Here is a 57671-nt window from a genome sequence, read left to right on the forward strand (position 1 = left end):
ATCTATTATAAAGGACTTTTTCTTTGCGTAAAACAAAAATATTGAAGATTGTGAGTCTTTTTAATATTGAATATTAATTAGTGCAACACTAGTGAAAAGAAATAAAAAAAATAACATAGAAAAACAAGGGGATGATTCGGTAATTTCATCGCAAGAATTGATTGACGAGGAAGGGACTGTTGAAGAACAAGAGGTTCATACAGTACTCGTCCTTCCTCCATCTCTTACTATTCCGCAGGAGTCGGAGTATGTACTGCGTTTCTTAAACAATGAGCTTCCCCCGTTGAAGCCAAACCAGATCTCCCTTGCAGGCATCGAACTTCGGACTGAGGATAACAAACTGATTGTTTCTGCCTTTGTCCGCAACAGTCTCGCAAAAGGGATCCATCTTTCGGAAACCTCGCTTTTGTTGATTGGGCCAAACGGAGAACAATTGGCAAGAAAGGTATTCAACCTTGCTGATATCGGTGAAATACCAGCAAAATCAAGTGTTCCTTGGCACTTTGTTTTTGAAAAAAGCGATGTATTGTCTGAGAGTATTCCATCGCACGGCTGGAAGCTTGCCTTCGAACTAAGAAAAACCGAAACACATCGGATTGATTTCCATGAAACTTGGGAAAATGCGCTTCCTCAAGAAGAAAAAGACAAGCTAAGAAAAATGGTGGAAGGTCTGCCTGCCTTAAAGCAAGGGGAAGTAAATTTTCTTGGCCTACAGGCTAAGGAAACTGAAAACGGAGACTTACATGTCACAGTATTAATTCGAAATGGAAATACGAAGAACATCCAGATCCATCAGCTGCCTCTGCTGGTTGAAGACGCATCAGGGGCTGTGGTTGCAAAAGGCGGGTTCACCCTCGATAATTTTGAAATAAAAGCCAATACAAGCAAACCATGGACTTTTATTTTTCCAAAAGAATTGGTGTTAATCGAAAAACCGGATCTTTCTAAATGGAAGGTATCGATCGCAGAGAATAATTAGTAATTTGAAAAACCGGGTCTCAAATTGAGAACCGGTTTTTTTCAAAAAAAATGAAGAGTACCTGTTGCTAGAACAGATACTCTTCATCGGCAAGGACCCAACCTTCGCACATATTTAAAATACAAAACAGGAATTGTGCTACACCCCTATTTTACCACGTTGGCATCTTTATACAAGGATAAAATAAGAAACATTGTCATAATTAAGCAAAGTTTTTTATTGTTACGAAAAGATTGAAGTGGAAAGGGATATAACTCCTATTTATTGCTTACATGAAGTTGCTTTTCTTTTAATTGATCATAGGAGAAATTTTCAAGCTGTGAAGACAGATTTTCCACCTTCTTTTCATATTCCTCTGTAGATTGAATCGGCTTGGTGGCAGCCATTTTTTTCAACAGGAGATCATTTATATAAGGAAAATAATGGGACCGGTCGATATAGTTCCCTACATTGAAAGTAATATCTTCCTCATCCTGAAAGTCATAGACTACGGCGTTCTTATACTTCTGCAGTTCATGATAGATTTTAAGCTTCGTTTCTAATCGAGCTTCGTTGATGCCTGGCTCCTTCTCCTGAATGATCATATGCCTTGTGATCGGATATGGCGTGTAGAGGAAGGTGAATTTAGTATCGGGATATTTCTTGATCATCGGAAGCATGTTTGCCCGAAAGCTTTCCATGTAAGAATCCAATGTATGAGCTGTAGCTGGCGGAGCACTTTGTCCTGCCAATTCCTCTTTCATCGCTTCCACCGTCAGAGGCTTTTTATTGTCGCCAAATTTATAAAAACTGTAGGGATTCACATCGGATTTTACCTGCTGCTGGTTTTCCCATTGATAGCCTATCTTTTTAAACGCCTCATAGCTTAATAGGTATGGAATATCATTGATGATGTTCCGATCGTATAGAAATTTCGGGAAGGTGGCGTCCACACGGTCTGCTTCCCCTGCCAGAGAATCATAGTTGATTTCCCAGAACACATGCTTCACATTTTTGGATTTCATCGCCAGCTCCACTGCTTTCCGCTGCTCTCTTGCAGAAGAACCGGAGATGGTTGCATTAAATGAACTCGTTTGAAAAAGTTCGTTAATCTTCTCTTCTTTAAAATTATGGCCCATTGACGTCCCGACAAATAGCGTTTCGTATTCCAAATTCCTGATCATCCCTGGAATCTGGTAGCGCATATTGAAATTTTTGGTGAAAGTTCGCTTATAAATTCCATTTTTATGATAGTAAACATACGGGTCTGCGATATACACGATTCCGGCAATGAGCAAGAGCACTGCACAGAAGACGGCAATGAATTTAATAACAAACTTCTTATAATTATGCTCCATTTACAAGCTCACCTTCTGTTCTTTTAAAAATTGAAGTATAGGAACTCGGAAATTTTTCCTAGCTGTAAAATCGATACGATGGAAATAAACACGATAAATACAATGTTCCAATTCGTAGGCTTGAATCTCTCCAGCATTTCAAATGAATTTTTTCTAAAGATCACGACAAGCAAACTGATAACGATTAAAAGTACGCTTGAAGTAGAATATAGCATCGGATTGTCTGGCAAAAGCCTAATATTAATGATTGGTTCCAGAACATTCGCCAGCCTTGTTGGAAGCTCGATTTTCCCCATACCGAACATCGCTTTTAAAATCGCAATCGCCTGTGCAAAGTTCTCTGCCCGGAAGAACACCCATGTTGCATTGACAAATTGGAAGGTGATGAACCACGCGAGCAGTTTTGGCATCGAATAACCACGACGGTTCCACCACCTGTAAAGGACGGAAGCAACTCCGTGCAGGAAGCCCCAGAATACGAACGTCCAGCCAGCTCCGTGCCAGAAGCCGCTAACCATAAAGATGATCATGATATTGATGTACGTCCTCGATGGACTAATCCTGCTGCCGCCAAGCGGTATGTAGATATAAGCAGTCAGGAAACGGCTTAGTGTTATATGCCAGCGGCGCCAGAAATCCTGGATATTCACTGCCTTGTATGGCGAGTTAAAGTTAATTGGCAGCATGATGTTGAACAAGAGCGCGGAACCCATCGCCATGTCCGCGTAACCGCTGAAGTCGAAGTATAGCTGGAATGTATAAGACAGGGAGGCGATCCAGGCTTCGACAATGTTCAGGTCAAAGGCGTTTTTGTAGCCATCGTTAGCCCAAATCGCAAAGGTATCAGCGATCATCACTTTTTTGAAAAGGCCAATTCCAAAGATATAAAGACCAAGGGAAATGTTTTTCGCATTCAATCGTGAATTTTCGTTATGGAATTGGGACATCACTTCTTTATGATGGACAATTGGACCGGCAATGAGCTGTGGGAAAAACACAACGAATAGCATATACTCATCAAGCCGGTATCCCTTTGTTTCATAACGATAGCTGTCCACGAGATAAGCGATTTGCTGGAAGGTGAAAAAGCTGATCGCAAGCGGCAGCGCAAGGTGAAGCAAGGGAAAGCTTTCTTTTAGCAAAGAATTCACCGTTTCAATAAAGAAATCCGTGTATTTATAATAACCCAATAGCACGACATTAAAGATTATTCCAATCGTCAGGACAGATTTACGTGTTCCCAGTTTGTTGGTTTTGCCGAGGTATGTACCAACCGCGTAGTTTATCACGACAGAAATCATGATTAAAGGCAGGTAACTTATATTCCACCAGCTGTAAAAAACCAACGACGCCAAAACAAGCGAAATCTTCGCCAACCGCGACAGACCCGCATACTGAAGAACAAAATAAATTACAAAAACAGCAGGAAGAAAAAAGAAAATAAATTCATACGAATTAAATAACACAACACATGCACCCTCAATAAAAATATTCACTGCACAATTATACATAAATAAACAAACAATGTCATATCAAACCGAAACAAAGAACATCACCCCTTTAAAGCGTTGGGGGTCAGACCCCCGACGCTTTAAAGGGGTGATGTATTATTTCCTAATCTTATTGCATCGTTACTGCTCGATGGAGGAACAATGCGTATTGAACGCGGTCTACGGTTCCGTTTGGTCTGTACTCGATTCCATAACCTTTTGTGATCCCGTTTGCGTATAAGCTTAAGATGTCGTTGTATGCAAAGCTTTCTTTTGGTACATCCGTGAAAGGCATTTCACCCGATGCTTGCAACATAAATGCCCTTTGGAGGATCGCAGCCATCTCAGCTCTTGTCAAAGGAGAATTAGGGTCAAACACCGTTCCGCTTTCCTTCCCATTTATAATCCCTGCATTTGCGATCGCAGCGATTTCTTTATAAAAACGATATTCCTTCGGGACATCCAAAAAGTCTATATCCTGCACATTTGTAGTATCCAGCTTTAATGCTCGGACTAGCAGCAATGCCGCGTCCAGACGCTTCAATGTTGATGCAGGCCTGTATGTTCCATCTGGGTACCCTGCAATAATCTCATGGTCATATAGATACTTAATCTGCGGGTAATACTTATTTGTACTTTGAACATCAGAGAACGGCGATTTTTCGTTAGTTACTTTTATAGGAATTTCCTTAGTGAGGTTGCCATAAGTAGCAACAATCACTCCCTCACCTGGTGTTGTTGTTTTTAAAGTTGCGCCGTCAAAAGTTCCTAAAAGGCTGGATAGCTTTAATTTTGAAGGATCATTTGCAATTGGATTATAAAATTGATCTAGTACATACTTTAGTGATACTGTAATGGAATCTCCGACTGTGACGGTAGAGCTGGAAAGACCTACATCAAACATGCTTGCTGTTCCTGTAGGAGCGGTACTAACAGCTTGTAATGAAGTATGGACCGCTCTTTCCCAACCATCAGATGGCTTATTAATTAGCGAAGCCATGTCATTGCCATACCTTCGAGCCAACATGGTTGTCGATCCGCCGCCATCAAGATTTATAGCTTTATAGGCTCCTAGTTTTACAAGGTATTGAGCAAATTCCGTCAAATTCATGCCCTTGCTATAGCCTTCTGCCCTGCCATCTACAGTTACCATGAAAACCTTCGTTAAGGTTTGGTCAACAGCAATGGCTGTTCTTGGGGCACGCTCCAGCGCCCGCTGACTATTTGGATCAATGCTCAAGGAAACATTCCCGTTATCTACAAGTCTAGGACCACTAGCAAGGATGTATTGTGCACCTTTCCATTTATCATCGATATTAATGGAAACCTCTACTTGATCGCCAACTTTCATTTCATTTACAAACTGAAGATTCTCCGTTCCATGGGCAGATAATACAAAACCGTCTGCAGGGATCTTTATATTTGTAACAGTGTTGTACGGTCGAATTTCACTAACTGTTCCAGTAATTTTATCACCGAATTTTAAGTCTTTATTCTTCGTAGCACCTGTAAAAATAACTTCCATGCCATATTGATTGGAGTTCGTATATCCGTCCATATATTCAGGAGTGTATAAAATTAAATTATTTTCAGTCCTGACCTTATTTATGCTAGTAATCTCCACGTTTGTTCCATTATGAGTGGCTGTAAGATCTAAATCATAGTAATCAATCTGAGCTTTTTTAGAAGCATTAATGCCAAATGCGATTGGCTCATTCACATATTGATCGCGTGTGGAAGCGATAATTCCAGAGTTTATGAGAGTATCATTTTGTGCGATCAAATACATCGGGAGCCTGGTTTTTGTATCAAAAAACGAGCCATTCACAGCCCCTACCACTCTGTTTTCATCTGTGTGGACATATTTCGCTTGAGCTGTTGTACCTGATAGAGTTCCGATTTTGAGCACCGAAAGATCCAACTTCGTATATTGATCCTGAAGATTCACCTCCAGGACTTTAATAGATTGGTCGTATCCATTGATAACTTCCCTATTTTCCTTGTATTTTACACCCGAAGAAACTGGGTATTCTTCATATGTAGCCGCTGAACCCGTTTGCACGCCAACAGACTGATATACAAGAAAACTCGTAATGATGCCGACAACAATCTTCTTAGCTAGTTTCAATTCTTTTCCCCCTATTTACAAACTTCCATTATCTGTTTCTACCATCTTACTTTTACCATAAACCACAAATCTTGTCGAATGGTGAATAAAGGATATTTCTAGGTAATTTTACATATTAAGCCTGATTATCACTAGTTTATCAGAAATGAAATATCCTAAATTTTTAACAAATCGGCTGTGGTTTTGAAAGCAATTTGTTGTGTAGAAAAGCAACGCGGATTTTTGATTAAAGTTGATCAAAGGGGAACAAATAGAACAAGCGAGGTACATCACGTACAATAACGCGTTAAAGCACCGGGGGTCAGACCCCCCGGTGCGACAACTTGCCTAATTAGTCCTTTAACTCCAACAGCTTTTCTCTTAATTCATTTTCCATCACTGCAAGGTCCTGCTCTGCGAGACGACGCTTTGTCCGGCCTTCTTCCTGGATTCTTAAAGTCTCTTCAAGGGTGGAAATCAAGTTTTCCTGAGTCTTTTTCAATGTTTCAACATCGACCAGTCCGCGTTCATTTTCCTTGGCGGTCTCGATCGTATTCGTTTTTAACATCTCAGCGTTTTTAAGTAGTAACTCGTTGGTAGTTTTGGACACCTTCTTTTGTGCTTCCACGGCATGTCGCTGACGAATAAGTGTCAAAGCGATTGCTACCTGGTTTTTCCAAAGCGGTATTGCCGTAACGATCGATGACTGGATTTTTTCAACGAGTGCTTGATTTGTATTTTGGATCAGTCGGATTTGCGGAGCACTCTGAATTGTGATTTCTCTGCTCAATTTTAAGTCATGCAATCTTTTATCAAGACGGTCTGCAAACTGAATCATGTCGTTCACTTCCTGGTACTTCATTTGATCGTTCGTCTCCGCTGCCGCCTTTTTCAAAGCTGGAATCGTTTTTTCATGAAGTTCTTCAAGTTTTATTTCACCGGCTGCGATATAAATATTCAATGCCTGGAAATATTCCTTGTTTCTTTCATACAATTTTTCTAGCATGCCGATATCAGAAAGCAATACATTCTTGCTGCGGTCCAGTTTTACGCTGATCCGATCAATCTGGGCTCCGGTCTTCTGATACTTGGAAAGCATTTCTTGAAGGGAGCCAGACACCCTCCCAAACATTTTTGAAAAGAAGGACGGTTTCTCCGCACTCAATTCATCCGGGCTGATATGGTTCAACTGCTTCATCAAATCGCTGATAATGTCTCCAATTTCTCCTACATCTTTTTTTTGAACATGTTCTAGCATGGTATGAGAAAAAGACAACAGTTTTTCCTGTGCCTGTGTTCCGTAGGTAATCATCGCCTGATGATTTTTTGGGTCGATTTGTTCTGCCAACTGATAAGCCTTTGCCCTATTTTCCTCTGGAATAACATCTATCAATTTTACCGGTTTATTTTCCTGCTTTTTCTCCACGGTCTTTAAAACCAATTCACCTTGCTCGCCAAAAGGGTTGTCGAGCAAATCATCCATTAGACTATCGCTATTTTTCAATAGATCAATTTCCTTTTCCGTCATTTTTTCGGCCTCCAATTTCCCTTTAAGATACTTTGGTTCTTATTCATAGTTAATTAGGGATTTCCCTCATTTATTAGAAAATTCAATTGGGTAATGGTCATCTCACAAAGTTGACAGGCATGTATGAAAAGAAGCTACTTCATACCCCTTTCTATTCCTTCCTAATATACGGATAACACAGGGTCATTGTTTCACTTTTTCCTCATACTTATACTTATACTACACATAAATTCTCTTGTCGTTAACAGTCTAGTAATGTAATGGTTTCTAAGACTTGAGACCTATTATTGGATTAATTCAAAGGAAGATGAATTTATGTAGAGCTAACTTTCTTATTCGCTCAAACCATCGAAATACATAGAAATCGGAAAACTACTAATCGACATTCACATCCTATAGATTTTCATTTCGACATCACTCAAATTATTCCTTCTCGGAAGTCCGTCTCTACCATAACTCTTTCGTAGAAACATGAGAGCAAATGCCTTACCAAGCAGAACTCATAAACAGCCAACTAAACAATCCATCTACACCTATTATACCCCTAGACAAAAGGGAAATCATACTAATGAAAAACTTCACCACACCACCGCAATGGGGGCCAGACCCCCATTGCGGTGGTGTGGTGATGCAAATGTATTTTTAGTTAATTGCTGCAGAATTTTGTTTTAAGGAGATTTCATGATCGATAATTTTTTTATAGTGTTTTTTTGGAGGGTCTGGGAAATAGGATAGAATTCGCTGAGTGGAGATATGCGGATTTTCTCTGTTTGAAATGTAGGCTTGATAACTGCTCCATTTATAGTTAGAAAGTTTCTCAACCACATTCCCTTCCAAAGGGTTGAGGTGAATGTAACGGCTGGCATTCAGAAAATATTCATCAGAGTCAATTAGCTCAGATTTATATCGGCCCTGAAAAACGTGTCCGACCAAGTCGTGACGTTTATTAAAATAAATTCCATATCGTGAGTTAAGCATTTTCATAATCTCTTGTGGATGATGGTTGATGGTTTCCAACAGCAAATGATAGTGGTTGGGCATAAGACAATAAGCATGAAGAGTAAATGGGTGATATACGCGGGTTTCCTCTAATAAATCCATAAATTTGAATCGGTCCTTATCATCATTAAAAATGGGCATTTTCCTATTTCCCCGGTCTGTGATGTGGTAGACCGCTCCAGGGTACCATACTCGCGGTTTACGGGACATTGTAACTACTCCTTTAATTCATTTTGTTTTTCCTTTCTAAACTGAATGGTTTTCGTTCGACTGCCACCTCCTTTGTTTATTCTTATTAAGAATATCATTTTCCATATTAGTAAGAAAAGTCATAGCTCTCCATTTTAATAGAAAATATACTTCATCTAACTACTAGGGTAAATTTCCGCTAAATGATATAGTAGAAAATCAATGAGTGATTCAAAGAATGACGAAATTAGTCGTTTTTTGTAACACAAACGTAATTTTTTTGTTATTTGTCCGTAACCCCTTTCATTATATGCTATGTTTAACATCTAGCAACGGGGGTAAATAACTTTGTTTAAGAGAATCATAGCTTCTACGATGCTCATCTCACTTCTTGTCACTGTCATTCCGTCCATGGATCAAGCTTCAGCTGCTGGAACAGGTTATCATATTAATGTAAGTTCAGGCTATTTAAATGTCAGAAATCAGCCTTCTCTTTCTGGTAAAGTTTATACTAAACTGCCAAAAGGCTACAATGTAACGGTAACAAGCCAGGATAATGGATGGTCTAGAATTTCTTACAGCGGAAAAATCGGATATGTAAGTTCAAAATATATTGCCCCTGGAAGCACTGTAACAAAATCTTCTACAGTAAGCACTGATTATCAAGTAAAAGCGATTTCTATAGCTAAAAGCCAAATGGGAGTCAGATACGTTTTGGGAGGAACAACTCCTAGCGGTTTTGACTGTTCCGGCCTGGTAACTTACGCATTCAAAAATGCTGGTTACAATAAACTTCCTCGTACAGCTGCAGATATGTATAATATCGGTACTAAGGTTACCTCATACCAACCCGGAGACCTATTATTCTATGCAACTAGCGGTGGAAAGAAAGTAACTCACGTTGCAATTTACATTGGCAATAGCCAGGTGATCCACGCAGCAACTTCTAAAGGTGTTTCAATAGCTAACATACATAACTCATATTGGCAGCCAAAATTCATTGGCGCTAAAAGACTCTAAAACAAAGAAAGGTGGCTGATGAGCCATCTTTCTTTGGTGTTTCCATAAAGCACCCTTTAACCCTTTACCTTACTGGGGGTCAGGCCCCCAGTGCTTTACCGCGTTAATTCCATGGGGGTCTGACCCCCAAAATTTTTTGATTTTTTTGTTTATCGGGAGAAATGTGTTGCAAGCGTTTGCATAATGAGGTATTATTTTTTTGAACGAGTGTGCAAACGATTTCACGGAAATAGTAGAGTTATAGTCTAGAGTCTATAAATACTCTTTTCTGTCACTCTACAAATATTATTGAAGGGGGAAGAAATGGTAATGAAAAAGAACACTAAGCGTAATTTCTCGATCTTCATGACGGCTGTTATGATTTTGAGCTTGTGGCTGCCTTTTGTGCCTGCACCTCAAGCATTTGCAGTAGACTCAAGCGCTGCTGTTGAGGTAACCGACCGTACAGTTCGTGTCAACTACATACGTGAAGATCAGCAGTATGATGGCTGGAACATTTGGGTCTGGAATACTGGCAGACAAAATGACCAGATCAATTTTCAGTCTTATGAAAATGGAATGGCTGCAGCTGATATTGCGGTTGCACCTGAAACTGCCAGCATCGGTCTTTTGATCCGCAGTACTGATAACTGGAACACTGCGGTGAAAGAATTCGATAAGGACCGTATTATTCCCGTAAACAAAAATGATTCAATCACAAAGGCATTCATCACGAGCGGCGTCGAACAGATGCGAATCGTGCCTGATGGCTCTGCACCAGTAATTGATCAGGGAAATGCGACATTCTATTACCGTGACAAAACGCTTTTTGCTAATAACACAATGGATACGATTAAAAAAGTAGAATTGAAGTTTAATGGCGATATCATACCTATGATATATGAGCCTGAGAATGAAAGGTTCGTTGCTACTTATGAAGGCATCCCTAATGGTACAACCCCTTACACTTTTGCTGTAACCATGGAGGACGGAACTACTACTGAAGTACAAGATCCATACAATCCAACTTCAGATATTGTTTTCCAAAAGGGAGAATTAACTGTTGCTGGCACAGTTGCACCAGCCGCAATCGATTACAACCAGAATGCAGTATTGACCGTTGATGTGCAAGGAATGACTAATGAAGTAACCATCAACAAAATCACCGCTGACATTTCGGCGCTTGGCGGATCCAAACAGTTGGAAATCGACCCTGCATTAAAAGAAGTTACCATTGCAGTGGACGACAATATCACAGCTGGAATAAAAGAAGTTCCTCTAACTGTTGTAGACTCTTTCGGAAATCTATACAACGGTACTGCCTCTGTAGAAATAAAAACTCGACAAGCTGTCGGCGAAAATGATTTTGACTGGGATGAATCGATCATTTATTTCATGCTGACTGACCGTTTCTTTGATGGAGACTCTACAAACAATGATCCTTATCATCAAAACTATGATACTACTGACAGGGGAACGTATCAGGGTGGAGACTTCAAAGGAATTACGGAGAAATTAGACTACCTTGATGACTTGGGAGTGAACACCATTTGGATCAGCCCCATTGTAGAAAACATAAAGCATGATGTTCGCTACCAAGATGGTGATCCTTCCTATTACGCTTATCATGGATACTGGGCAAGCAATTTTGGAAAACTTAACCCACACTTTGGCACAATGGATGACTTCCATAACCTGATTGACGCAGCACACGAGCGTGGCATAAAAATCATGGTCGATGTAGTGTTGAATCATACAGGTTATGGCCTTAAAGATATTGATAACCAGGTAACAAATCCTCCTGCTGGCTACCCAACGGATGAGGAGCGGAGTGTATTTAGTGGGCTGCTTCGCCAGGGCAGCAATGTTGGATCTGATGAAGTTCGCGGTGAATTAGCAGGCCTTCCTGACCTCAAGACAGAAGATCCCGCAGTCCGTAAAACTATCATCGATTGGCAGACAGATTGGATCGATAAAGCCAAAACAGCCAAAGGGAATACAATCGATTATTTCCGCGTTGACACTGTAAAACATGTTGAAGATACAACTTGGATGGCATTTAAAAATGCAATCACTGAAAAGATGCCTGAGCACAAGATGATCGGTGAGAGCTGGGGAGCAAGCGCTCAAAATGACTACGGATACCTTGAAACAGGGATGATGGACTCTCTGCTTGACTTCGGTTTCAAAAACATTGCTCATGATTTTGTTAACGGCAAACTGGAATCAGCCAATGATGCTCTGATTGATCGCAATGGCAAAATAGATAATAATGCCACTCTTGGTCAGTTCCTGGGAAGCCACGATGAGGATGGTTTTCTTTTTAAGGAAGGAAATGACGAAGGAAAATTGAAGCTTGCCGCCTCCCTGCAAGCAACAGCAAAAGGCCAGCCGGTCATTTACTACGGAGAAGAACTTGGACAAAGCGGAGCAAATAATTATCCGCAAAATGACAATCGCTATGACCTTGCCTGGGACCAGATTGAAGGAAATGCTATCCTTGATCACTATAAAAAAGTCTTGAACTTCCGCGATGATTATTCAGAAGTATTTGCTAAAGGAGAACGCACAACAATCGGCGGTACTGACGCTGAAAAATTTATCTTTTTTGCAAGAAAATACGGAAATGAAGCAGCATATGTCGGCTTAAATATAGCAGACACTGCAAAAAAAATAAGCTTAACAGTTGCTCCTGGATCAGTTATTACGGATCACTACTCAAATCAAACTTTCACTGCTTCACAAGCTGGAGAAATTACATGGACAATCCCAGCAAAGGCAGATGGTGGAACTGTTTTACTAACAGTGGATGGCGGGGAAATCACAGCAGCGACTTCCACTGAAGATGACGGCGGAAACGGAACAATTGTTGAACCGATTCCTGCGAATCATGTCCGTATCCATTACAAGCGTAACGACAACAACTATGAAAATTTTGGAGCATGGCTGTGGAACGATGTAGCTTCCCCTTCTGCCAATTGGCCGACAGGCGCTACAATGTTCGAAAAAATGGACAGCTATGGCGCATATATCGACGTTGAGCTTAAAGATGGCGCAAAGAACATCGGCTTCCTCGCAATGGACATTACGAAAGGCGATGCTGGTAAAGATGGCGGGGACAAAGGCTTTACAGTCACATCGCCAGAAATCAATGAGATTTTTATCAAGCAAGGCGATGACACGGTTTACAAATACGAACCAGTTGACCTTCCAGCCAACACAGTCCGCGTTCACTATGTACGTGACAATGCTGACTATGAAAACTTCGGGCTATGGTTCTGGGGTGATGTAACATCCCCTCCTTCAAACTGGACAGCAGACGCTCCAAGCTTCGAAAATATAGACCGATATGGTGCGTATGTCGATATCCAGCTGAATGAAAATGCAAAAGAAATCGGGATGATTACCCTAAACAAAGCAACCCAAGAAAAGGACGGCGGGGACAAGAAATTCAACCTTCTCGACAAATACAATCACGTATGGGTAAAACAAGGCGATGACAATGTCTACGTTTCTCCATACTGGGAGCAGGCTTCAGGACTTGTATCTGCTGAAGTTCTCAATGAAAGTACAATTCTATTAGGCTTCACGCTGACAGACGGCCTTACACCTGAAGCATTAACAGATGCTCTTGAAATCAAAGATGCAGACGGTACTGCAGTAACAATCGACAGCGTCGAAATTACAGGCACAACCTCTGTAAAAATTACAGCACAATTCGCTTTAGACAAGCTTCCACTATCCATAACGTATGCAGGCAGAACAGTTTCAGCTGCTTCAGGCTGGAGAATGCTTGATGATATGTATGCATACGATGGAAATGACCTTGGTGCGACTTACAAAGATGGCGGAGCAACATTGAAACTTTGGGCACCAAAAGCATCACAGGTAGTTGCAAACTTCTTCAATAAAGACAATGCAAATGAAAAAATCGGCAGCATTAATCTAGAGAAAGGCAACAAAGGAGTCTGGTCTGTTGACGTAGCTCCTGGAGACCTAAACATCACTGATCTTGAAGGTTATTTTTATCAGTATGATGTAACAAATGATGAAGTCACTCGTCAGGTGCTCGACCCTTATGCAAAATCATTGGCAGCTTTCACCGTTAATACGAAAGGCGAAGCTGGTCCTGATGGAGACACTGTTGGAAAGGCAGCAATCGTTGACCTTAGCGACACAGATCCTGAAGGATTCGACCATGCGAAAATCGATGGCTATGAAAAGCGCGAAGATGCAGTCATCTACGAGGTACATGTGCGTGACTTCACTTCAGACCCTTCAATCGAAGATGACCTCAATGCAAGATGGGGTTCATACAAAGCCTTCGAAGACAAGCTCGAATACATTAAGTCACTTGGCGTTACTCACGTCCAGTTGCTTCCTGTAATGGCCTGGTATTATGGGGACGAAACAAAGATGGCCGAAAGAGAGCTTGATTACGCTGCTGGAGGAAACGAGTACAACTGGGGTTATGACCCGCACAGCTACTTCTCGCCAGATGGGGCTTACTCCCTTGACCCGACGAATCCTGAACTGCGCGTAAAAGAACTGAAACAGATGATTGATGCGATCCATGATGCTGGTATGGGAGTTGTTCTCGACGTAGTTTACACTCATATGGCCAAAGCTAGTCAGCTGAATGATATCGTTCCTGACTACTATGCATTCAAGGACGCTCAGGGTAACTTCCTTGGCGGCTTCGGAAACAACCTGGCAACAAGCCATACAATGGCTGAAAAGCTGATGGTAGATTCAGTGAAATACTGGTTCGAAGAATACAAGATTGACGGTATGCGCTTTGATATGATGGGAGACGCTACCTATCCTTCCATCCAAAATGCGTATGACGCAGCAGCGGATGTGAATCCTGATGCATTATTCCTCGGAGAAGGCTGGAGAACATTCGCAGGCCACATCGCTGAGCCAGAATTAGCTGGAATGGGGGCTGACCAGGATTGGATGGACAAGACAGATGATGTCGGTGTATTCTCTGACGAAATCCGTAATGAATTGAAATCCGGCTTCGGTTCTGAAGGTGAGCCACGTTTCATCACAGGCGGAGCAAGAGACATCAACACCATTTTCAACAACATCAAAGGGCAGCCAGGCAATACCGCTGATGACGATCCGGGAGATATGGTCCAGTACATCGCAGCGCATGATAACTTGACGCTTCACGATGTAATCGTACAATCCATTAAAAAAGATCCGGCAGTACCTGAAAATGAGTTGGAAATCCATAAGCGAATTCGTCTTGGAAACTCAATAATTTTAACCTCACAAGGAACAGCATTTCTTCACGCTGGCCAGGAATATGGCAGAACGAAGCAGTGGAAAGGGGAAGGCGTTCCGGACCAGAAGTACCACGAACTGAAGGATGAACAAGGGAAATCATTTGGATACTTTATCCATGACTCTTATGATTCTTCCGATGCAATCAATATGTTTGATTGGCAAAAAGCTACAAACAAAGAAGAATACGCAGTGAACACCACAACAAAAGCCTTCACACAAGGTTTGATTGAGCTAAGGAAGTCAACGAACGCTTTCCGCCTCGGCGACATGGAATTAGTTGACCAAAACGTAACATTGCTTAATTTCCCTGAAATTCAGAATAATGACCTTGTCATCGCATACGAAAATGTATCGACTGACAATACCGGCAACTATTATGTATTCGTAAACGCTGATAGTCAGCCACGTTCGTTAACACTTGGTGATTACAATTTTTCAGGCGGAAAAGTGCTTGTCGACAGCGATGAAGCAGGTGCAAAGCCTGTATCAGAAAAATCCGGCTTCCGCTTATCAAGAGATACATTAACCATTGATCCATTAACCACAATCGTGATTAAGCTTGACCGCAGAGCAACAGATTCACCTGCTGACAACGGCGATGGAAACCCAAATCCTCCTGCCCCACCAGCTGGAAAGCCTAACACAATCGAACTTCCTGCAGGTGCAGCAGAAGTCGTGAAAGAAAAGAACCCTTCAGGCATGATCGACGTCATAACGAAGGTAATGGCTAACAAAGTAGCTGAGGTCGTCCATGCGATTACAGCTGACAAAACGAACATAGCTGTTAAACTTGAAAATCCAGCTACCGGTGAAAAAGCGAAAGCACAGCTTCCTATAAGCTTATTTATTGAAGCTGCCAAGAAAAGCCAGCAAGCAACAGTTGAAATTGTTACAGGAAATGCAAGCTACACCCTTCCTGTTTCAGAAATAAATGTGGACGATATTGCTGAAAAGCTAGGTGTGTCAGCAAGCGACGTTCAAATTACAGTATCCGTGAACGTGGTGAAGCCTGACGATAAAAGCAAGCTGAACATGAAATCTGCGATGATCGACTTCACAGTGGAAGCAGCAGCCAGCAACAAGAAAACAGAAATCAAAAAATTCAGCACGTATGTAGAGCGCGAAATCCTTGGTGACACAAGCTTCAACACTGCCAAAACAGTTGCTGTGAAGCTGAACGAAGATGGTACTTTCAGTTCAGTTCCTACATTATTTGATGGCAATAAGGCAATGATTAAGTCATTAACTAACTCAACCTATACAATTGTTGAAAACGATGTGACCTTCACTGACGTTAATAATGGGATGGACTGGGCAGAGCCGTACATCGAAGCTCTTGCATCCAAGTACATCATTAAAGGTAAGGGTGACGGAACATTTGGAAGCACACAGCAATTGACTCGCGCGGAATTCACTGCATTGCTGGTACGTGCACTGGGACTGCCTGGTGAGCAATACGATGATCGCTTCAAGGACGTAAACGGCAGTGAGTGGTTCAACGATAACAACGCATTGATGGCTGCAATTGAATATGGGATTATCCAGGGAAAAGGCAACGGAACATTCGCTCCTGGTGAAAAGATTACCCGGACAGAAGCAGCAGCAATGATCGGTCGCGCGATGAAATTGGAATTCATCAACTACGACCTTTCAACATTGGATAAAACGAATACACTAAGAAACTTTACAGATGCTGGATCAATCGGCAACTGGGCCAAAGCAGATGTAGAATCAGTGTACCAAGCAGGAATTATAAACGGAAAAGCAACAGACAAGTTCGGTGCAGCAGGCAGCACACAACGTAACGAGATGGCCAAAATCCTCGCTAACTTCCTGGAAAAAGCAAAGTTACTAAATTACTAGGAAAAGCTATAGGACACGGTTCAGACTAGACAAGTAGAGGTGACACTAGACAATCGACTCAATTTAACATACTTTCCTGTTCTGCTAAAAAAAGCGCTTGGATCCTACCAATTATCGGTAGGTACCAGGCGCTTTTTCAGTTTCCACAAGTTTTTCAAGCAAAGTGTTCATCCCGCATATTTTCGAGTGCAAATGCCATTTTTACGAAAAGATTTTTTATTCGATATATGGGGAGGCAATGTAACCAATTTTTTTGGTGTTGATGTCCTCCGCAAGATACCATACATAATGATTTACTGAGTTTTGGTTTTGGTCAGACATTGGTTCCCCGATAATTTTCACCCTCGAACCTATAGAAATGGTAATTATAGATCCATTCGTTGATGGAATCGCACGCAGGCGATTAGAATGGTATGTCACAACATCCCCTACTTTGAATAATTGCTTAGAAGCAGTAAGGTCCGCTACATTCAACTGATAAGAATCTTTAAGGAAGGTAATTGATTTTCCTGAATTAGGATCGTACTGGAAGTCTTCCTTTTTCATATTCAGCTTATCAATATTGGTTTCCAGTTGAGGATCCCCTACATAGAGATTCCCCTTATCCAAAATGCCAAACACCAATTCTTGGTAAGCTTCCGTATTTCTTTCTCCCGTTGCCTGTACTATAGGACTGTTCTTAGGTACAATGCCATTATAGGCCATCACTGCAAAATACCAACTTTCAAGCATCTTTGGATCGTGGTTGTTGATTTTAGGCAGATCGTTGCGATTATAAAAGGCTTCTGTCAAGAAATCGACACCCGCTTCGATATTGGCCTTTACATTGTACCCTATTTCATCGGGATTATAGTCAGCAGTATTGGTGATTTGCATTAATCCAATGCCCCCATCACCATCTGTATTCATAAAAGGTTCCCCATTCGAAAATTGCTTCCAATCACTTTCCTTCTCGGCTACTGCCTTAACGATCTCCGGTGGAACATTTGATTGTCTCGCAATTTCTGTAATCAGACAATTAATTGTCTGTGAATCTGGATTATCTGTTGAGTTCGGATCATAATCACAGCCTGCTCCAAATCGATTAATCGTCTTGAACAGTAGTGTTGCGAAATCTCCACGTTTAATTTCCTTTTCAGATCCGAAACGATCAGCGGTCACGCCATTGGTGATACCAGCAGCATAAATAGCATCAATATAGTCAGCAAATGCTCCCACTGCATCGTCAAAAGGAGAATCTTTTACACCCATTGGAATGTTATAAGCATTTACTAGAATCTTAGCCATCGCTCCTCTCGTTAATGTTTGATTAGTTAAAAATTGACCGCCGGATCCGCTTATTATTCCTCGGTAAGATAGATTATTCACCGCATTGGTATATTGACCACCCACATCTGGAAAGCCTGCATCTGGAGCAGATTGATTTTCTAATCCAAGAGCTCTGCTAATCATTATCGCTGTTGTACCTCGTGTCATACTATCATTCGTGCCATAGAGTGTTCCTGTTCCTTTTACAATCCCATTCGTGTTAAGATATTCAACCGCTGATAGATATTTTTCTGGTACATCATCAAACGGCACAGCCGCTTCAATCAGAGTTGGAGCAGCTAAACTCCCCATTACTACAGCGGCAGTGCCAGCTGCCAAAAGCTTTTTAAAAATAGACTGATAGATCGACATTGCTTCTCCCCTCCTGTTTGAATTTCTATATATGTAACTTAATTCATCTATCATTCTACTAAAATTGGAAGGGGAGTGGAAGGGGTGAAAAGCCTTTCCCTCCAAAACCTTATGAAGCAAGAGGATGACGAATATGCAAAACGTTATAGCAGCCAATAGGCAGATGAGTGAACAGTTCCCCTCATTGTAAACAAACTAGAAATTAGCATTTCATTAGATTTTTTTGCTGAACTTTTTTTCAGGAAGAGCTTTTTGTAGACTAAAAGCACCTCCCCTTTATGGGGGAGGTGCTCTCTTTAGTTCGCTGTTTTCCAAATAAGTTCTGCCCATTCTGGATGGTCGATGAATGGGTTGCGGTTTTTTTGCCAGTTTTGGTAAATGGTTTCGTTGCGGCGTTTTTCGAATTCATCTACTGGGTCTTGTTTGTGCCACTCCAACAAGGTTGTGAGTTTGCCGTGTAGTGGTGCTGGAGAGGTATTGACTGTGTCGGAAAGTTCCAGGTCCAGTTCGCCGTTGCCTTCGTACCGTACGGCCATATAAAACAGCATGCGGGCAATATCACCTTTCACCCGGCTAGGCGGTTCCCATGAATCTCCGTCATAGCGGCATTCGGTACATTCATTATGGAGTGAGCCGCCATTGTCGAAGTCTATATTGCCGCGGCTGCTGTTTACGGAAGCATCCGTCGGTCTTAGATGATGAATATCTGTTCCAGGACCAATGGATGTTCCGAAGTCCCCATGTGATTTAGCCCAGACGTGTTCCCGGTTCCAGTCATCCGCATTGCCGCCATTGGTAGACTTTTCCTGAGAGCGTCCAGTGTATAGCAGGATGACATTGTCTTTATTATTTAGATCTTCATCCGTTTCCTTCAACGCTTCCCATACTTGGTCATAGGTCAGCTTTTCTTGAACCTTGATGATGTTATTAAGAGCAGACTTTAAGTCTGCTCCCGTTTTTCCATATGCCGCTTCGTAGTAACTGTTTGTTTCAGGAGTCTGGTCTTCTTCAAGGAGCAGCGGGAAAGGAATTTCATTCCCCGTTGTATCCATGAATTTGATAGCAGACGTGTCGACACCTTCAGCAACAGTCCACTTCACTACATTTTCTGCACCTTTGATTTCTTTTACCTTGGCATTGTCAATTACTACTTCTTTGATCGCTGCACCACTTAGATCAATTACTGTATCTTGTTGGGCAGGGCTGATTACCACTTTCGTGTTTTCAAGTCCCTCCCCTGTAACTGTTGCTGTTTTTTTCAGCCAGATACCTTCACTGATTACGGATGAGCTGTCAACATTGATAAGACTGTTTATTCTACCTACTACTAATTTCTTTGTTTTATAATCAGTCAGATTATAGACTTTGTTATAAACTTCTGGTGACTTTAAAGCGGTTTGGATCAGAAGCGGATCATGGTCACTACCGCGTCCATGTTCTTCCATGAATCCAGAGTTGATATGAACTATATTAACTGTTGTTGAAGCTTCCAAATTCTTTGTTACAAGAATATGGTCAAGTACTTGTGCATTCCCTTGGTATGAGTATGAATACCTTTGATCAGAAGGCACTTTTTCCACCATATTCACCAGATCATTGCCTTTTAGAGTTTCCAAAGGATTGGAGAATTCAAAATCATTGAAATCCCCTAATAGGATGACATTCGCATTTGGATCCTCGGCTTTTACATCCTTCACAAAACCATTAACGATTTTTGCAATTTCCATGCGCTGTACTTCACTCTTTAAAACTGGCGGCTGGTTCTTGCCGAATAATGGTTGGTCTCCACCTTTAGAGTTGAAGTGGTTCGCTACAACAATCACGCTCTCACCCTGGAAATTGAATTGAGCTGCAAGAGATTTGCGGCTGTCTTCGAATGCAGGGTTTGTTGGATCAATTCGTCCTGGATTCAATGTCAGGTTTCCATTCTCAAATTTGACTGCCTGAGTGGCAGTTCCTTTTGGCGCTTCCATTAATTGAACGCGTGCTTCATTGTAAAGGAATCCTACACGGATATTCCCTCCTGGCTGGCCGCCGTCAGTCTTATCTACTGGCGCGATATCAGTATACGTATAAGTTGGTCCGCCAAGTTCCTTGATTTTGTCAATCAATGCTTTTGCACTTTCATCTGCGTTTGTTGTTCCGCTGTCTGTTGGTCCATCATTGTCCTGTACCTCGGTCAGACCAACGATATCTGGCTGTTTCAAATTTGTTACGATTGCTTCAGCAAGCGTTGCAATTTTTGCGGCGTCCACCTTTGGCGAGAAATTTTCAACATTGTAAGAAGCGACCGTCAATTTGTCTGCTGTCGGCATAATTGAGGTGGTTTCTCGTTCGTTCGAACCTTCTACTAAAGGAGGAAGGTTTTTCGTTAAAACTTTATAGTTGCTATAGCCATAGCCCATGACGCCTGTAATGGAACCATTGAACTGATCGCCCATTTTTGCAATGAAGCTTTCATCGTTCATATCGACTGTAATTCGTTCAGGGTTGAAGTCTCCTTCAGATATACGCATTCCACCTGCTGGAGTGTTTGCTTCCATTGTTCCAGGTATTACGACAACTTCGCCGTACTTTTGTGGTGAAACGACTTTTGCATCATCAACCTGTACAAGCATGCCTTCTAAACTTTCATAGAAATCAATCGCATCTTCTTCAGGGTCGAATGTATCCAAACCATCATTGTCAATGACTTCCGTTGAAGCTGTACGGTCCACCCCAATTACCACGGGATCAGGCAGGGATTCACCACTTCTTACTTTTGTAATCGCTGAAGCACTTATTTCAGTTGACGGGAGATCAACTTCCGCCTTATCAGAATAGCCTTCTACATGATACTCTTTTACCTCACCGGACACCTTTACGACATCACCAGGAGCTAATCCATGATTGTATTTATATACAAGGATCCCTTCAGCTGTTTTGTCGTCTCCGTCACCTTGTAAGTCTTGCAAATAGAAGTTCCTGCTGTCGACAACGTGGGTTACAACCCCTTCTACATCATTTACATTGAAACCTTCATATTTCGAGTAATGGCCTGCACCTTGGATATCGTGGATACGGACCACTTCTTTTTGAATGAGGTAATCGTATGTGTACACGTTGCTGCTTGTTAGTCCATCTTTTACAGCAAACGCTTTGATCGTAGTATCGCCATTAATTACGATTGGCTCACTGTACACCATACTGCCTGTTGTTGGTTCACTGCCATCGGTTGTATAGTAAACGGTTGCGCCTTGCGTTTCAGAAGTTAGCGTTACTTCATCCCCTGCGTTGACAAAGCCTGCACCCGGCGCAGCAACTACTGGACGGACAAAGCTTGGATCAAGGAAGATATCGGACTGTGAACGAGGCATAAGCTGGTACACATCTTGATAAGAACCAAGAACCCCTGTAATGGAATCATAGGATGTTTCAAGTTCTATCCACTCTTGTACTTCCGGCCGGACCTGATAAGAGTCTCCGTTTGCGTCTTCAAGTGTATAATTACCGCCAGAGTAGCTCTTGGCTACTGATTTGCCTACTTTTACAAGCATGCCTTCATATTGCTCGGACAATTCTGCTACAGTTACTTCTTTCGCAGCTGGAATTTCTTTTTGGCCCAGAACTTTAACATCCTCAGCAGTTACTTTCAGCTCTAAAAGACTGTTATATTCTGATAACTGCCCTGAAGCTTCTACTTCATCACCAGGCTGGACATTAAGAGATCCATATAATACAATCCCAGCAGTCTCGTCTTGGATGAAAATATTTTTTCCTTGTACCGTTGTAACAATACCAGTGGTAAGAGCATGCTCATCAGTGTTCATTCCTCTTACTTCGGCAATTGTCTTTTGCTGTAAAACAGAGTAAGGGAATGTTGCAACATCACTGTTTTCAAGGTCTGGTGCCACAGCAAATGCCTTGATCATTGTATCAGCATTGATTGCAATTGGCGTCGAGTATACAGTTGATTCTGCTGTTGGCTCCGTACCGTCTACCGTATAGTAGATGGTTGCTCCTTCTGTCGTAGTTGTTAATGTAATCTCAGTTCCTGCTTTAACCGAAGTAGCTGATACAGAAGTAGCCACAGGAGCAACTTTGACAAAGCCATCCGATGGTGCACCCTCCATTGTGTGGGAGCCTAAGTATTCAAAAGTATCTGCCGCATAGCTATCCCACTCTTCTGCTGGATCGAAGGCATCACTAGTGTTTGTATCACCAGAAGTGACGTTGCTTTTTCGCACAAGAGTTTGGTTAAGCGTTGATACAGTTGTACCCCACTCCGAACCTGGATCTGCACCTACTTGACCAATTGAGTCAATTGCTGTGCTGTTGCGCCTTAATACCAGCGCATCGTCACCGTTATAATTCATAACTGCGCTGCTAATCAGGTTGCCTTTACTCTTAAGGTCCGCAGCAGCGCTAGAGTGCACAATGATAAACGTTTGTCCACTCTCAAGCATAAGGTCTGTATCAGATAGGCTGGTTGTATTCGTTGGTGCAGAGGAACCATTTGAATAAAGTTCTACAGTATAGTCTTTCAGGTTAACACTTTGTCCGGTACCATTATAAATTTCAAGCGCTTTATTGTAACTACTACCCTCAATATACTCAGAAATGAACAAATCCGAGGCAACTGTGGCGGCTTTCACCTGCTGTGATACGAATGGCAAGAAGAGATTAACGACCATGGCCAGTATTAATAAGATGCTTAATGACTTCCTTTGCAATCGGTTAATCATTAATTTGTCTCCTTTTGAAAATGTTTTAGTTTTAGTGGCGCCTTATTCCATGATAGGTCTAAAGTCCGGCTTCAGAAAAATTTTATATATCTCTGCTCCTGTTTACTCTTCGAGGATTGTATCCCCTTCGACGGTGACATGGCTCAAGGTTACCTCTGTATTCCCTTTTAAGTAGAGGTCCCCCTTCACTTCAGCATTTTCTAAGTTGTTCACACCTGTGACATCGACTCTAACATCTCCGTAAAACACTTTAGGATTTTCAGTTGTGCCACTGAAATTAACTGAACGAATAACCGCTGGACCTGTTGCGCTTCCATTTCCATTCCCAGCTGGAATGGTAAAAGAAACCACGCCAGTCACATCGAGCCCCTTGAAGGTTTTAAGTGTGTACTTTGTGCCTTCTTGTTGAATGGATGTTTTTAGCTCCACTGTCAGTTCAGTTAAAGTTGAATCTGTGACTTTAGCTTCTTTTACTTCTAACCCATTATCAAAAAGAAAATCCGTCGCATTAAGATCCGTTACACTACCTTTGATTTTCATTTTAAGCGTTGTGCTGTTTACAGACTGAATACTTAAGATGTTTGCAGTCACTACCCCATCATTTGCAGATTTATGCAAAAATATTGCAAAATCTCCTCGTGTTATATTTGCATTGATTCCAAAATTTTCTGCAGACATCCCTTTGGCAACCCCATTAGCAACCAGAGCTTGTACCGCAGATAGATAATTCTTTGGAACATCCTTGAATATCGTAGCTGTTTCCCCACGTAAATCAAATCCTTTTTGGATCCAAACGGCTATTTCGCCACGAGTAATCGGGCTGTTAGAATCAAAAAGCGTTTTAGTTTTACCGGAAGTGATCCCTGCTGCTTTAAGGGCATTAACTGCTGATTGACCGCGTTTTGGTACATCCTTAAACCCAGAAGCTGGGGCTGTTTCTGTATGCAGTCGTAGCACCTTAGCTGTTAAGATAGCGGCATCAATTCGCTTGATTTCCTCCCTTATTCCAAATGATGAGTCCCCCATTCCCTTTGCGCCTTTTGATACAAGAAAATCAATAGAGTCAGCGTATCTTGGAATAACATCAGAAAAACCAGCTGCTGCTGCCGTGAAACCAGTCGAGGCAACCATTAAAGTTATTCCAGTTGCTGCTATAAAAGTCTTATACAACTTCTTCAAACTACAAGCCTCCTCCTATTGCTGAATAGGCACCCTCAAAAGGTTTTCGAGGGTGCCCATTAGTTGTAATTATTTCTGTGTATCTACTATTCTACCTTCTACTTTTGGTTCAATTGTTTCAGATTGAGTCAGGTAGTCAACGAACATTTCGTAGTCTACAAATCCTGGTTCGCTTATGCGGCCTTCTGTGTATGCGTTAGCAAACATTTCGTATCCGTCTCCGCCTTTAGCAGTGAATGTGTTCGTAGCGACTAGGTAGTTTTTAGTAAGATCTAGTTCTGTATAGGTTCCGTCCGTACCTTTTACTTCGATCTTAACAACTCTTTCTCCAGTTGGCTTGCTGCTGTCATAAGAGAATTTCATTCCTGAAACGTGCAGGAATGCTCCGCTTTCATTTGGAGCCTGGCTTACGCTATGCTCAAGGGCAGCTTTGATTTCAGAGCCTTTCAGGTTCATAATGCCCAGTGTATTGCCAAATGGCATCGTTGTTAAAACTTCACCAAGTGTAATATCGCCCTCATCAATAGAAGCACGAATGCCGCCTCCATTTGTTACAGCTATTACAGTGTTAGGATTGATTGATTTGGCTTTTGCAAGCATACCGTCCGTAATCAGATTACCAAGATTGGATTCCTGTGTACGAACTACTGCACGTTCTCCCTCAAGTTTGACTGCAGCAGATTTTCCGATGGACTTGTTTTGAAGCTCCATTACCTTGTCCTTAAATGGCTTAACTAGCTCTACGGCATTAGCATCTTCCGCTTTGTCTTTAAGATCCACTAGTTCACCAGCATAGCCAGTGATTGTTCCCCAATAGTCAAACTCAACGTCTAAAGTACCAAGCAGGTCGCTATATTGTCCAGCTTGGACAATAAGTGTCGGCTCTTCTTTATCAATTAACTTTGGCTCTGTAAGCTTTGTATGTGTATGTCCGCCAACAATGATATCAATTCCATCTACCGCTTCAGCTAGCTTCAGATCATTATCATATGCAACGTTGTCGTCATAGCCTAAGTGAGAAAGGGCGATGATTTTATGAATCCCTTGAGTTTCAAATGCTGCAACCATTCTTTTTGCTTCTTCCACATAATTGCTGAAAGTGATTTTGCCAGGGCTTGAAATATCCTTTGTTTCTTCTGTTGATAATCCAAAGATACCGACTTTCTGCCCATCGACTACTTTTACGATCCCATCGAAGATCTTTCCATCTTCCATTTTCTCGCCAATAGTACCTTTCGATTGAATTCCATTGAATAGAGCATCTTTTGAAAAGTCAACGTTAGAGCTAACAAATGGGAAGTCCGCTCCTTTTATAAATTCAGAAAGAGATTTATGTCCTTCTGTACTTGATCCAAGATCGAATTCATGATTTCCGAAAGTCATGGCATCATAGCCAAGATAGTTCATTAATGCTAAATCGGCTTGTCCTTCAAACTCATTAAAGTAGAGAGTTCCAGAAAAAACATCCCCTGCACTTAACAATAGAGCATCAGGGTTTTCAGCACGGACTTCCTTTACTGCACTTGCTAGTTTAGGAGCTTTATCCACATAGCTGTGGGTATCATTTGTGTGCATAATAGTTAAAGCCAAATCTCCATTTTCAATTGCTTGAGCAGCTTTAAATAAAAAGATTGCATAGTCGCCACGTTTCGCGATTTGATTAACACCAAAGTTCGTGTTGGAGAAGCCTTTGGCTACTTGGTTCGCAACCAAAGCATGAACAGAGGCTTCATAATTGGAGCTTACGTCCTTAAAGTTAAAATCGGATTGACCTAACAATTCGAATCCTCTTTCGATCCAAACTGCCAATTCGCCACGAGTGATAAAGCTATTGGAACCAAAATTAGTAGCGTTCTTTCCGGAGGCAATGCCATAGAATTTCAATGCATTTACAGCATCTTTCGCACGATCCGGTACATCTTTGAATCCAGCTTCTGGGGCTCTTGCCACTTCTAGACCAAGAACATTAGCCAAAAGAACCGCAGCGTCCACACGCTTGATCGACTCATTTAAACCAAAATTTGTAGATGATTTGCCGTTAGCACCCGCCGCTACAACAAAATCAACCGCATCAACATAACGGCCAGATACATCTTTGAAGCTTGCAGCCTCTGCAGCAGATACCGCTGGTGCAACCGCTGACGCAACCAAAGCAGCAGTCGCAGCAGTCGCAATGAACTTACGGGAAGACTTAGATACCATATCCATTCATTCTCCTCTTTTCTTTGCCTAATTGGACTCATGCCGATCAAAATTCAGATGATACTAGACTCACAGATGTCCGAAATCATTGTAACAAAAAAGCGGGAACAGATGACGGATAATTCTAATTTTTTACATTTATTAATAGATTTGAAATAAAAAATTAACAATTATCCTGTGTTGTAAACAGTAAAAAAATCCCGCAACAGAATGAATCTGTTACGGGATTTTTTTACATTTATTACTTGCTGAATGTATCGTCAAGCAATTGTGCTGAGACAAGGAAGTTTGCCAGGATTGCCGCCATTTCATTCCGCTGCGTGTAACCATTCGGATTGAATGTGCCGTCCCCTTTTCCTTTGACGATTCCCGCCTGGTAAACAGCCTCAACACCTGACTTCGCCCATGAACCAACTTGCTTGGCATCCTTGAAATCATTTAGTGTTTTTGTTTTATCCAACTGGCTGAAATCATACTCAACGAAGGAAACCTTCATCGCCCGCTCGACCATTGCTGCTGCCTGAGCACGAGTGATTTTTTCGTTCGGTGCGAACGTGCCATCCAGCTTTCCTTGTACTACTCCGTATTTCACCGCAGCCGTCAATTCGCCTTTTTTTGCGAACCATTCGATGCCTAAAACATCTTTGAAGCTTTTGTCATACTGCTCTGTAGGAAGGCCCAGTGCGCGAACAAGCAGGACAGCGAACTCAGCACGAGTCATGTGCTTGCCTGGTTCAAATTCACCAGTTGCCTTTCCTTGGATGATGTACTTCGCGCCGAGCGTTTCGATATACTCTTGTGCCCAGCCGGATTTTACGTCGGTGAACGTCTTGTCATTTTCAACGATGGTGTATTTTGAATTCGTCAGTGACTTTACAGTTGCCGTTTTTCCATTGAATAGAGTCGGGATTGCAGAGATCGTTCCATCCGGATTCAATCTAACAGCTGCCGAATTTTCTTTATCGAAGTCATATTCGCCTGTAATATCCCGCTCTACATAGGCAGAGAACTTCGAGACAGGCTCCGTTTTAGTTCCAGCTTCAGCAGTAACGGTGAACTCGATAACTTTGGAAGCAAGCTTCAGCTTATTTTTAGCGACTGAATCCTTGACATCCGCCTCGTTGACTACATTTACCGCGATAACAATCTGAACGTCTTGCTCATTTGCTCCAAGTTTGGATGCAAGGTCGGCAATTTTGATTTGAGCAGCTGGAAGCTTATAAGACGCTTCATCCGTCGACACTTCTACTACCGCTTTCCCATTCTTTAAAGCTGCTTTTGTGAATAAACCTGCCGGAATCTGAGCCTTCGCTGCTTCACCAGCTGCTGGCTTCTCAAGCTTCACTTGGACCGTGTCCTTTTCTTGCGTAATCAAACCAACGATTTCGTCCACCTTTTCAGCGAAGATCTTCGTGATGACTTCTACTCTTCCAGATGGATTTTTCTCCTTAACCACTTCAGCCGCCTGCTCAGGAAGCATGATGTTATTCGACTCACCTGGTGCTGGTGGGTTCAGTGGTGGTGTTGAGCCTCCGCCACCTGGGTTAGTTTGATCTTCAGGATCCGGATCACCGGCAGCTAATGAAGCCAAAATGAAAGCATCTCGAAGTGACTTTAATTCAGTGTCATTTAAGATTGATTTGCTTTTAAGTTTTCCATTTATTCTTTCTTGGATTTCGAAAAGTCCTTCAAGATCTGTTCCTAGATTGGTGCGGAAGTCCTGGTTGAGCTGTTTAAATTTATCATTTGAGTTTACTACGTTGTCCCTAACTTGCCTAGTAACTGAATCAATACTGTTTGTTAGTAATGCCCTGCCAATTGTGTCAGCTGGCAAATCCCATAGGGCTTTCTCGGATTCAACCAAGAATTCTAGAATTGTGTCCAGGCTTTCAGAACCCATAACAGCTTTAAAGGCAATACCCTCGTGAGATGTTTGGAATAAATGATAGTTTTCGGCAATCGTGTCACCAGTTGATGTATAAACAAATGCAGCAAGCTTTGCTGCAATATCTTCTGCAGTAACGGTCTCCCTGAGTACACCATTTGCTTCCACATTGATAGGCAAACGCCCATTAATATGAGCTGCCACCCCCGCTGATAAAACATCATTCCAGTCTTGTTTCGTGAATCCCTTCAGACCTTCCGCTGCCTTATTGAAGATAACGTAATTATCGGAACCGGCCTCATAATTTAAATGACTGTAAATCAATTTGATTCTATCAATTGCTGTACTTGTAGAATCAATAGCTTCTGCATGTACTGATGTACTATGCCAAAGTGGAGCAGTTGCCGCAACTGGAGAAAGTGCTATCGTTGCTGCCAGCATCGCCTTCACTGCTTTATTGCTAAATGGATATTTCTTCATTCTTACATCACCTCTAATTTTTTTTTGATCATAGACTCTATCAGACTAGTTACTATGTAGATAAGTCTATAATACTTCATTATTTTACCAGATTCAACAAAATATTTTTTTATTGTCGATTTATGGATTGATTTTTCAACTATCTATCCTTTTATCGGAAGAAGTATGATAATATTTAAGTGCTTTTACCATTAGTAAGGGGGTTTCATCAATAGATGAAAAAAGGACTCAAGATTTTTCTTGCAATTTTTGTCGTTTTATTACTAGCTTTAGGCGGAACTGCCTACTATTTTTTGAAGGTTAAGCAGTACGATATTGCGGATACCAAGGTTGAAAAGATCACCGAATCCGACTATCAGATCGAACTTCCTGGAATAAATGGAGTGGGCAATACAGACACGGCCTCTGCAACCATTGGCTCAAATTCTTCTGGAGAAAATGATGCTGGAGGAGCAAGTGAAAAAGAAGGCAATAGCGGAAATGGTGGTTCTACTGAATCTGCTTCTGGAGACGGAAATGGTTCTTCAAACAATGTGACTTCCCAAAAGACAGCTGATGGAAAGAAAGCCGACGATGGCAAAAAAGCGGCGAATGGTACAGAAAATGCAGGCCAATCGGGTTCTGACCAGAAAACGGATAGCAAAGAAGTTACTGCCGAATCCATCAAGGCAGCGTATCGTCCTGTGTTTGAATCACTTGAAGCTCAGGCTAACGGGAAGATTGATGGTTTAGTAGCCGCAGCATATGATGAATATAAAACAAAGAAAGAAAGCGGCGAATCCGTATCGATTACCTATTTCTATAGAAAATACTCAGCTGCTGGAAAAGAACTTGAAAGCAAGACCGACGAAACTTTCCAGTACGTTTATAACGCTTTGGAGAAGGATCTCCAAAAGCATGGTATCAATGCTTCCGAAGCAACAGATTTCAAAACACAATATGAAAACGCCAAAGAATCACGCCAATCCGCCCTGCTCGAAAAAGCAAAATCCGCGTTGTGATTTGCACGCTTTGGGGCGATTCTTATCGCTGACACAATTGAAATTTTTGTACGAAAAAGGCACGATGAGCAATGGGAATTGCGCATCGTGCCCTTTTTTCTTTTAGGTTCCTTTCTCCATATGAAAATTTTTTGATGAGATGTTTGCAATTACCGCTGCCAATTTTTTAACAACTACAAATAGTATGAAGACGGTGAAAATTAAGGTTTAGTTAATCCGCGCCATTTGTTAGATTTTTTTTATTGAATTAACAAGGTGCGAAATTCGAGTAATATACAAATCAGTATTGGTCCATGATAAAATCGAACTAAAGAATGGACATGAAAACCCACTCGTTGAAAAAACCTCATTTACTTATGATACTGTTCTCTACACTCAAATAGCGAATCTGGAACTGTTGATGTCCAACCCTTTAAACAATCTCCGAAGTACCAATACATCAAAGAGCTATTTGAAGACTCCTTTTTGGGGAATCAGCTATTTAAAGGGGATAATGCTGCCTAATTGACCAAAATGGAATAAGAGAAAACCCCCAATTTGCAGGCAAGTTCAGCGGAAAATGCAGCTTTAAACCCTGTTATTTTGGGGGTGCGAAACTTAAGTTATTAATCTTCTGGAACAAGGAACCTGTCCCCGTGTCCCTTTAAAATATCCACTAATTCATCTTGTGCAAGTTAGATAAACATAAAAGAACGGAGGCAAAGCACGATGTATGACCAAGAGCAAATCAAAAAGCATATCAACTATTATGTTGAAAAATTACAACTACCTGTCATCCCTTGTAGTGGAAAAATTCTTAAATTACAAGGATAGCAATAGAGACACGAAGCTCCTACATCAAAAGAAATAGAGAAATGGCTAGAGGCTTATAAAGAGATGAACATTGAATTTGTTCTTGGACAAGCTTCTGAACTAGTTGGAGTTGATGCTGATGGGGACAAGGCGATAGAACTACTTAAAGAGTGGAGTGAAGGAGATTTACCCGAAAAATGGACATCATACTATAAAAAGAAAAGCCCCGCAGAGATTTCTCTCCACAGAGCCTTTCTAGAATTGGGACAAGGAACCTGTCCCCTTGTCCCTCCCTGAAACTTTGGAAGAATTAAAAGACTATCTGGGAGCAGTTGTAAGTGAGGAAAATCTTCAGGAACTGCTTGTGGATTATGACATCACAGAGGAAGAATTCAACCAGTTGCTTGATAAAAATGGAGCAACATTGGATGAATTCGTTTTTTATGATGATTTATATTTCAGTGTATCAGATTGGCTTTACACCGAAGAATTGACTCCAATCACAGATGAAAAGATGCAAACCCTTCTTGAAGATTATCAATTTGCATCGGTGGAAGAATTGGAAGCTTTCCTGAATTCCTATGATGATTCAATCGAAAACTATGAATATATGGAAGACCTAGATTTTGCAGTCGCTCAACACTACTTCATGGAATCTAAGGATGACTTGATCAACACATTGGATTCTTTTGGTCTCTCCCTTGCTGAAGCCAATAACCTTGCCAATCATATGATTGTAATTATGGAAAATCCTGACGTCGATCCAGAACAACTTTTTACGGCGTTGGAAGGATATGGGGTAAGATTAATGAAATTCCCAGAGTTTAACAGTGCATCTGATCTTTCAGCGGAAGACATTGCTGAATTCATTGATATTTGGGATGGTATGCTTGCTTCGTTAGATTTAAAAGTAGAGTACTACTTGGTTAAGGATGGAGTAGAGTCCCCTGTTTCATTTGCTTCCCTTATGCAAATGAACTCTACCAATGACGCAAATTTACTAACAAAAATCCTTTCCTCCAATGGTGAACTTTTAGCTGACATGGTCATCACAAAGGAAATGTTCGACTCTGAATTCATGCAAGTAACCGGAGAAAATCTGGAAGATACAACTCAAGCAGCTGCAGAAGTGAAAAATGCTGCTGATGAACTGAAAAAAGCTGACGTGAAATCCCCTGCTAAAACAGTCAAGGGCGGAAAGCTACCAAACACCGCTTCCGATTATCTGCAAAATACAATGGCTGGATTTGCAATGATCCTTTTAGGAATTTTTGTATTCAGGAAAGGGAAAGCGAAACGTGTCTAATTTTTTTAAAAAAGGAAGAACCGGAAGACTGGTTCTTCTTTCCTTATCTGTAGTTATCATCGCTTTCGGTTTTTGGTTCAGCGGAACCAATGCTTATACATTCATGAAAGGGTACTGGCTTTATAAAACTACTGAACCCCAAACAGAAGTTGCCTTTGCCAATAAGCCCGATCAGACGGCTAACCGTCCAGCCAGCCTCTATTCGGTGAGACCTGAACAAGGAGAAATGATCGGAAACCTGACCATTCCTAAACTCAATGCCAATTTGCCCATTTACCATGGTACGGATGAGGATGAGCTTGAAAAAGGAGTAGGACACTTCGCAGGCAGCGTCCTTCCAGGAGAGAAAGACAATTCTGTTCTATCCGGACACCGTGATACTGTGTTTCGCCAGCTAGGCAATGTTGGCAAAGGGGATTTACTCGTTGTCACAACAAATGCCGGAAAATTCACGTACAAGATCAGAAAAACCCGCTTTGTTGATGCAAATGACAGAACAGTAATCGTTCCCAAACCTCGTGCCACACTGACCGTAACCACCTGCTATCCATTCGACTTCATAGGCGATGCACCAGAACGGTATATCCTAATTGCAGACTTAATAGAATGAGCAGGGGAAAAATCCCCTGCTCGTTTTGTATGACAATCCACCCAATTTCAGCTAATAAAAAACGCGATGAGTAGGCAAAACCACCCATCAGGCTTATCCAAAAAACTATTTCGAATTACGAAGGAACACAAGAACCTTCCCTATGTCTCTCACAGAATGCCAGATAAAGAAGGGTCAAGGTACCTGTCCTCGTCGTCCTTATGATTCGGTTCCTATAAAAAGAAAAGCCCCGCAGAGATTTCTCTCCACAAAGCCTTTCTAGAATTGGGACAAGGTACCTGTCCCTTTGTCCCTTATAAACAACATGCCCCTCGAATCTAACCACATCATACTAGTTGTAAAAAAATGGTGGGACGAGGTACCTGTCCCTGTGTCCCTTTTATGACCAAGAGCAAATCAAAAAGCAAACCAACTATTATGTTGAAAAATTACAACTACCTGTCATCCCTTGTAGTGGAAAAATTCTTAAATTACAAGGATGGCAAAAGAGACACGAAGCTCCTACATCAAAAGAAATAGAGAAATGCTAGAGGCTTATAAAGAGATGAACATTGGACTTGTTCTTGGACAAGCTTCTGAACTAGTTGAAGTTGATACTGATGGGGACAAGGCGATAGAACTACTTAAAGAGTGGAGTGAAAGAGATTTACCCGAAAAATGGACATACATCCTATAAAAAGAAAAGCCCCGCAGAAATTTCTCTCCACGAAGCCTTTCTAGAATTGGGACAAGGTACCTGTCCCCGTGTCCACGTGTCCAGTGACGGTTTTAAAATTTTGAGAAAAAGAGAATTCATTTCTCCCTATAAAATCACTGTAAATGACGAAGAACCATTTCTAACTTATTAATCTTCTGGGACAAGGTACCTGTCCCCGTGTCCCTCTCACGTATCCCTTCCTGCAGAATACCAGATAGAAAAGGGTCGAAGCACCTGTCCTCGTGGCCCTTATGATTCGGTTCCTATAAAAAGAAAAGCCCCGCAGAGATTTCTCTCCACAGAGCTTTTCTAGAATTGGGACAAGGAACCTGTCCCTGTGTCCCTTCCTCGACGGATATAAAAACCCAACTATGAGAATCACAGTTGGGTTTATGAGCTTTGAATTATAATCTAACGTCTAGTCCTGTACCAACATTTAATAAGTTACCTACAGAATCAGCGATATCTAAAGTAGTCTTAGCTCTTAACTGAACACCTTTGCTGAAGTCTGTTGCAGATAATGCTTTTCCTGCAATTGTAACAACAATTTTGTCAGAAGAAGAACCTACTGTTGTAGCAATTGATGTAATACCAGTTGTAACTTCAACACCGTCAATGAATAACTTGAAGTCAGCAGTATCAGAACCACCAAGTGCAACTGCTTCACTTGCAGTTAATGTAATAACAGTAGCAGTTTCATCTACACCTGTAGTTCCAGCATCATCTTGAGTGATAGATGTTAATGCAACATTTGTTACTACTGGTACTACGTTTTCTTCTAAATATTCAGTAGTAGTGTAGTCATTCATAGCAACACCAGCTTTAGTCTTAACTCCAGTTACCTTAACTGTACGAGTTCCAGTGTATTGGTTAGAGTTAGCTTCAAGCTTAATAGTAACTTCGTTTGAGCTATTAAGTGAAGCGGACTTAACAGTAGCACCAGCAACTTGATAGTTAGCAATGTTTGTAGCAGTAGCACCATCAATGTCTCCGATGAACTTAACTTTAATAGTATTTTCGTCAACTACTAAAATACCGTTGGCAGCAACTAGGTTTCCAGACTCAGCAGAGTCAATTGTTAAGTCAAGAGAAGGTTTAGTTGAGTTAACATCTGAACCTCTAGTAAAACTGAATGCAGAAGTTTTAACAACGTTATTGTTACCAGCTGTATCTTCAAATAGGTCAGCAGCAAGGTCTACTGTGTAAGTAGCATCTTTAACTAGTGCAACAGGACCTGTTTTAGAGATGTCAGCAAGCTCAATAGCAATTCATTAGTTGTGTTTGATACAGCAACTAAATCAGCAGATGCTAATGTTGGAGCTGTTGTATCAGCAGCAAAGTTAACGATTTGAGAGAATGCTGCATTATCTTCTCCACTTAAGTCAGCGAATGCAGAAGCGTCAACTGAAATAGTTGTTAAACCAGAAACTGCTGAAGCTAATTGAACAGTGTACTTTGTTTTATCTGTAGCATCTTGAGTTAGAGTAGCTGGAGCCACTAAAGCAACACCATTAACCTTAACATCGCCAATTACAAAGTTTTGTACTTGCTCGCTTAATTTAATTTCAAATTTCTTTGCATTAACAGGAGTAACTGATGCAACTGTAGGTGCAACACCGTCTTTAGCACCTTTTACAACAGAAGCACTTGTTGGGTTTACAGCTAATAGGTTATCTGAGAAATCAGTAGCACCTAAAACTGTTACGTTAATAGTTGAGTTAGCAGGAATACTAGCACTAGATAAATCTAATACAAGGTCAGAACCTACAACGCTAGATGAAACTAATGAAGAAATGTCAGTACCGTTAGCTAATTTAGCAACAACTGTACCTTTAGTTTTTAAAGGCTCAGAGAACATAAGCTTAACAGTGCTAGCATTAACTGTTTCAGAACCTAGTAAAGTAGGAGCAACAGTATCAGTGTAGTCTAAAACTTGATTGTAAACTGCTACATATGCACCCTCAGTATCTTTTACAGTGTCAGCTGTAGTTGAGAACATATATGTTCCTTCCCAAGTACCAGCACCAGAAGTAATTGTTAATGTCTTTCCATCTTCGCTTAATGAAGCTGCGTTTGTTCCACTTAAAGCAACTCCATTAACTTTAAAGTTTGCATTAATAACATTTCCACTAGTGATTACAGTAGATTTGTCAACAGCTTTATTAAACTTAACTATTAATTGCTTAGCATTAACCGCACTAACACTAACAACCTGTGGTGTCTTCACAACTTCAGCAGCACGCTTCAAGAAGATTGCAAGATCTCCGCGAGTGATGTTTTGGCTAGTACCGAAAGTAGTTTCAGTTTTACCTGAAGTTACTTCGTAAGCGTATAGACCTTGGATAGCTGTTTTATAGATACCTACAGCATCTGTGAAGCTTGTTGCTACATCAGATTTTAGGTCGTATGCGTTAGAAAGCATGATTGCCATTTCGCCACGAGTTACTGTAGCGTTTGGAGCAAATTCAGTTGTTGACTTACCAGAGATATAGCCTTTAGATTTAAGAACTGATACATAGGCATCATAACGAGTGCCAGCTGTATCTTCGAAACCTGAAGCTGGTGCAGAAGCAGTGTCAAGCTTAAGAGCTTTTGCAAGCCAGATAGCAAGATCGCCACGCTTGATGTTTTCGTGAGTTCCGAAAGTACTTTCTGTAGTTCCTTGTGAGATGCCATTGTTAACTAGATAGTCAACTGCATCCTTGTACTTTGGTGCTACATCCTCGAAGTGTGATGAAGCCATTGCAGCTGGAGCGATTGCAGATGCAACTAAAGTTGCAGTAGCAGCTGTCGCCACAAACTTGCGGTAAGACTTTGGTTGGTACGCCATTTTGTGTTTCCTCCCTGTTTTGTAAATAAGTTTTTTCTTGGTGCCCCCCGGATTGGTAAGATCCGGATCTCATGCGTGTTGTAATAGTTTTATAGTCTATTCCTTTGTCCCTTATTCATCCGCGAGATTGTATTCACTATTATATGTATACATAAAAATCTTAATCTCTCGAATCAATAGGTACGGACAGAAGAAAATAGTTCCACTATACATGTATATTATTGTACCAAACTTGGTTGAGATTTCAACCTTTTTTTACAAATTTCTACCTATAAAACTATTTTATGCTAGAAAAATAGCAAACACATCCTGTTTGTGCGCTATTTACCAGCCCAACACTTTTACATTATACTACTATTTTTCTGAATATGGAAGAATTCCCATGGAAGATTATTTCTCGGATGCCATAGTAATTGTTTCCAATATTATCAGACGTAATAGGCAGGAGGAAAGTTTCATCTCTACTTAACTTTTCTCCAAACAAAAAAACATGCAGGGATCCTTACATGTTTTCAGCCCACAAAGATATAACTATGTGTAAATCTCAGGGTGTATGCTTTATTTTTTTGTATGTTTCCTCTGTACTTTTGGCCAGTTGATCAATGGAATAAAGCCTGGATGCTTTTTCATACAGATTATTGCCTAGTTCCGCCAGATTCGTTGCATTGATTGCTTCGGTAATGGCTCCTGCCAGTACTTCAGCGTTTTTGATTGGCACAACCCAGCCTAATGATGAATCAGAAATCAAATCTTTAACTCCCCCGACATCAGTTGAAATAACCGGAGTATGTGCACGGGCAGCTTCAAGGATGACGAGCGGAAAGCTCTCACTATAGGAAGCGAGCAGTTTTATGTCTGAAATGCACAGATAGGAATGGACGTCCTGCTGAAATCCAAAAAAGAAAACGATTTTGGCTAATCCCTTCGCTTTGACTTCTTTTTCTAGATTATCCCTTTCTGGACCGTCGCCGATGAGCAGCAGTTTTACGTTTTGCTTTGTTTCCAAAACTTTTTTCAAAGCATCAAACACGACGGTGTGTCCTTTAATCGGGTGCAGCCTCGCAACCATGCAGATGACAAAATCATCTTCTTTTATTGCAAACTGTTCACGAGAACGTCTGCATTCCAACTGCTCATCAAAGGAAATGCCATTATAAACCGTCGTGATTTTTTCAGCTGACAGCCCAAATCCGACGAGCATTTGTTTGAACCGCTCGGAAACAGCGAAAAAATGATCGATTTTTTTGATGACCATCATATTGATTGCCGTGAAGACCTTCCCTTTCATGCCACCCTTGATAAAATCCTGTGACGGGTCGCTGTGAATCGTGCTGATCCATTTAAAAGGAGTCCTTCGACGTACAAAATAGGTGAATAAATTGGCACGGGGACCGTGGGTGTGGACGATCGAAATCTGATGGTCTTTGATCGTTTGCTTAATTTTGCCGATAACGGAAAAATCATAGCGGGACGACTGGCCATACACGATAACTGGAATCCCCATTTTCCTCGCCTCCTCCGCTAGCTTTCCTTCCTGGAAAACTCCGAGCAAGACTTCCGTTTCTTTCAGGTTCTTCAATAAAGAAAGCAGGTGGTTTTTGGAACCACCTGTTTCTCCGCCGCTAATGAGATGAAGGACTTTCATTTTTTCCCCACCTTTTATACTGGATGCCGTGTGTAATGGCTGCGAGCATCATAAAGAAATACGTTGTAAACGTCTTGTCTTCCCAAATGTTATAGAGTACACCAACAACATAGACACCGATAAGGACAGCTAGCACGGCCGTTGCGAGGCTAGTATCTTTCCGTTTTTTCCAGAGGAAGAAAAGCATTCCGAGAAGGAAGACAGCAAACAGGACGACACCAGCAGTACCAGTTTGGGCAATGATTTGGATATATTGATTATCGGAGTATATATTGTGTTCAATTCCATAATCGGCGTAGATTGGCGATCCATTGCCTTTTGCCGCCGAGTCACCAAACGTAGCAAAACCAGTTCCGATTACTGGGTGATCTTTAAAAATTTCAAACCCTTTCGTTACGATGAACAAGCGGCCGGTTGTTTTACTAAGTTCCACTGTGGACATTTCAAAGGTTTCCCGCATCCGTCGTTCTTCATCAGAAGGCTGGTTTCCTCCTGGATCATCAGGCGAAAGGTTGCGGGGAATATTTTCGCCAAATCCAGCATTTTTAAAATAGTTCGTTGCCTGCGTCACTGGAATATTGATTAAGATGATGGAAAGCACTGCCGCTACAAAGATGTTGCCGGCACGCCGCCAGTTTTTCGAAACAGCCAGGTAAACGGCCAAGGCAATAACAAAGCCGATCCATGTCCCCCTTGAGTATGTGAGCGTAATGACGCCCAGCATCAGAATGATCCCGATAGTAAGGATGAGTTTTGTTTTGCTAGCGACAAGCTGCTTTAAATAGATCGTAAGCATGACAGCCAATGATAGATACACTGACAGTACATTCGGATTATCGATCAGCCCATAGATGCGAACGCGATTATTATAGGAAAGCGAACGACCGACCCATTTTTCCGGCATTAGATAGGAACGGAGCGACATTTTTTCGACAAGCCCATGGAGGCTGAGAACGATTGCCATCACAAATGTCGTCCAGAGGAATTTCAGGATGTCTTCCTTTGTGATATCCAGACGTTTTACCACGAAGTAAACCAAGTACGTAATAACAAATGCACGAATCTGGAAGATGATGGATCCTAGGTCTACCCCTGTAATGAAAGCGGAAATCGCTCCAACTGCAAGGAAGCCAAAGAAGGCCCATTCAAAAATTTGGAACTGAAACAGGCTTTTGAAGTCCTTGTTGCGAATCGCTATCCATGCCACATTGGCAAACGCTGCAAGGATGATGAGATCCCCCGCTATTTTTAATGATGGGTTTATTTCGATTAAAAATGGTCTTGTCGGGAAATACAATAACAGCAATAAGATGCCATTTTTAGGGGATAAAAAAGTATATAATGCTAAAATTGCAGCTGCTCCAAGGCCAGTAATCGTGCCAGGGAATAACAAAGCAACTACGAAAACCGGCAGTGCAATGAAAATGAACGGAAAATTTCTCCAGGTTAACGAGTTCATTCAAAAATTCCTTTCTCTCGTGCTTTATCGACAAAATGATTTTTTTGTAGGTATTTGACAAAACCATTGCCGGCATTTTAAAAGGCTTGAATAGTTAGTTCAAGCCTTATTTTTTAAAAAATTTTCACTGTTATTTTGCGGTGAGAATTCTTGCCAGGAATTTCGGCAATGCCAGCTGGCGCTTGAAACGCTTTGGTTCTTTTAACAAGCGATAGAGCCACTCGATGCCGAGCTTTCGGAACAATAAAGGCGCGCGCTGGACTTTTCCCGAGAAGACGTCAAAGCTTCCGCCAACTCCCTGGAATACTTTCACGTTCAGTTTGCCCATGTTCTCGCGAATCCACAACTCCTGCTTAGGACTGCCCATCGCGACAAACAGCAATTCAGCTTCGGAAGCGTTAATATTTTTGACAATCTTGTCCTGATCTTTTTCATAGCCATTTTCGTAGCCGGAAATAACAAGACGTGGGTATTTTTCTTCCAGCTTTTGCTTTGCTGCTGTGACGACTTCCTCTTTTGCACCGTAAAGAAACACCTTGTGGTTTTCCTCCGCGGCAAAGCGGATTAGCCTGTCCATCATATCGACACCGGTAACACGGGAAGAAATTTTGCCGCCTTTCATTTTCGAGGCAAGCAAAATTCCTACTCCATCGGCGATCTGGTAGGTGGCAGAATTGATCAACTGTCGAAGCTCTTCATTTTTTTCAGCGGCCATGACCTTTTCTGGGTTGACTGCGATAATCGTGGATTGCTGGCCTGCCTTCATTCGTTCTCTCAAGTCTGTAATGATTTCTTCATAATTATAAGGCGTAACATCGACGCCCAAGTAATTTTCTTTTTGCATCGCTAGTATCAAACCCTCTTACAGCTGGATTGGTTTCAGTCCTGATAAATCACCGATTTTATATAAAGTAAGATAATCGTTATCAAGGTTGGTGCAGTTCTTCGTATCAAAAACAACTGGTGTCTTCATCTTGGAAGCGACATATTGGCTGTCCAGCGTTTTGAATTCATTGTGATCAGCCAATACGACTGCAACATTTGCATCATGCAACGCATCCTCTAATGAAAGAAGCGGGAATGCCACCTGGCCTTGTTGGACATGCGGGTCATGCGCCACTGTTTCAAAACGCGGGTTACGTGCCAGCAGTTGATAAATCTCGATTGCCGGACTTTCGCGCACGTCATCGATGTTTCCTTTATAAGTTAGGCCAAGAACAGCGATCTTCGGCTTTTCAATCTGGACTGTCAGTTCTTCGATTTTCTCCACTACAAATTCAGGCATTGAATTATTGATATCACGCGACAGCTTAATCAACACAGACTCGTTTCGTGCTTTTTCAACGATGAAATACGGGTCGACTGCCAGGCAGTGCCCGCCGACTCCTGGTCCAGGCTGGTGGATATTGACACGCGGATGCTTGTTGGCAAGCTCGATCACGTGATGCGCGTTGACGCCTAATTTGGCACTGATTTTAGCGAGTTCATTGGCAAGGGCGATGTTGACATCCCGGAAAGTATTTTCCATCAATTTGGACATTTCCGCTGTTAGTGCTTCCGTTTCGATCACATCTCCGGTAACGATTGCGCGATACACGTCTGCAGCTTTTTTTGCGGCGACAGGAGTCGTCCCGCCGACAATCCGCGTGTTTTCAATAAGCTCGATTAGGATGCGGCCTGGAAGCACACGCTCTGGGCAATGGGCAAGAAAAATGTCGTTTTGCACATCTAAACCTGCCTCTTGAAGGATTGGTGCAACGACATCATCCATTGTTCTTGGCGGGATTGTTGATTCGACAATGACAACATCGCCTTTTTTTACGAAAGGAACGATCGCTTTGGTTGCATTAATAACATAATCCACATTTGCAGTATAATCATCATGGATAGGCGTTGGTACAGCGATGATGAATACATCCGCTTCTTCAGGGTTCAAAGACGCGCGCAGCTTCCCTTTTTCGACAGCTCCTTTCACTAGCTCCGGGAGCCCAGCTTCTTCAATGGTGACAATTCCCTTATTTAAAGAGTTCACTACACGTTCGCTGACATCGACGCCAACAATATCATAGCCAGCTCTGGCAAAGATCGCAGCGGTTGGCAATCCGATATAACCTAATCCAATGACACAAATCTTTTTCATTAAAAGGACCTCTCTTTTTAAGACAGATAATAATCGCTATTTATTGTGACTTTCTGATCAATCTAGCTTTAATTTCTAACATAGTATATCAAATCTTGTCAAACCATGCACCATTGAACGTTGAATGGTTTCCGTTATAATGTTAAAATATTGTTTAGCTTTTGGGTGCTTCGATTTCTGTTCGGCACCTTGTTTTTTTTCAGCATATTACACTTATGTTTTACCATTGCAATACTTTCTATCTTAAGGAGGAGCAGCTTTTTTGAAAATTGTCATTTCAGGATTTTATGGTCTCGGTAATACTGGTGACGAAGCCATACTTGAATCCATTGTCGATAACTTGCGTGAGCATTTGGACCATCCAGAAATTACCGTATTTTCCTTATCACCGGAACAAACCGCGAAGGAACATAATGTAAAGGCCGTTTACCGCGGCTGGCGCCATGATTTTAAAGGAAAAGTCAAGGCTTTGAAGGAAGCTGACCTGCTGATTTCGGGCGGTGGCGGTTTGCTACAGGATACCTATCCTACTCGTTTTCTTTTCGGACCCCTTCCGTATTATTTGTTGATTGTCTTTTTGGCAAAACTTGTCGGAACGAAAGTGATGTTCTTTTCCCAGGGGATTGGCCCGGTAAACTCCACATGGGGAAAGATTCTGATGAAAGTGTTTGCCAATATGGCCGATTTCGTCACGGTTCGAGACCAGTTCTCGAAGGACCTGCTGCATAAATTAGGCGTGAGGCGTCCTGAGACTGTTGTTACTTCAGATATCGTGTTCGCTTTTCATCTGAAAAAGGACACAGCCGCGATGGACAGCCTCCAGCTGGAGCGCAAGGATAACCTTGTTGCCGTATCTGTCCGCCCGTGGTTTGAAAAAATAAAGCAGTTTGAACAGATCGCAGAGATTCTCGATACTTGGATCCAAGCCCGCGACATCACGCCGGTGTTCGTGCCGATGGAAGGCCATCATGACGACACGGCCAGCAAAAATGTGCTCAAGCATATGAAGCATGCAGATAAATGCCATATTCTTGGCACGAATTTCTCTCCAAATCAGTATTTAAATTTCATCGGCGAATGCCAGATCACCATCGGGATGAGATTGCACGCATTGATTTTCTCCACACTGACAGGCGTGCCGCATATTGGGTTAAGCTATGACAAAAAGGTCGAAAGTCTGCTGAAACGCAGTGGCATGTGGGAATTTTCCGCCGTACTGGAAGAAATAAATGTGGAACAGTTATCGAAGAACGGTTTACAGCTTTTAGACAACAGGGAAAAATACAGCAAGATCGTTGAAGGCAATGCCGCGGAAATGCGTGCAGAAGCCGTTCGGAATGTTGATCTGCTTAAAGAGCATTTCGTTGGAAAGTAAGCAGATGGGCAGGATATTTCTAGAACTATTTTTCATCGTCAAAATAACCGAGGAGGGCAAGCATGAAAATTCTTATTGCCACCGCTTATGACTACCCGCACGCTGGCGGGCTATCGACACATGTTGCGACTTTAAAGGCCGGACTGGAGGAGCGCGGACATGAAGTAGATGTCCTTTCGTTCACCGATGTGGCACCTGTTGTCCGCAAAATGTACGCACAGGGACCAAGTTTTGTGATCAACAAAGTGAGAAAGGGCCGCGGCATCCTTTGGAGCCATTATGCACGTAAGAACTTGCTAAAAGCTCTTATTTTAAAAAATAAAAATAAGAATTATGATATTATCAATGCCCAGGATCCTTTCACTACATTGGCTGCGCTGGAAACTGGGATACCTGTTGTATCGACGGTCCATGGTTATATGGCTTTTGAGGCTGTCAGCAAAGGCTCAATCGATGAGGGCAGCCCAGAAGCGAGAGAAATGCAGGAAATCGAGATCAAGGCCTACCAGAACACCCGTAAGATCATTACGGTAGACCAGCGTCTGAAACAATATGTGAAGGACATTTCTGGTGTGGATGGGATAGCGATCCGTAACTTTATCGATATCCATAGTTTCAAGCCCGATAAAGATCGGAAAAATACGCTTCGTGATCAATACAGCCTCTCCCATGATGAAAATATATTATTTGTGCCGCGCCGTTTGACGAAAAAGAACGGTGTGATTTATCCGGCGCTTGCGATGCCAGCTGTACTGAAAGAATTTCCAAATACAAGGTTAATCTATGCAGGAAATGGCGAGGCGTTGTCAGAAATCAAGAAAATTGTTGCTGAAAATGGCATCGAAGACAGAGTAGACTTACTTGGAGCCGTGGCACATGACAAGGTGAAAGATTACTATGCACTAGCCGATGTTGCGTTGGTGCCGAGTGTCCACTCTGCGGGTGTGGAGGAAGCGACTTCCATTTCCGCGCTGGAAGCGATGGGCTCCGGTTCGCCGCTCGTTGCCTGTGCAGTTGGCGGCTTGAAAGAGATCATTAAGGATAAAGTGGATGGCCTGCTTGTTGAGGAGAAAAATGTTCAGGAGCTTGCGGAGGCGATCATTTTCTTATTGCAGAATCCAAAACAAGGGGAAGACTTTGCCGCAAAAGCTCGTCAGAAGATTGAAGAGGAATACTCTCATCTTGCGGCGGCTGAAAAATATGAGGAAATCTATTTGAGTGCTTTAGACCGAAAATAGTTTTTTGTGACCATGATAACTGATATGATGTAGTTTGATACACTAGTAAGGCGGGCATTGTTTCGCCTTACTTTTATTTAGGCGTTTTTTAAAATCGATTTGGCTTTTGTTGAAAATTTTTTTATAGAAAGTGACTGAAATGATATGTCAGGAATGAAAAAAACGGCCATTTGGATCACCCTCCTGGCCCTGGTCCTTAAGCTATCAGGTTTTTTGCGGGAAAGCATCATCGCCAGAGAGTTCGGAGCAAGCGAGTACACGGATGGTTATTTGCTCGCTTTTTCTTTCATTACGCTCGTAGTAGCGATGATCTCCGGCGGGTTCAATAATGTCTTCCTCCCTATGTATTTGCAAAAGCGCAAGGAAAGTCCGGATGAGACAGAGCGGAATGCGAACGGCATTTTGAATGGCACTTTTCTCGTATTCATCGGGGTGACCCTTGCTGGCTATTTCCTCGTTCCTTCTATTGTTCCGCTGATTTATGGTAATATGACGGAAACAACAGAAGAAGTCGCGGTTGATATTACTCAATTTTTCTTCCTGTTCATGAGCTTAATTGCAGTAAATGGGATTCTTGAGTCTTATTTGCAAGGACGGCGGGTATTTGTCCCGACGCAGGTTTCTAAACTGCTGGCAACCTTAATGGGTGCGGTTTTTGCCCTGTTGTTTTCTGAGCAGTGGGGAATTTACAGCTTGGCATATGGTTTTATTTTCGGTACCTTCCTCGGAACGCTCATTCAGTTCTTTTTTCTTTTTAAGAATGGGTATAAGTGGCAGCCAAATGTTAAAGTAGGAAAAGCGTTTGGCTCGGCTTTCCTTGTCCTGCTCGCACCGGCATTGCTGAATTCGGTTGTCGGGCAGATTAATATGTTTGTGAACAAGTCGTTTGCTTCAGGTACCGAGAGCGCTGCCGTTACCTATCTGAACAATGCTTCCCTGCTGGTGAGCATACCGCAGGCGATTTACGCGACAACCGTTGCCGCGATCATTTTTACCTTATTGTCTGAACAGGTGGATAACCATAAGAAGTTCCAGCGTACGGTGTTTATGGGGATGCAAATTACATTAGTTACGCTGCTGCCTATTGCGGTTGGGCTGCTGCTCGTTGGCAAGGAAGCGATTTCGTTTGTTTTCGAGCGTGGGCGCTTTACCGCAGAGGATACAAATAATACGTATATTGCCCTTGTTTATTATATCCCTTTGATTGTAACTCAGGGCTTGCAGTACATTGTATCCAAATCGATGTACGCCCGCGGCAAGACGGCGATTGTGCTGAGGATCAGTATTACGACGATTGTTTTGAATCTTGTCTTTAACTGGATTTTCGTTGGACCATTTGGATACCCTGGTCTCGCGCTAACCAGCTCACTCGTTTCCGTTTATTATCTGGGCGTATCGACGTTCGTCGTTTATAAAGATTTTGACCAGGAGGAGCGACTAAAGCTAGCCAAGCTGTTCGCAAGGGTCATTCTGCCGACTGTGATTATGGCGGTCCCCATTTATTTGATCAAACAGTTCACAACCATTTCCGAATTGTACTCGCTCATTCAGTTAGCCATTTTAGTGCCGCTAGGAGCAGTGCTATATACAGCAGGAATCTACTTCTCCTACCGAGAAGGCTTCAGACAACTGCTCGGAATACTAAAAAAGAAAAACCCAGCATAATATCGATCATATCTATTCGATTTAACACAGTAAAGCGGTGGGGGCCAGGCCCCCACCGCTTTACTGTGTTAAATTATTTTATTTTACGATTGGTAGGTTTTTGATCAGGTCGGAGCGGATGTAGACTTCTTCTTGCGTTTCTGCGTCTGAAAGGATTTTCAGCCATTCATAGTTGTCTGTGTGCTTGACGGATCCTAGGATTGCTACTGGTGATCCTATGTTTTTATTCGAATAAACGATTGCTGATTCCGTTCCAGGATTGATTCTTGCATTCACTCCTTCGCCTGTTGTTTGTCCGAGTTGATAAGCATGAGTGCCACGGTCTTTCATTCCTAGGAACATGTCGACTCTGTGCATATGGCCAGCAATTTTTTGTCCCCAGAAAGGATCTGATGCGTATTTAACATTGAAGCCTCGAGCCTTGTTTCCGATTGCGGCTCCATTTGCATGCGCACCGAGAGGATTGATATAGTTCTTGTTCAAGTACCGGTCTGCTAATGCATCAATAGCTTCATTTGGCGTAGCAAATGTTTCTGCAGCATTTGTGTTACTATCATATGCTTTGATGCCAAACAGATTGTTACGCTCCTGTGCATATTTGCTCATGCCAAAGTCACTTTCATGCATCGCCATTCCAAGGATGAGTAAAGCGTTGATATTGTGTTTCTCTTCTGCTTCTTTTAGATAGGTTCCGAGACCTTTGATCTTGCTCACTGTTGTTGCATTCTTATATCTTGCAAAACCTGTCGGGTTTGATGTGAATAATGCTTCTTTTTCAGCAAGGACAAAATCAATATACCGATTTAACTCATCTGCAGTGTAGGCAGTCTCAGTACGTGCTGGCAAATAATTAAAGTACTGATAGGCAGTTCCCACGACGTTTCCGGTCGTATTCATGAACTGGCCACCGTCCCAGCTGTAATAATTTTGACCTTGAACGATGAAACTTGGTGCAAGTCCCATAGTATAAGACACATAGGATTTTTTTATAGGATCAAAGATTGTATGGACCAATTCACCTTTCGCATTAGCAGAATAATAGTTTCTTCCTTCGATCAATTGAAGTGGTACCATGGACACTTCTTCATGCTTGACATAAACTGTTCTTCCCGCAAGAATTACTTTCACATAGTCTTCTGTTGCATCTATATACTTCATTTCCTGACCTGCAGGCAGGTAAGTAACTGATGAAGATAAAGTAGCATCTTTGTATATATATGTCAATGATTGGCCGAGAGGAGGCCTGGACCAAACCAGTCCTGCATTCATTTCTACGATTTGTTCGTTTACTGTTACTACCTGATTATTTCCAGTCGCTTCGGTTTTTGCTGCAGCAAAATTTGAATAATTTTTCGAGCTGTAAACTAGATCACCATTAGACTGGATGGTAGCAACTTTGTAACCAGCCGCTCCTGCATCACCTGGTTCTTCAGGAATTTGCGTTTCTTCGATTTTGTTGAGCATACGATAGATGAATGCAGCTGCTTCCTGCCGAGTTGCTGTTTTTTTGGGTACGAATTTGTATGTACCATCCTCATTGGAAAGACCCTTGATCAAACCGTCCCTGGAGTTTTTTGCGACAGCCATTTTGAATTTGCTATTGATTTCAGATGCGTCGGAAAAGTTTAACACAGCTTCTTCACGAGGAATTTGCATGTAGTTGAAGGCACGGTCAATCATTGCTGCTGCCTGTTCCCTTGAAATCTGGTCATTTGGTTTAAAGATTGTTGGTGTAAATCCCGTGATGATTCCTGCAGCTGCCGCACTGTTAATCCCATAGGCAAGGCCAGATGATAATGGAACATCAGAAAACACAGGTGAACTTTCAGGTAATTTAAGTGCCCTTGCAATAAATGTCGCAAACTGTCCGCGGCTGACATGAAGATTTGGTTTATAGACACCTTCTCCATATCCATAGATCACTTTTTTAGCAATCATTGCACGCATCTCTGTCTCTAAGGTACTGCCAGTAAGATCATCCTGCGCATATGCCTTTGGCTGCTGAAACGACAATAAACTGCTTACTGACAACCCGAAAGTCAAGGCAAGTATGCCAAATTTCTTCCTCATTCTTCTACCCCCAGATGTAGTTTCTCTTTTTACTGACAAATTTCTCTCTTATTCTACCAATTTTTTTACAATTAAGATAGACTATTTTTAAAGAATGAAAAAAATGATCAGAAACTACTGTTTATTTAAGTTCCTCTATTTATATATCGGTCCTATTGCTTATTTATTTTAATAGAAAAAGCCAGGAAAATATTCCCGGCTATCTTGCATTGATAGAATTATAGATAGATGCTGCGAATGTTGCACGAGTTGCTTTCAGTGACGAGCCGTACGCACTGCCGCTAAAAATTTTCGTTGTATCAATTTTGTGCATTGTTAAAATTGCATCATATGCCCAATAGCCAGGCGCAACATCCGAATAGGGAGCGCTTGCTGCTTGGATTCCATGGTCCGTTAGCTTAAATGCTTTTTGAACGATTTTTGCCATCTCTGCCTTTGTCAAATTATTGTTCGGACGGAAAGTTCCATCTGAAAACCCGCTAATGACTCCAGCTTCCTTGATTGCAGCAATATCAGCTGCAAATTGATAGTTAGCTGATACATCCTTAAATCCGTTAAGGGATGCAGGCTTCAGTTTTAGCACACGATTGATAATTGCTGCTGCTTGTCCTCTTGTAACCGGCTGTTCAGGTGCGAATGTCGTATTATTTATACCTTTAATGACGTTTTGATTGCTTAATGTACGTACGGCTTCATATGCAAGATGATCCTGCGGTACATCCTGGTACTCGCCTGGCTGAAGGTTTACTTCTTGCAAAACCCTTTTTGCGCCATAAAATTTCGGTCCCCAATAAGAGCTGTTTAGTGAGTCAATTTTTATTCCCTTGCTTGTCGTGGCACTTAAGAACTTATTGTCGCCTATGTAGATTCCGGAATGGGTAATACCCGCTTTATCATATGTTTTTTCAAAGAATACTAGATCGCCTGGCTGGAGGTTTGATTTGGATACTGCTTTCCCGACGTTATATTGATCAGCTGAAACCCTTGGCATATCAACGCCGATTTGGTCGTAAACATATCCTATGTATCCGGAACAATCGAAGCCGTTTGGCGTTGTTCCACCGTAACGATAAGGAACTCCTAAGTATTGGTGTGCGATATCTACCACTTTGTCTATCTGTGTTGTTGCTGCCTTGGCTGTTTGGAATGGGATTATCGATAGTATGAGCGCTGCCAAAATTAGCTTGGTTACGAGTTTCTTCATCCTTACACCTCTGCCTGGTTGATTTTTTTGGAAAATAAGATCGGTTTTTGCCTCATTGAGGTTATTTTACCAGAATTCCCAGGTTAGAAATTTTACGTTTATATTACAATTTTCGCAAAATCGATTTATCGTTTTGTAGAAAGGGTAAGAATACTAGGGTCTGATAGTAAAAAACTCAAGAACTTTGAGATAGATTTAGTCGGCAATTGGGTGTTACCAACTTTTACCCCTCGACAAAGTTCGACATTTTTTGCTATAACTAATGTACGTTAAGATTTTGGTTGGTGCTCTATCTTAGGCTGCCAATCAGCCATTTTTGTTGACACCGATCTGGTAAATCGGTGTTTTTTTTCGAACGCGAATCTTACATTCCTGAAAGACAAACAAAGGCGCCCATAAGTTGAGCGCCTTTGTTTGTTTAGGTAGACTTTATCACGTTAACGCACTGGGGGTCAGACCCCCAGTGCTTTACTTTAGTGCAGCATTGTTGGCTTTGGATAGGAAGACGGAGTAGGTGGATCTTTGCATTTTTGCGTTTGGTTTGAAGGTTCCGTCTGTGTATCCTGATGCGATTTTGGCTGCTTCTAGGTTGTAGATTTGCTGGTACCCTGCTATTTCTGCTGTTACGTCGCTGAAACTGCCTGTTGGTGCGTTAGGCAGTTTGTATGCTTTTGACAGCATGATTGCCATTTCGGCTCGTGTTACATATTCATTAGGTAGGAAGGTTTTATTTGCCCGGCCGCTGATAATGCCTTGTTCGTAAGCTGATTGTACATATCCGGATGCGAAACTACTGCTCGGTACATCGGTGAACCTTGTCGTTCTTTGTGTGCCATTCAGCCCGATTGCCCTGCCAAGCATGGCAATCGCTTCAGCCCGGGTGACATTAATAGCGGGGTGCACCTGGTCAAAGGCGTTCCCCTTGACTATATTCTTAGAATATAAGTACATGATGTTCCGGCTGTACCATACTGAATTATCAAGGTCCGGAATTACCGGACTGGCAAGCGATACAATTGTTTCATTCGCTTGATCCTTGAGCATGCTTCCATTGAGCCAAGGATAAATTGTATATTTAATGGAACCACTTTTTCCATAATCCTCAAACGAAGGCAAGTTTGCTTTATCGGCAATTAACCTCCCATCTCTATAGATGGAATAGGCTTGATACTTCTCCAATAAAGTCTGCATATTAAGCTTAAGGGATCCTTTTACACCAGTGGCAAAAGTGAGGGGTTCCTGCGTTTCGTTTATAGGAGCCATGTCAGTCTGGACAAGTCCGAATCCATATAAAGGGTCTCTTCCAGCCAATCCTAAATCCTTAGCGTTTTTTTGCAGCAGCGAGCGAATTTGATCATTTGTATAGCTTGGGTACTTTTCTTTATAGAGTGCTGCCATGCCGGCAACGAAAGGAGTTGCCATCGACGTGCCGCTCCTAGTTGCGTAACCTGAACTCACCAGACTAGTTGGGAAAGTAGAGTATATCCCCTCTCCTGGAGCCGCAAGCTCGATTTCCTGTCCCGTTGCAGATGTTAATGCTCTGCGATTATCTGAATTGGTAGATGCAACTGCGATAACACTTGGGAATTTCGCAGGATATTCTATACTATCTCCACTTCCTGAAGAATTCCCCTCATTGCCTGCTGCAGCGATGACCATGATTCCATTTGCATTGGCCTCATCAACCATCGCCTTGATTCCCGTGTCAGGATACGGCGTGGTTAAACTCATATTGATAATATCCACACCCTTCCGAATGGCCCAGTCAACGCCGGCCATAATCGTTGACGTTGTTCCTTCTCCGTTGCCATCAAGTGCTTTTACTGCAAAAAGCTCTGCACTGGGAGCGACACCGACTATGCCGATCTCATTATTTTTTGCGGCAATGATTCCCGCTACATGCGTTCCATGACCATTTTCATCCAGGTAGGATTTACTGCAAGCATCTGGACTAACTGAGTCATCCAGTGTACAGGTTCCGTCTTTAACAGTCAGATCTGGATGGTTAGGGTCAATGCCAGTATCGATAATCGCCACTTTTACCCCCGCCCCAGTTAAAGTAGTAGGTACTTTTGCCGGAATATTAATATTCACGTGCGCCCAAGGGGTAATTTGCGCTTTTGCTTCGTACTTTTTCTCTTTTTGGAAGCCAGAGATTTTTCCAAGAGAAACCAGCCCCTCGAGCGTGTCTTGTTCCGTTACTACCGTAGCAGCTTTTATAGAAGCATATGACTGGATAATTTCCCCGCCATTTTCCTCAATTGCCTTAAGTGCGGAATTCTCCTCGTAAAATACGATAAAGCGTTCCGGCTCTGCTATTGGATCCACGTTAGATGCAAAGGATGGGACAGCCGCCGAAGCGATTAATATGAAAATCATCAGTGATGCAATCCAGTTTTTCATGCTATTTCCTCGTTTCTCAAAAAAGTCCTTTCACTTGAAAAACACAAGCACCGTGTCCAGCCATGGCAAGCGTTTGAGTTAGACACTAATCGAAGTATACTATGATTATACTAGAAAAGGAGCCTATTAAAAGACTCCTTTTCTATTATTAAAAACTAATTTACATTATTATATAAATACGATACGTTATAGCCTTTTTCATTGTAATAATCAAGAATACCGAGATATATAGCTTCGGCTGCTTCCTGACGCCACCAAGCTGATGCAAGCTTCTCATTATCTTCCTTATTATCAATGAATCCTAATTCTACTAGGACTGCTGGCATTGAATTTTCACGGAGAACATGAAAATCACCGTGGTCAATTCCTCGATCATATAGCTTCCATGCTGCCAATAGGCGATTCTGGATGGCTGCTGCCAGTTTTTTGCTGTCAGATTGGTAAGGATTGGTTGCGGATGTACCATAGTAATAAACCTCTGTTCCGTTCGCAGACCCATTAAAGGCATTCGCATGAATACTGACAAACGTATCACCACCGACACTCTTCGCCAAGCTGACGCGTTGAGAAAGTGATAAGTAAACATCCGCTTCCCGCGTTAACTTATAGGAAAAAGGAGTTTTGTCCAAAAGAGCTTTTACTTTTAGTGCTGTATCCAGAACGACTGCTTTTTCTTGAATTCCATAACCCGACGCTCCAGGATCCTTTCCTCCATGACCAGGGTCAATGATGATCATCTGTTCACTTAATGGGGTGGAAGCAGGTAATGGTTTATTCATGAAGGAAGGGTACGTGCCAGTAAGGTAAGCACCATGCACAAGTCCTTCCACTCCAGCTGAACGGATAAATACCCAATCCCCTACTCTGTACGCGGCTTCTACCTTTGTCGCAATTGGCAGCTCATGAACAATAGGGAATTTGGTCGATGGGCCTGAACGTACATTCAGCGAATCCGCCATGATTTGCAGATCTCCACCAAACTCAGCTGAAGCATTGATTCGATACTTGTAATTGATCGCTCTCGCTAAAAAAACGGAAAAGTCCGCTCTTTTTATTTCTAGATAATATCCAAAATCTCCTGTTGAAATTCCCTGGGCAATTCCCTTTTCCAGAAGTGCATTTGCGGCTGAAATGGACTCAGTTCCTCCATATCCAAACGCTCTGTTTATGAGGATAGCCATTTCGCCGCGCTTTACTGGTTGCTCAGGTTTGAAGGTCCCATCTGAGTATCCTGAAATAATACCTTTTTCAACCGCCGACTGTATGTAACCTGAAGCAAAACTTCCTGAATCAACGTCTTTAAACATCGTTGCTCTTTTTGTGCCATTCAAATTCATGGCCCGTCCCAACATGGTAGCTGCTTCAGCACGGGTAACTGAACTATTAGGATCAAAATACCCCCCTGTTCCAAAGACTATGTTTCCGCCGGCAAGGTAACTGATCTCTTGATAAGACCGATGCGAACTATCAACATCTAAAAAAGTTACAGCCGCTTCAGAGCTATTCGCTGTAAATGGCAGAATCAACAAAGCTAGTAAAATACTTATGACAAATTGCTTCATTCGTCTGCTCCTTTCGTCTTTTTTTTACATTTTACCACATGGAAAACGTTCCTGAATCATCCAATTTAGCTACAAAAAGGCGAAACATGTTCTCAAAAACCAGGATAAAAAGAGCTAATTACTGATTTATCAACGTTTTCAGAAGATATAAATGGTATAAATTACATGTTTCATATTAGTTGAAATTGGGTAAATTTTAATTTTTGTTCATTTAGAAGAAAATAATTCAAGATCATTACCATCTTTTTAACTAGTGAATTTACCTATTTATGGGCCGATTTCACTAGCGACAATATTTTTATTAATATGCCAGACTACCAAGTAATTGGTAGGCTTGGTTATAGGATGGAAGATTCCAGTATTTGATCATCCGGTCTACCATGCCTACTCCTTGATAGAAAATGAGGCTTTGACCTGAAAGTTCATATCGATAGGCCATGTCGATGTACTGCTTAAAGTTCTCCAGTCCTGCTTCTATTTGAAGAGGTCCGTATTGATCGATTTCAAGGTTGATCCCACTTCCGTATATCTGCGCTTGCAGAAAGGCTCTGTGAAGCCGTGCTTCAGTATCCGTAATTTTCAGCCTGAACGTATTAGGCTGTAGATAGGCTCCATCAAAACCATAATTTTTCCAGTGTTCGAAATTTGAAGATGTCGCATGTGGCGAGTAAATGAATGCTCTGTTTCGATTATGAATGGTATCGGAAATCTTTGTGATCATTTTCTCGTCTTCACGATGACCCATCGTTTCACTGAACCAGTAATAGCCCTTAAAATGAAGATTTTCATAAGCTGCGACATCCCAAAGTATTTCTGTCTGTTCGATATACCATGAAACGATCTTCTCGCGTTCCGTCATAGAATTTGTATGTTTATTGCCCTCAAGATCCATAAATGTTCCCTCCATTTTCGGATAAGGGATAGCAATATAAACATTAACCGTTTTCCCCAAACCTTTCGCTGCTTCATTCAGGTTATTAAGTCCTCCTGCTTCATCAAAGGTTTGATTGAGATACCACAACCAATCCGAATAATTAGCGTTGTTTTTAACATGCACCCCAAACTCCCCTTCAGGATAGCTCCTTCCAAGAAAAATAAAGCTATCGAATAATGTGCCCGAGCTTCCATTAGGTGTTATATAAGGTCTAAAGAATTCTGGTGAAAACGTGATATAGTTTTCTGCACCATTATATATGAGCACACCGTTGTGAATCCCTGTTAGATTCAAATCACCTGTTTTTTCAGAAAAGGTGACCATTGAATTGCTTACTGGATGAACGGTCGCCTTAGGATAGGTCATAGCTAGGCTGATCGCTTCCTCTGAATCTCTTACTTTATGCAGAGTAATCCCATCCTGCTTAACACTGTACTCCAAAGGTTTGCTATAAATACGCGCAAGAAAAATCGAAAACTGCAGCCTGTTTACCGGCATGTCTGGCCTGAACGTGCCATCGCTGTACCCGGTGGTCACATCATTTGCGGAGATTGCATCTATGTATGAGTAATATGGGAATGTTGGTGGCACGTCGGTGAAAGTCGACTGCCCTGTTCCTTCGTACCCGAAACCAACAGTTAGAACTCTTGCCATATCTTTTCTGGTTAAATTCTCGTTCGGCCTAAATTTACCGTCATCCAATGCGAACATCCCTTTTTCCAGACTTGCCATAACCTCCTGATATCCCCTTGTTGAAACGAACATGTCCGCAGGCACCGTTGCCGTTTCCCCTTGTGCCGCTAGATTCATTGCCCGCCCGATCATGACGGCTGCGTCAAGTCTAGTAATCGTTCTATTCGGTAAAAACTTTCCTGAAGCTCCTCTTATTACGTCCTTTTCCGTAAGAAACTTAATTTCGTGATACGCCCAGTAATTCCTGTTCATATCAGAGAATTCTATTTCCGTTGCGGCTGCGTGTGATGCACTTAAATTGCTGATGGCCATTAACCCGCCAATAAGTAATACTGCTAGTCTTTTCATAGTGGATACCTTTCTTTTTTACGCTATTTTAAATCCGATCATATTACTATCGACAGATGCTGTAAATTTTTAACACTCTTAAAGGTATATTTTAGTATAAGTTCCCATTTTTACAGACGATTTGAACTAGGAAAAGTTTCCTTAGAAGGAAAGATAATTCTCAAATACGTTGGATGGCGAAGCTGGCAAGGAGGAAAATGGATGGTATTTTTCGTTCGGATGGTAAAAAGCAAAAAAAGACAGCCCACGTTTTATGGACTGCCGGTTTAACAATGATAGATAGATACTGCATGAGTTTGTTGAACAACCACCGTATATTTCTACTCATTGATATGCTTATGTTCTTTTTGTGTCGATGATGTATTTTGCTTCCATCTTGCAAGCGTAATCCAACTCTTTTCCAAGCTTTTCCTCGAGCTTTTCGATTTCTTCCATTTGTTGCCGAGTAGGCTCTTCATTAAAGATTTTTTCAATTGTTTCATTGATTTTTACCGCAAGATCTTCATGGAAACCAGGATCAGCTTTTACTTCCTCGCTGAGCTGACTGTACCATGATGATGAATGGACGATGTATTCACGCCATTCCGTAATAAAATTATCAAGATTATACTTATTTTCATCCCAACCTATTCTGCTCATATATTGCTCAAATGACATAGAAATAGACCTGGAAATACTAATTTTCATTCCCGGAGCAAGATTTTTCAACATCCTATTTAAGGAACCCCCTAAACAAATACTATACTCAAAAGTAACATAACAACCATATCACAATCCAACACAAAAATACAAATCAGTGGGGGTCAGACCCCCACTACGGTAAAGCTTTAAAGCGCCGGGGGTCAGACCCCAGTGGGATTATTTCAACCTCCTGGTTTCGTCAGGAATTTCATTTCGGTTTTTGATGGAGTGCTTTGCTACGTCGATTTCAAAGTGGAGATCGTCAAGGTCGTCTTCGAGCATCGTATTCAAGTCTTTCTCCACGATTTTGGTAAGCTCCTTTAATGTATCTTGGGTATCATATAAGGAGTGCTCCAGTTCGCGGTTTTTGCCTGGCTGGGACGAAAGAAAGGCGTACTTTTCGCTAAGCTCCATGATTGAATCGAGATGGGAAAAATAAAATTGCTCTGCCGTGAAAAATCTTCTTGGCTCTCGAGTAGTTAGCCTCTGAATGTTTTTTAAAAGCCGCAAAAGCTCCATTCTTTGTTTCAACGAACGGATATGGCGGATGGTAAAGAGCGATTTCTGGATCTTTTTCATTTTTTCATTTGCTTCTTTCAAATTTCTCTGTATATATTTGTATTCCTTCTTGGTCAGTCTGTTTTTTTCACGGACGTTTCTTTCCAGATAGTATCCAACGCCAAAGAACATGACGCCAGCGCCAATCACCCCGTAAAGCGAGGACATCCAAAAAGTCTGGTTAAAACCAGCAAAGGTCAGCAGCCAGATGAACGCGGAAAAAGGAATTGCCGAACCAACTTGCATGAATCGTAAAAGGAATTTATTCATTCGTATCGACTCCTGTATTTAATCTTCCTATTTATACGAATAGGAGGCAGAAATGTTTCATTTCGAAAAGTTTTCTCCTTCTACCATACTGCAAATTCGACTATTTTTCTACAGACTTGGTCTGTAAAGTGATCTAGGTCCTGGGACTGAGTCAAAATTTCAAATGGGTACTTGTATCATTCTTGAAAATAATTCCACGCTTACGAATAGAAATAGAACTCCGTTAAATTTTCCCTTATTTCTGCACCTTTAGTCTCGATTCGACAAAAATTCCTAGACATATATGGAGAATGATCTGGTAATTTGTAGAAACTTTTGTTGTTTTATTTTTCAGAAAAAGCGGTATATATGGATTAAGACAGTTAACAGAGGAGTGGTTGAAATGAAAGTAAAAGCAGGCAGTTGGAGTATGTTACGGCCGGAGGAAAAATTATTGTTGCTTACTGTCATCAGCAATCAATCCAAAAAGAAGCGCAATAGTGACCAGTGAGAATGGATCCTGGTTTTGGATTAACCCCCGAGTTTATTTTGGAACAAACGGAAGGAGAACTTTGCCTCTTTTCTTACGTTTGTTCCTTATAGATTGTCTAAAAAACTTGCATCCACGTATCGCTCCTTGTTTTCCAATGGAATTCCTACCTTACCATTCCCCTCCATCCGACAATTTGTGACAAAATACCTATTGCTTATTTTTCCTGAATTGAGATAGTTATTAGTGGGGCAAAATCATCGAAAGATGGTGACGCAAAGCTATAGGGACTTCTTCCGATATGGAATGTCAGCCAGCTACCATCAATCTCAAAGGGTGAAAATTGATGTCAAACTATTATTGGCTTACGCCAGAAGAAAAGCAACGGAAAAAAGCAAAGCAGAAAAAACTAGTATATGCAGGATTATTTTTAGCAACCATCATCCTCAGTGCAGCGGTAACGGTGCTGCTAAATCAAATGTAAGCTCTTAGAACCGATTGAAAAAGCATGCCATCAGCATGCTTTTTCCATTTATTATTTAAACGCCATCGCTGCTTGAACGGCTTTTTTCCAGCGGCTGTAGAGCTGTTGGCGCGTTGCTTCTGTCATCTGTGGTTCAAACCGCTTATCAACGGCCCATTGGGAGGCTATTTCTTGCTGGCTGTCCCAATACCCGACTGCGAGACCGGCTAAATAGGCTGCTCCGAGGGCTGTGGTTTCGTTGACTACCGGCCGTTCGACGGGAACATCAAGGATGTCGCTTTGGAATTTCATCAGGAAGTTG

36 protein-coding genes and 1 riboswitch (1 of these 37 running past the window's edge) are annotated in these 57671 nt (G+C 41.8%); of the genes, 12 read left to right on the forward strand and 24 right to left on the reverse strand.

Translation table 11 applies throughout. The annotated features are described in order from the left end of the window. Positions 1–91 precede the first annotated feature (91 nt). The gene (locus J2S25_RS01660) at positions 92–979 is read left to right on the forward strand and encodes an accessory Sec system S-layer assembly protein (protein WP_307191044.1); all 888 of its coding nucleotides are present in this window, start codon (positions 92–94) and stop codon (positions 977–979) included. 257 nt (positions 980–1236) lie between these two features. On the opposite strand, the gene J2S25_RS01665 is transcribed toward J2S25_RS01660, so the two are convergent. The 5 genes from J2S25_RS01665 to J2S25_RS01685 form a co-directional block, all read right to left on the reverse strand. Then, positions 1237–2316: a hypothetical protein gene (locus tag J2S25_RS01665; RefSeq protein WP_307191045.1), complete on the reverse strand. Its 1080-nt coding sequence runs from the start codon at positions 2314–2316 to the stop codon at positions 1237–1239. Between the two features lie 23 nt (positions 2317–2339). Then, the gene (locus J2S25_RS01670; RefSeq protein WP_044390287.1) at positions 2340–3782 is read right to left on the reverse strand and encodes an MBOAT family O-acyltransferase; all 1443 of its coding nucleotides are present in this window, start codon (positions 3780–3782) and stop codon (positions 2340–2342) included. 154 nt (positions 3783–3936) lie between these two features. Further along, positions 3937–5934: a phosphodiester glycosidase family protein gene (locus J2S25_RS01675; RefSeq protein ID WP_307191046.1), complete on the reverse strand. Its 1998-nt coding sequence runs from the start codon at positions 5932–5934 to the stop codon at positions 3937–3939. Positions 5935–6265: 331 nt separating this feature from the next. After that, a complete protein-coding gene (locus J2S25_RS01680; RefSeq protein WP_044390283.1) occupies positions 6266–7441 on the reverse strand; it encodes a toxic anion resistance protein in 1176 nt (391 codons plus the stop codon). 642 nt (positions 7442–8083) lie between these two features. Continuing rightward, a complete protein-coding gene (locus J2S25_RS01685; RefSeq protein WP_044390281.1) occupies positions 8084–8650 on the reverse strand; it encodes a transposase in 567 nt (188 codons plus the stop codon). A 327-nt stretch (positions 8651–8977) separates the two neighbouring features. On the opposite strand from J2S25_RS01685, the gene J2S25_RS01690 reads away from it, so the two are divergent. Together J2S25_RS01690 and J2S25_RS01695 are read left to right on the forward strand one after the other, a co-directional pair. Next, positions 8978–9649 carry a C40 family peptidase gene (locus tag J2S25_RS01690; RefSeq protein ID WP_052806888.1) on the forward strand — a complete coding sequence of 224 codons (672 nt, stop codon included), beginning with the start codon at positions 8978–8980 and terminating at the stop codon, positions 9647–9649. 303 nt (positions 9650–9952) lie between these two features. Continuing rightward, a complete protein-coding gene (locus J2S25_RS01695; RefSeq protein ID WP_307191047.1) occupies positions 9953–16786 on the forward strand; it encodes a pullulanase in 6834 nt (2277 codons plus the stop codon). Positions 16787–17002: 216 nt separating this feature from the next. Here J2S25_RS01695 and J2S25_RS01700 read toward each other — a convergent pair whose 3' ends face one another. The 5 genes from J2S25_RS01700 to J2S25_RS01720 all read right to left on the reverse strand — a co-directional run bounded on the left by J2S25_RS01700 (position 17003) and on the right by J2S25_RS01720 (position 28936). After that, positions 17003–18466: an S-layer homology domain-containing protein gene (locus J2S25_RS01700; RefSeq protein WP_307191048.1), complete on the reverse strand. Its 1464-nt coding sequence runs from the start codon at positions 18464–18466 to the stop codon at positions 17003–17005. A gap of 296 nt (positions 18467–18762) precedes the next feature. Next, entirely contained in the window at positions 18763–23190 is a 4428-nt protein-coding gene (locus J2S25_RS01705; protein ID WP_044390277.1) for an endonuclease, read from the reverse strand. 102 nt (positions 23191–23292) lie between these two features. After that, entirely contained in the window at positions 23293–24369 is a 1077-nt protein-coding gene (locus tag J2S25_RS01710; RefSeq protein ID WP_044390276.1) for an S-layer homology domain-containing protein, read from the reverse strand. A 69-nt stretch (positions 24370–24438) separates the two neighbouring features. Further along, positions 24439–26577 (reverse strand): 5'-nucleotidase C-terminal domain-containing protein, encoded by a 2139-nt coding sequence (locus J2S25_RS01715; RefSeq protein ID WP_307191049.1) that lies wholly within the window; start codon positions 26575–26577, stop codon positions 24439–24441. A 235-nt stretch (positions 26578–26812) separates the two neighbouring features. Beyond that, positions 26813–28936: an S-layer homology domain-containing protein gene (locus J2S25_RS01720; protein WP_307191050.1), complete on the reverse strand. Its 2124-nt coding sequence runs from the start codon at positions 28934–28936 to the stop codon at positions 26813–26815. Between the two features lie 215 nt (positions 28937–29151). Between J2S25_RS01720 and J2S25_RS01725 the strand changes: the two genes are divergently transcribed. The 5 genes from J2S25_RS01725 (at position 29152) to J2S25_RS01745 (ending at position 33321) form a co-directional block, all read left to right on the forward strand. Further along, a complete protein-coding gene (locus J2S25_RS01725; RefSeq protein ID WP_307191051.1) occupies positions 29152–29937 on the forward strand; it encodes a hypothetical protein in 786 nt (261 codons plus the stop codon). An 876-nt stretch (positions 29938–30813) separates the two neighbouring features. Continuing rightward, on the forward strand, positions 30814–31026 hold the full coding sequence (locus J2S25_RS01730) for a hypothetical protein (RefSeq protein ID WP_307191052.1): 213 nt from the start codon (positions 30814–30816) through the stop codon (positions 31024–31026). Continuing rightward, complete coding sequence (locus tag J2S25_RS01735) at positions 31013–32035, forward strand: processed acidic surface protein (RefSeq protein WP_307191053.1); 1023 nt, start codon at positions 31013–31015, stop codon at positions 32033–32035. The genes J2S25_RS01730 and J2S25_RS01735 overlap by 14 nt, the downstream gene beginning before the upstream one ends. Continuing rightward, positions 32028–32645, forward strand: a complete 618-nt coding sequence (srtD, locus tag J2S25_RS01740) for a class D sortase, LPxTATN-specific (protein WP_431305952.1) — start codon at positions 32028–32030, stop codon at positions 32643–32645. Before J2S25_RS01735 ends, srtD begins: the two co-directional genes overlap by 8 nt. 523 nt (positions 32646–33168) lie before the next feature. Further along, positions 33169–33321 (forward strand): hypothetical protein, encoded by a 153-nt coding sequence (locus tag J2S25_RS01745; protein WP_198528136.1) that lies wholly within the window; start codon positions 33169–33171, stop codon positions 33319–33321. Between the two features lie 425 nt (positions 33322–33746). Here the strand turns inward: J2S25_RS01745 and J2S25_RS01750 are convergent, their stop codons facing one another. The 6 genes from J2S25_RS01750 to J2S25_RS01775 all read right to left on the reverse strand — a co-directional run bounded on the left by J2S25_RS01750 (position 33747) and on the right by J2S25_RS01775 (position 41416). Further along, complete coding sequence (locus J2S25_RS01750) at positions 33747–34151, reverse strand: hypothetical protein (protein WP_307191054.1); 405 nt, start codon at positions 34149–34151, stop codon at positions 33747–33749. A 410-nt stretch (positions 34152–34561) separates the two neighbouring features. Further along, positions 34562–36172, reverse strand: coding sequence for an S-layer homology domain-containing protein (locus J2S25_RS01755; protein WP_307191055.1), 1611 nt, complete (start codon positions 36170–36172; stop codon positions 34562–34564). 544 nt (positions 36173–36716) lie between these two features. Then, positions 36717–37817, reverse strand: coding sequence for a glycosyltransferase family 4 protein (locus J2S25_RS01760; protein ID WP_307191056.1), 1101 nt, complete (start codon positions 37815–37817; stop codon positions 36717–36719). Next, complete coding sequence (locus tag J2S25_RS01765; RefSeq protein WP_307191057.1) at positions 37795–39276, reverse strand: O-antigen ligase family protein; 1482 nt, start codon at positions 39274–39276, stop codon at positions 37795–37797. The genes J2S25_RS01760 and J2S25_RS01765 overlap by 23 nt, the downstream gene beginning before the upstream one ends. Positions 39277–39406: 130 nt before the next feature. After that, on the reverse strand, positions 39407–40120 hold the full coding sequence (locus tag J2S25_RS01770) for a WecB/TagA/CpsF family glycosyltransferase (protein WP_044390263.1): 714 nt from the start codon (positions 40118–40120) through the stop codon (positions 39407–39409). 18 nt (positions 40121–40138) lie between these two features. After that, positions 40139–41416, reverse strand: coding sequence for a nucleotide sugar dehydrogenase (locus J2S25_RS01775; RefSeq protein WP_307191058.1), 1278 nt, complete (start codon positions 41414–41416; stop codon positions 40139–40141). Between the two features lie 262 nt (positions 41417–41678). Between J2S25_RS01775 and csaB the strand changes: the two genes are divergently transcribed. From csaB to murJ, 3 genes are all read left to right on the forward strand, one after another. Then, positions 41679–42791, forward strand: a complete 1113-nt coding sequence (csaB, locus tag J2S25_RS01780; protein ID WP_307191059.1) for a polysaccharide pyruvyl transferase CsaB — start codon at positions 41679–41681, stop codon at positions 42789–42791. Positions 42792–42853: 62 nt separating this feature from the next. Further along, positions 42854–44029: a glycosyltransferase family 4 protein gene (locus tag J2S25_RS01785; protein WP_307191060.1), complete on the forward strand. Its 1176-nt coding sequence runs from the start codon at positions 42854–42856 to the stop codon at positions 44027–44029. 144 nt (positions 44030–44173) lie between these two features. Next, positions 44174–45694 (forward strand): murein biosynthesis integral membrane protein MurJ, encoded by a 1521-nt coding sequence (gene murJ, locus J2S25_RS01790; protein WP_307191061.1) that lies wholly within the window; start codon positions 44174–44176, stop codon positions 45692–45694. A gap of 78 nt (positions 45695–45772) precedes the next feature. Here the strand turns inward: murJ and J2S25_RS01795 are convergent, their stop codons facing one another. The 7 genes from J2S25_RS01795 to J2S25_RS01825 all read right to left on the reverse strand — a co-directional run bounded on the left by J2S25_RS01795 (position 45773) and on the right by J2S25_RS01825 (position 56417). Beyond that, the gene (locus J2S25_RS01795) at positions 45773–47764 is read right to left on the reverse strand and encodes an S-layer homology domain-containing protein (protein WP_307191062.1); all 1992 of its coding nucleotides are present in this window, start codon (positions 47762–47764) and stop codon (positions 45773–45775) included. 199 nt (positions 47765–47963) lie between these two features. Continuing rightward, positions 47964–48968 carry a C40 family peptidase gene (locus J2S25_RS01800; RefSeq protein ID WP_052806886.1) on the reverse strand — a complete coding sequence of 335 codons (1005 nt, stop codon included), beginning with the start codon at positions 48966–48968 and terminating at the stop codon, positions 47964–47966. A gap of 468 nt (positions 48969–49436) precedes the next feature. Then, the gene (locus tag J2S25_RS01805; RefSeq protein WP_307191063.1) at positions 49437–51371 is read right to left on the reverse strand and encodes a S8 family peptidase; all 1935 of its coding nucleotides are present in this window, start codon (positions 51369–51371) and stop codon (positions 49437–49439) included. Positions 51372–51526: 155 nt separating this feature from the next. After that, entirely contained in the window at positions 51527–52933 is a 1407-nt protein-coding gene (locus tag J2S25_RS01810) for an N-acetylmuramoyl-L-alanine amidase (protein WP_307191064.1), read from the reverse strand. A gap of 301 nt (positions 52934–53234) precedes the next feature. Next, positions 53235–54908 (reverse strand): DUF4855 domain-containing protein, encoded by a 1674-nt coding sequence (locus J2S25_RS01815; protein ID WP_307191065.1) that lies wholly within the window; start codon positions 54906–54908, stop codon positions 53235–53237. A gap of 336 nt (positions 54909–55244) precedes the next feature. Beyond that, positions 55245–55619 (reverse strand): hypothetical protein, encoded by a 375-nt coding sequence (locus J2S25_RS01820; protein WP_044390247.1) that lies wholly within the window; start codon positions 55617–55619, stop codon positions 55245–55247. A 147-nt stretch (positions 55620–55766) separates the two neighbouring features. Next, positions 55767–56417 carry a 5-bromo-4-chloroindolyl phosphate hydrolysis family protein gene (locus tag J2S25_RS01825; protein ID WP_044390246.1) on the reverse strand — a complete coding sequence of 217 codons (651 nt, stop codon included), beginning with the start codon at positions 56415–56417 and terminating at the stop codon, positions 55767–55769. 709 nt (positions 56418–57126) lie between these two features. After that, positions 57127–57211: riboswitch (cyclic di-GMP riboswitch) on the forward strand. A 21-nt stretch (positions 57212–57232) separates the two neighbouring features. On the opposite strand from J2S25_RS01825, the gene J2S25_RS01830 reads away from it, so the two are divergent. Next, a complete protein-coding gene (locus J2S25_RS01830; protein WP_307191066.1) occupies positions 57233–57370 on the forward strand; it encodes a hypothetical protein in 138 nt (45 codons plus the stop codon). Positions 57371–57421: 51 nt separating this feature from the next. On the opposite strand, the gene glpK is transcribed toward J2S25_RS01830, so the two are convergent. Then, positions 57422–57671, reverse strand: the end of a protein-coding gene (gene glpK / locus J2S25_RS01835) for a glycerol kinase GlpK (protein ID WP_307191067.1). It continues 1241 nt past the right edge of the window; only the last 250 of its 1491 coding nucleotides appear in the window; the start codon falls outside the window, past its right edge; the stop codon is at positions 57422–57424.

This window comes from Mesobacillus stamsii (genome assembly GCF_030814065.1).
GTDB classification, from domain to species: Bacteria; Bacillota; Bacilli; order Bacillales; family Cytobacillaceae; genus Mesobacillus; species Mesobacillus stamsii.

Coding starts and splice junctions, on each gene's coding strand:
- J2S25_RS01685 (WP_044390281.1), bottom strand. CDS start 8,650: ATGTCCCGTAAACCGCGAGTATGGTACCCTGGAGCGGTCTACCACATC.
- J2S25_RS01755 (WP_307191055.1), bottom strand. CDS start 36,172: ATGGCGTACCAACCAAAGTCTTACCGCAAGTTTGTGGCGACAGCTGCT.
- J2S25_RS01825 (WP_044390246.1), bottom strand. CDS start 56,417: ATGAATAAATTCCTTTTACGATTCATGCAAGTTGGTTCGGCAATTCCT.
- J2S25_RS01785 (WP_307191060.1), top strand. CDS start 42,854: ATGAAAATTCTTATTGCCACCGCTTATGACTACCCGCACGCTGGCGGG.
- J2S25_RS01680 (WP_044390283.1), bottom strand. CDS start 7,441: ATGACGGAAAAGGAAATTGATCTATTGAAAAATAGCGATAGTCTAATG.
- J2S25_RS01770 (WP_044390263.1), bottom strand. CDS start 40,120: ATGCAAAAAGAAAATTACTTGGGCGTCGATGTTACGCCTTATAATTAT.
- J2S25_RS01695 (WP_307191047.1), top strand. CDS start 9,953: ATGGTAATGAAAAAGAACACTAAGCGTAATTTCTCGATCTTCATGACG.
- J2S25_RS01805 (WP_307191063.1), bottom strand. CDS start 51,371: ATGAAAAACTGGATTGCATCACTGATGATTTTCATATTAATCGCTTCG.
- J2S25_RS01830 (WP_307191066.1), top strand. CDS start 57,233: ATGTCAAACTATTATTGGCTTACGCCAGAAGAAAAGCAACGGAAAAAA.
- J2S25_RS01795 (WP_307191062.1), bottom strand. CDS start 47,764: ATGAGGAAGAAATTTGGCATACTTGCCTTGACTTTCGGGTTGTCAGTA.
- J2S25_RS01730 (WP_307191052.1), top strand. CDS start 30,814: ATGAACATTGAATTTGTTCTTGGACAAGCTTCTGAACTAGTTGGAGTT.
- J2S25_RS01720 (WP_307191050.1), bottom strand. CDS start 28,936: ATGAAGAAATATCCATTTAGCAATAAAGCAGTGAAGGCGATGCTGGCA.
- J2S25_RS01815 (WP_307191065.1), bottom strand. CDS start 54,908: ATGAAAAGACTAGCAGTATTACTTATTGGCGGGTTAATGGCCATCAGC.
- J2S25_RS01745 (WP_198528136.1), top strand. CDS start 33,169: ATGCTAGAGGCTTATAAAGAGATGAACATTGGACTTGTTCTTGGACAA.
- J2S25_RS01715 (WP_307191049.1), bottom strand. CDS start 26,577: ATGGATATGGTATCTAAGTCTTCCCGTAAGTTCATTGCGACTGCTGCG.
- J2S25_RS01725 (WP_307191051.1), top strand. CDS start 29,152: ATGAAAAAAGGACTCAAGATTTTTCTTGCAATTTTTGTCGTTTTATTA.
- J2S25_RS01775 (WP_307191058.1), bottom strand. CDS start 41,416: ATGAAAAAGATTTGTGTCATTGGATTAGGTTATATCGGATTGCCAACC.
- J2S25_RS01765 (WP_307191057.1), bottom strand. CDS start 39,276: ATGAACTCGTTAACCTGGAGAAATTTTCCGTTCATTTTCATTGCACTG.
- J2S25_RS01800 (WP_052806886.1), bottom strand. CDS start 48,968: ATGAAGAAACTCGTAACCAAGCTAATTTTGGCAGCGCTCATACTATCG.
- J2S25_RS01750 (WP_307191054.1), bottom strand. CDS start 34,151: ATGAATGACTACACTACTACTGAATATTTAGAAGAAAACGTAGTACCA.
- J2S25_RS01820 (WP_044390247.1), bottom strand. CDS start 55,619: ATGTTGAAAAATCTTGCTCCGGGAATGAAAATTAGTATTTCCAGGTCT.
- J2S25_RS01760 (WP_307191056.1), bottom strand. CDS start 37,817: ATGAAAGTCCTTCATCTCATTAGCGGCGGAGAAACAGGTGGTTCCAAA.
- J2S25_RS01665 (WP_307191045.1), bottom strand. CDS start 2,316: ATGGAGCATAATTATAAGAAGTTTGTTATTAAATTCATTGCCGTCTTC.
- murJ (WP_307191061.1), top strand. CDS start 44,174: ATGTCAGGAATGAAAAAAACGGCCATTTGGATCACCCTCCTGGCCCTG.
- J2S25_RS01700 (WP_307191048.1), bottom strand. CDS start 18,466: ATGTCGATCTATCAGTCTATTTTTAAAAAGCTTTTGGCAGCTGGCACT.
- J2S25_RS01705 (WP_044390277.1), bottom strand. CDS start 23,190: ATGATTAACCGATTGCAAAGGAAGTCATTAAGCATCTTATTAATACTG.
- J2S25_RS01810 (WP_307191064.1), bottom strand. CDS start 52,933: ATGAAGCAATTTGTCATAAGTATTTTACTAGCTTTGTTGATTCTGCCA.